Below are 56,379 nucleotides of genomic sequence, written 5' to 3'. Positions count from 1 at the left end.
TGTTACAAGAATTCCCTCAACTCCTGGTTGAATTTCTTCAGTAGGTGGCCGAACTGCTCACAATCCTTTTCGGGCCACTCTTCGAGGAGGGTTGTCAATCGTTCAAGTCTTAGGGTTCTGTATGCGGTCAACTCTTCTTGGCCTTTTTCCGTGACCTCATAATTATAGGATCGTCTATCAACAGAAGAAGGGATTTTAACAACATACTCTTTTTTCTCCAAAGCTGCAGCCTGCCTGCTAACAGTGGATACATCAAGCTGAAGTTCGGTAGCCAGCGCTTTAACCCCTGCAGTACCATCCTCAGAGATTTGATGAAGTAACAAATAGGCGGCTCGATCCAAATTTCTCTGTTGCTTGTCCCTTTGGCGATTGGATGCAATGGTTGCGATACGGCGTATCAAAATAGCCATTTCCAGTTCTATTGTTTGAAGTGAATTATCTTTCAACTATTTTCCCACCTTAACAAACTCTCTATATGTACCATAATAATCCCTCATTTTTTGATGTCAACTAGCCATAAAGTAAACGAGATACACTTGACTCGAAAGTTAGTTGTATTATACAATTAATCAGTTGTTTTATATGAAAGGTCGTGGAAGAATACTTTTTCCACGGTTTGGAACTATATTGAGCGAGGGTTTTAAATTATATTCTATTACATGGTTCTCATAGAAGAGGAGCGGTTATCATTGCAGGCACATCAAATAATGAAAAGTGATGTCATCAAAGTGAAGGAAACAGAAAACGTGCGATCTGTTATCGAGAAGTTTATCGAGCATGGGATAAGTGGGCTGCCGATCGTTAACGACCGGAATGAAATCAAAGCTTATATAAGTGATGGAGATGTCATGCGGTTCATCGGGAAACAGAAGGATTATGTGGTGGATATGTTTTCTTTTGTAAATGTCATCGAGGGAAATGACGTCCCATTTGAAGAACGTGCCAAAAATATTCTGGAGATGAACGTCTTGAAGATTGCGAAACGCCGTTTTATCAAGGTTTTCTGGAATGATTCAATTGAAAATGTGGCAGCCATTCTCGGCGAAAAACAAATTAAAAAACTGCCGGTCGAGCGTGATGGCGTATTAGTCGGCATTATCAGCCGCGGAGATGTTATCAGACACTCTTTTAAAACTCTATTGTAGAAATTTTTTCAAATAGAAAGAAGGATAAACATGGTCAACAATCAGGATAAAGGAGAAACAAGTACGACTTTTAACAAAGTGCCACTTATCATTGTCTTGATTTCGGGAGCCTTTGCTGCGATTCTTAATCAGACATTACTTGCAACGGCACTGCCTCATATTATGAAGGACTTGGATTTAGACGCAAACGTGGCTCAATGGCTGCAGTCGATTTTTATGCTTGTGAACGGGATTATGATACCTGTCACGGCTTTTTTGATTGAAAGGTTTACGACACGGAAGCTCTTTCTTACAGCGATGGGACTGTTCGGTATCGGTACATTGATTTGTTCCATAGCACCAGGCTTTTCGCTGCTGATGGTCGGAAGGGTTCTTCAAGCTTCAGGGGCCGGGATTATTATGCCGCTGATGCAGACGATCTTATTCATCATTTTCCCTGTTGAAAGGCGCGGAACAGCGATGGGGATGTTCGGGTTGGTTATCGCGTTCGCACCAGCAATCGGTCCGACTTTATCAGGCTGGCTCGTCGAAAACTTTCCATGGAGAAGTTTATTCTATGTGATATTGCCAATCATTGTCATTGATATTATTGTTGCTTACTTTATTTTAAGGAATGTCACAGAACAGAAAAATCCTAAGGTCGATATTCTTTCCATCATTTTATCGAGCTTGGGATTTGGGGGACTGTTATATGGTTTCAGTACTGCCGGAAGCAGCGGCTGGCTCAGCGCACAAGTGATTGTCTCGCTGATAGTCGGAACCATCAGTCTTACGTTGTTCATTGTTCGGCAGTCTAGGCTTGAACAGCCTATCCTGCAATTTGGAGTATTTAGAAATAAAGTATTTACGATAACTACTGCTCTAGGAATGGTTGTTTTCATCGCCATGATCGGTGGAGCGGTTATCCTGCCTATTTTCATGCAAGACATGCTTGGATTCACTGCTCTTGAATCCGGCTTGATGCTGATGCCCGGTGCTCTTTTAATGGGAATTATGAATCCGATCACTGGAAGGTTATTTGATAAATTTGGAGCAAGATGGCTTGCCATTATTGGATTGTCCTTACTTGTTATTTCCACGTTTATGTTTACTGACCTGACAGCCGAAACAACATTCTTATATTTAGCATCTGTTAATGCTGTCCGGATGCTTGGTGTTGCGATGGTAATGATGCCTGTGACAACAGCTGGGTTGAACCAGCTTCCTGCTCATTTAATACCGCACGGAACTGCGATGAACAATACCATGCGGCAGGTGGCAGGAGCTGTCGGAACAGCACTGCTTGTCACTGTGATGACCAACAATGCAATACCGGAACAAGGTCTGGAAGGATTTATCCATGGGGTCAACGTATCGTTTATCGTTGCGGGAGTGATGGCAATACTCGGCCTTGTACTGGCTTTCTTTGTTAAAAGCAAACCAAAAGAGAAAGCGGAAAACCAGGTAACCACTGTCCCAGAAAAATCTTGATAGTTTGAAATTATAAGAGGCGGATCTCCATAGAAAAGGAGGATCCGCCTCTTTTGTTTACTGTACAGAATAAATGAGCACTTATTTATGTATTGAAGATTTAGCGCAAAATTTATAAACTCCGACATAACTTCAGTGTGACTTCCTGTCATCCTTTTCGGATTGAGTGGTAGTCCAGCGCTACGGAAAAATACTCCCTTTCCGTGGGGAACGCTTCAGCCAGGGTACTACTTGAGTAGGCTCCTTTGCTCCCTTGGGACTGCGATTACTCATCCCACCGAAAACCTTTTGGGACTGCGATTACTCGTCCCACCGAAAACCATGCGCCGAGGAAGCTTACTACGAAGCGATACTAGAAGACGCAGGCGCATCACTGCGGGGTCTTCAGACTGTTCCTTTCCCACTGGAGTCTCGCATTTTTCCTTCGCTTATGATGGAATATCTTATTAATTGAGATTAAATACCAGAATATTTCTAGCATAGGTATTTTTCTTATCAAAATCAGAAAGCCTCGAACAGCGAAGTGTTCTGCCGCAGCGAGTGCATGCGCTTAACAATCATCAGAATCACAGGAAATAAAAATGTCACCATGTCGCAGTTGGCCTCAAATATGAAAGAAAAGATCCATATTAAAAACCTTCACTCTCCTGGTGAAGGAAAGGAAGGTTTTTGTGTCAGGGATTTAGAAATTGGCAGCTACAGCTGCTGCTTGTTCTAATCCTTCTTCGACAATTTGTTCTGCTTTGTCGGGATATTGATTATGCCCTTCTACAATGACTTTCTCAATATCCTTAACGCCCCAGAATTGCAACATTGTGCTTACGTAGTTTACCGCCATTTCAGAAGTCTGGGCAGGACCTTCAGAGTAGACACCGCCTCTTGCATTTAGGAGGACTACCTTTTTATCGGTCAACAATCCGATAGGTCCTTCTTCAGTATAACGGAATGTTTTACCTGCTTGAGCAAGATAATCCATGTACGTATGAAGAACAGCAGGAACCGAAAAGTTCCATAACGGGAAAGCAAATACCACTTTGTCAGCTTCAAGGAACTGATTCAAGTATTTTGTGACAAGATCTGTTGCTTCCTTTTCCGCCGGTGTCAACTCCATATTTTTGGCAAGCTTGAACATCCCATTGATTTTGTCAGTATTATAATATGGTAAATTTTCCTCGAACAAATCAAGTTCAGTGATTTCGTCCTCCGGATTTGCTTCTTTATAATTATCAACGAAAGTCTGATAAAGCTTGACGCTTATCGCCTGTTCGATTGGTCTAGAGTTTGCTTTTATAAATAAAACTTTTGCCATAAAAAAATGCCTCCCAGAAAGTTGTTATAGCAACTATGAACATGAAAACAAATGGCGGCTTGGGCCGTCATATAAGTTCGTTGCTATGCAATTGAACATAGAGGTTAGTATAAATAATCCCCACGTATCTTGTCAACCGTAACGGTTTATGTACCCATGACAGAATTTCCATATGTCTTGCAGCCTGTTATAATGCAAAGACAATGGCAGGTAATTATAGAAAAAGGATGAGAGATTAGATGAAATTGTCGTTTCAAGATTACATTAGTATAAAAATCCATAAAACCGACTTGAATTTAACTAGTTACATCAAGTCAGAACTGGAACAGTTTAATCTTGCGCCAGAACAAAACTTGATTTTGATGCTCTTATGGGAGAAGGATGGATTGACCCAAAACCAATTGGTCGAAAAGTTGAACAAGGACAAAACAAATATCGCCAGAATGGCTTCCAATCTAGAGAATAAAGGTTTTATCAAAAGGGTTAATTGTAAAGATGACCGACGTTCCTTAAAGCTGTATTTAACCAATTCCGGCAAGGAGCTGAAAGAGAAGGTTATTCCAGTAACCGAGAGATTCAACGATCTTGTCTGTAAGAACTTCACAGAAGACGAAGTTGCGGAATTGGAAAGACTGCTTGAAAAAGTGAACAAGAATGTTGAGCATTATTTGGAATAGATGGCAATTATCTTATATAGAAAGTTTCTCCCTGACAACAGCTGCTGTAATTTATAAAAGGGAAGACCTCCACCAGTTCTTAAAAGGCGATCAAGAACTTGCAATGGTCATTCCCCTCTGTTTTACAGCTAGTCCGCTTTACGTCGTCCGTTTGAAGCACATTTTGAAACATAGACGTTTCACATCGACAGGCTACTTTGAATTCTTTGGCAACAGCCATTATCGGGCAATTATATTCCGTCAATTCATAGGTGCTTTGATCAAGCTTGGTTATATTCGGCATATAGCCTTTTTCCCTTTGAATGGATGCCAACTCAGTCATTTTTTCGTGCGGGAGCTTGTTTTCCATTCTGGCGGCATATTGTCTCGTCAGCCGCTGTTCGCGCTTTGTGAATAATTGATCGACGGAATCATTTCCGTGTAATTCACTGATATCTTTCAAGAATTCGAGACTTAATCCTTCATAATTCTTCGGAAACAACAACTCACCTTTTTCGGAGAGTGAATAAAGCTGAAGCGGTCGTCCCATCGGCTGTTTGACCTCTTGTGCAGAAATCAACCCATCTCTTTCCATCGCGGCAAGATGTTTGCGGACCGCCATATGCGTGATATTCAATTTCCGGGTCAACTCAGCGACAGTAAGCTTTACTTCCTTTTTTAATAAATCGAGTATTTTATCCTTCGTGGTAGTTTTGGACCCTTCCATAAAAAACACCTCCATCTCTGTATACTTAATAAATGGTCTGCCATTACATGTCCCAAGTTCATGATTGAGAGAATATGCGAACTAGTGAAAATTCACTAAGTCAGACTTCCTCACATTCTGATGATAGTGAAGTGGATATACTCGCTGCGGCAGAACACTTCGCTTTCCATGGGCACGGCCTCAGCCTCCTAATCAGCAAAGAACGCTTCTTGCGGGGTCTTCAGACACGTGGGACTGCGATTACTCGCCCCATCGAAGACTTTTCGCTATTCCCATAGGAGTTATTATGAACGAAACTAGCCCCTTAATCGTAACAACGTAGGTTAATTTGGTCATAGTGGGTATAGTAAAGCAAGCCCAAAACCCATAGCCAAATCAGAGCTATAATTACGAAAGGAGCTAGTACTATGGATGATACCACAAAATACGTTGGTCTAGACGTATCAAAGGACAAAATTGCAGTCGCAGTTGCTGATGAGGGACGTTCCAAGCCAAGATATGTTGGTATGATTGACTATACGGTAGAAGCGATTAGAAAATTAATGAAAAAACTAGGTGAACCAGAACTTCTGCAAGTGTGTTATGAAGCAGGCCCAACCGGTTACGGGCTCTATCGCCTTCTGAAGAGTATGGATATTGAATGTGAGGTAATCGCACCGTCGTTAATCCCACAAAAACCAGGTGAGCGCGTAAAAACAGATAAACGGGATGCAATAAAATTGGCAACCCTTTATCGTGCCGGGGAACTGACGCCAATCTACGTCCCGACAGAAAATGATGAAGCACTCCGTGATTTAGTTAGAGCACGTGAGGATGTAAAGGAAGATGAATTAAGGGCTAAACATAGACTAACCAAATTTCTTCTCAGAAATGAAATCCATCCTCCTAAGGGTACCAGGACATGGACGGCTAAATATTGGGATTGGCTGGACAGTCTAAAATTTGAACGTTCCGCTTCCCGTGTAACCTTCCAAGAATATTTACAACAATTGAAGGAGTATCAGCAGCGACTGAAGATACTGGAAAGTGAAATGGAGGAACAAGCCAAAGAAAGCGTCCATGCACCCATGATTCAGACGCTTATGACCTTAAGAGGCATTGCCCTAATTACAGCTACCAGTCTGGTAGCTGAGGTAGGATCGTTCAGTCGATTTCAAACCCCTAAGCAATTCATGGCATACACCGGGCTTGTGCCAAGCGAAAGTTCCAGTGGGTTGACACGCAATTTAGGAGAAATCACCAAAACAGGGAATCGCCATGTTCGGAGGCTTTTAATCGAAGCAGCATGGAGTTATAGATACCAGCCTGCAGTCAAAGGGGAACTGAAGAAAAGACAAAAAGGACACCCGACTAATGTCCTGGGGGTCTCGTGGAAAGCTCAGAACCGCTTGCATAAAAAGTATTTCCGGCTACTGGGCCGAGGAAAAGAGAGTGGAAAAGCCATTGCGGCAGTCGCCAGAGAATTAGCAGGGTTTATTTGGGCGATATCGCGTGAAGCCGATGGTGACGTTCAGACGACTTAGTTGGAATTAAAATATGCATCCTTTGAGGCAAGGGTTAATCCAAAGGAAATAAGTATAGGGCTCGAAGGCAAAGAAGAAAACCGTATAGGATAACGCACGACGTAGACTTGTGCTAGCCTTAAGAGGTGAACGCACGCCAGGAGTTCGTGACAGATCCTTTAACGGAAAGATAAAATGTGAAAACCCACGGATATCAGTATGCTTATCGAAGCAGAGATTTTTGCCTTCGTGCCGTGTAATTATCTCCTTCGTGTAAAAAAAGGAGGTACATAATTCCATCATTCTTAGCTTTTAGCAGGGTTTCAGTCATCTGAAAAGTAGTTGGCAAGCTAAGAAGAAGGAATAGCGCTAGCAAGAATATGGATGGAAACGTAAGAATCAAAAGATCAAAAGAGCCTAAAAAGACTCTTTATTTGAAGCTGGCCAAAAGTATATTTATCTGAACGGGGCTTGACAGTTTCGTTCATATCAGTCTACGTGTTCTGCCTCCGCTGTTCGAGGTTTTCTGATTTTTGATTTTAGAAATACCCACATCCATGTTAGATATTCTGGTATTTCATCTTAATTAATCAAAATTCTTTCCTAAGCAGTGGAAAATTGCTAACATTCCTTGAAAATAAAGTAAAGTTCGGTTTGTCTGCTTATGGTGTAAATTCCCGGATGTCTTTTCAAAGTCCTGTGGGAAAGGAACAGTCTGAAGATCCCGCAGGGGCGGTCTTTGCACCGAGGAAGCTGAAGCGTTCCCCACGGAAAGCGAGTATTTTTCCGAAGCGCTGGACTACCACTCAATCCGAAAAGAATGGGAGGAAGTCATACTGAAGTTAGTTCGCACTTTATATATTTTGTACAATAGTTAGTGCTAGACCAGTTGGGTATAGGATAAACGGCAGCACCTGTCTTTTACTCTCTTCTGCTTATTATATGGGAAAGTATAAAAAGTTGAAAGGGAAAGAGGTTTTGACTTTGAGCAACTTAATTGCGTTTGCCGTAAGGGTGGAATAGTCTATTTATATACTTATTATACTTTTTAGTATAAAAAATACAAAATCTTATAGGAGGAATTAACATGGCAAAGTTTGAACTACCAGCGTTACAATATGAATTCAATGCATTGGAGCCTTACATTGATCAGCGAACAATGGAGATACATCACGGCAAACATCACCAAACATATGTGACTAAATTGAATGCCGCTCTTGAAGGACACGCTGAATTACAAGACAAATCATTGGAAGAGCTGCTTGGAAATCTGGATGCAGTACCGGAAAGTATCCGAACTGCAGTCAGAAATAATGGAGGCGGACACATGAACCATAGCCTTTTCTGGGAAGTGATCGCCCCAGGACAAGAAGCCGCAGCTCCCGAAGGTGAATTGGCCGAAGCGATTGAGAAGGCGTTTGGCAATATCAGTAACTTCGAACAGAAATTCGCCGATGCCGCTGCGACCCGTTTTGGTTCTGGCTGGGCATGGCTGGCCATCGACAAAAATGGTGAACTGGAAATCCTCAGCACGCCTAACCAGGACAATCCAATTATGGATGGTAAAACAGCGATTCTTGGTTTGGATGTATGGGAACATGCATATTACTTAAACTATCAAAATAGAAGACCTGACTACATTGAAAGCTTTTTTAATATCATAAATTGGAATGCTGTGGCTGATAAATATCAACAAGTTGTGAAATAATGGAAGGTGAAATAAGGTGCCATAAAGGTACCTTATTTCATGAAAGAAAATATAATAAAAGAGGGACATCCATGGAAACAATGGAAATCACATCAAAACCACCAATTGATACAACCCCGCTAGTGTTAGTGATTGGGAAGTTTGACGGAATACATAAAGGACATCAAGCTGTTCTGCGAGCTGCTGGTGAAAAAGTGGGAAATGCAGATAAATTGGCGGTAATGAGTTTCTCGGAACCTCCGCTGTGGGTCCTTACTGGGAAGACGGAATACAAACACTGTATTACTACAGAAAAAGATAAAATCCATCTATTCCAACAGTTTGGTGTGGATCGGTATTATCGGATAAGTTTTACAAAAGATTATGCTGAAACCACCCCTGAAGAGTTCGTCTTTGATCATTTGGCAAGATTGAATATAAAGCATATCGTAATAGGGGAGGACTTTCGGTTTGGAAAAGGCGGTAATGCTGGTGCAGAAGAATTGGTCCGTCTATGCAAAGATATAAAGATAGATGTATCAATTGTTCCTCTTATTAAGCAAAATGGAGAGAAAATCAGCAGCAAGACAATCCGTCAGCTTATCAAACAAGGATTGATGGAACCTGCAAATTCTTTATTGGGTCGGCCTTTCACAATGACAGGAAAGGTGGTACATGGAGAAAAGGTTGGGAGAAGACTAGGTTTTCCCACCATCAACCTTGGCAGTGACGACAGTTATGTTCCCCCAAAGCCTGGAGTTTACCTGGGAACAGTATGTATTTCTGATCATCAAAAGTATGAACAATATTGGAACGTATTGATCAGTGCTGGCTATCGTCCCACTGTCAATGGAAATGGATATTTAGTTGAGGGGCATTTGCTTAATTTCTCTGGCGACTTGTACGGAAAAGAAGCAGCTGTGTCATTTTTGCGTTATATGAGGGAAGAAATTAAATTTACGGACCTTGAAGCGCTTCGGGAACAGATGGAAAAAGATAAACGGGATGCTGAAAAATTATTGGGTATGAACAGTTAAAAGGAGGGACCGGTATGAAGCTCGTCGGGATATCAGGATCGTTGTCAGGATGGAAGACGAATGTGGCGATTGATGAGGTGCTTCAAGCGGCAAAAAATATCGACTCTGGGATTGAAACAGAGCTGCTGGACCTTAGGGATTACGATGTGGAATTTGTCCGCGCATTGCCATTATCCTATTACAATGAGGATACATGGAAGGTTGTACAAAAGATATTGAAAGCTGATCTCCTCGTGATTGGTTCACCTATATACCAGGCGTCGATAACGGGTGCCTTGAAGAACCTTCTCGATCATGTACCTGTCGATGGTTTGAAGGGAAAGGTGACAGGAATTGTCACGACAGGTGGGTCGGAAAAGCATTTTCTTGTATCAGAATACCAACTGAAACCAGTAGTTGCATACTTGAAAGGGACAGTTCCATCCGGAAATGTTTTTATTCATAACGATTTTTTTGATGAAGAAAATGATAATGAAATAATCGATGAAAATGTCTTAAGGCGGATTCACAAACTAGCTGACGAAATGATTCGTCTTCAAAAAGGGATCAATAATCAAAGTTGACAAGGAAATAGGGGGGAGTAACAGTGGCTTTTGTAATTACAAGTCCGTGTGAAAAAGAAAAAGCAGGGGAATGTGTGACCGTTTGTCCTGTCGACTGTATTGAAAAAGGGCCGGATCAGTTTTATATTAATCCGGATATATGTATCGACTGTGGTGCGTGTGCTGCTGTATGTCCAGTTGATGCAATTGTGGAAGAGTATGATTTGACAGTAGAACAAGAAGCATATCTTGAAAAAGCGGAACGGTTTTTCGAGAACTTTTAATGTTAAAATGGTGGTAGAAGTTTTTTACTCTCTATTAACAAGTTGGAGGAAAGGTCATGGAGTTATTTATTTCCTTTAAAAATAGTTTGCTTCTGCCAAAAAAGCACGCTCTTTTCCGCCTGAACCGGATAAGTATGAGGAATACGATTGTTTATATATTTTTGTTGATGTTCTTGCTATTCCTTCCTGAAGTGGTTCATTCCATTTTGCATTTCGAAGAAGAAGGCAAGGTTTTGACACGAACGGTTTATATCATGGAAGTAATCATTTTTTACCCATTTTCCATCCTGTTTATGGTTGTTACGATTGTATCTCTGTTGGCAGGCCTATCTGTTGGTATTAAAAAGGCAGCCGGCAGGAAGCTCAAGTATCAGCAGCTCTGGAAAATGACTTCTTTTGCCATGACAGTTCCCTTAATCGTATTTACCATTTTGAGGCTGCTATTCGGTTTCGACGGAATCCTGATTTATTTAGTTTTTATGGCAATGTTTTGTTTTTTGATGTATCGGATGATAACCGTTTATCCAAAACGGGCGAAAAGGTCTAAATGACCTTCAGAAAATAAGGACAGTGGCACCTTTTCAGCAGCCACTGTTCTTAATGTTTTTTATTTTTTGGTATTGCTTTTTCCATGAAATTATCCGCAAGCTCTTGCAACTTTTCCCGCATGGATTCGCCTTCCAACGGCAGGCCATGTCCTGTCAGCAGAACTTCTGGTCTCAATTCTGCCATTTTCTTTACAGATTGCTCAGCTTTGTCCCAGTCTGAAGTGAAATAGGGCGGTGGACCATATACCCCTTGGATCGGTATGAATAAAGCGACAGTCTCATCGGGATTTTCCGTAACGATTGCATCTCCTGTGATCAACGTCCGGTCTTTTTCCCTGAACAAGACAATATGGCCTTCGGAATGTCCTGGTGTATGAATATACTTCCAATCATCAAGAAAAGGAATGGCCCCATTTTCTGGAAGAGGGGTGACCCATTTTTTGAAATTGACTGGCTTTTGGGGAAAAAATGGGGAAATGAAAGTCAGGAAGCTGCCGCCTACAGTTGGATCTGCTGGAGGGTAGGACTTTTTTCCTGTTACATAGTCCATTTCTTTCTCATGAATATAAATAGGTATATCCCAATGTTTAGCCAATTCTTTGGCAGAACCAACATGGTCAAAATGACCGTGGGTCAGAATAATCGCTTTCGGAGCTCTATCACCAAACCGCTGTTCACATGCTGCAACAATCCGTTTATCATAATGGGCTACACCTGTATCGATAAGTACCCAGTCACCTGTTTTCGGATGTCCGATCATACATACATTTGCTACAACTGTCCTGTAATAGGCTAAATCTTCCAGCACTTCCACTGTTTCTGCATGTTCCATATCAAGCTGTTCTTCAGGAGATTTGCCAACATCCTTATCCATGGTTGTCCAATACCTCCTTTCTGGTTTTATGATAAAAAGCTATTTGCGCTTTTCTGCGCGGTCGGGCCCTTCGAGTTTGGTCGCTCCGCCATAATGCAATGCCTGGTCGCGGTCAGAGCTTACTTGGCCGGATTTTCTTTGTTTTTTCTCTTGTCTGTCTTTGCCCATTCTACTTCCTCCTTGGTATTCATTACTGGTTTTATCATAACCATCCTTGATTTTTTCATTCTTTTTGAGTTGAGAAGAAGAGCTCCATAGTACAAGAACCCCCCCATCTGGATAGACGGAGAGGTTCATTGAAGTAACTGAATTTAGTAAGACTCTAATTCCCAAGTGTGTTCAAACTGTATTGCACCTTTAAGAGTCTGGGCTACTGGACAGCCTTTTTCGAACACTGATAATGCCCGTTCTGCGGCCGATTCTTTTCCCTGAGGTACTTTCACCTGATAATGGCAATCAATTTTGGTTATTTTCAGTACGCCTTCAGGGGCTTCGATCGTTCCTTGCACTTTTGCCTGTACTTTATCTGGCGATGTCGGTATTTTACGCGCTTCCAGCGCGCCTGATAGTGTGCCGACCAGTCAGCCGCCGGCAGCTGCTACGATATGATCCAGTGTGGATGGGTGTTCGATTTCCGGTTCTGTGCCGTAAAAATCTTTGACACCTCCGTGAACACCAAATTGTAATGGTTCTTCAAAGCCATCAATGTAAGCTTCTCGGATCTTATTGGCAGTGTCCTTTTGATAAATCGTTATTTCTGTTAACGCAACAGGTTCACTCATCAACATACCTCCCTTTTTGGAAAGCGTACTGCTTTTGAGACTTATAAGCAACCATTTCGTCTGCTAACCTTATCTTCTTCTTCTCCTTGGTTTCTTGTAGTCACTCATTCTAATGACATTTGTATAAGGCTTAGGAGCATCATTGAACAGCTTTGCTGCCAATATCCTGCATGTCAAATAACTGAAGTAAGACAGGCTTGTCAGAAAAAAGATACTAAAAATAAGGTCCAATAATTTGATGGAAGGAGCAGAAAGGGCAATAGCTACAACCAATAGATTGGTGATTGCCAGAAATGCTGCTTTATCGAAGTATTTCCACGAAGGAAATCTCTTTAAATTCCTGAATTGCTTTATGTAATACTTAAAAATGATAACCACCCTCTTTTTATTAATATCTTAACCGTCTTTCCCTTCAGCTATACAATGTGTTGACGCTTTAAAATATTTCACAACAAAGAAAGACAGGCCGCGTTCACCTGGAAAAATCAAGTGACGGGGACTGTCTTTTCATTTGTTTATCTGTTGTTTTTTCCTGAAGGCCAGCTTCTTGCATCTGCTTCCAACAAACCTAACAACTTTTTACGTCGGTTGTGGAGCTCTGCGATGGCATGTTCAAAGTTCTCATTGGTCACAGCCGGCACTCCGGACTGTCTCAAATGTTCCAAATCAGGGATAGGCGGGGCCTGGTCCGCAGGTTTTATATAAGCAGAAGTATTTGTTTCAATATAGCTTAGAACACTAGACCTGGCATTTTTAAGGTTGACGGGATTGGGCCGTTCTGCTTCAGGGATTCCGTAGCGGAGCATCATCAATGCTTCGTCGAAAACGGCTACTGCAACGGTTAATGCCTTTTGAGTGCTACTACTGTGATAGTAATGCAGAATAGGGTAGGCCTTATGCTGAGCTGTAACCTTACTTAGCTGAGAGGCATAAGTGATCAGAAATAAATCGATACTTTTAAAGTCTTTTCCGTTCCATGCCTGTTTGACAATTTCGAGACTGTCTTCTCCAAGCCCTGTGATAGTGTCGGCGAAAGAACGTTTTTCTGTCACGCCGCTTAGAATAGAAATAACGTATGAAGCGCTCATAGTAATGAACAGCATACCGCTTCCGCTCGCCAGGATGGTTGCTATCTTCCAAAACCCTTCAGCTGGAACAAAGTCACCAATTCCCAATGTGAAAACAGTGTAACCGGCAAAATAGATGGTATCTATCCAGTCAACTTCGCCGCGGTTTTGTGTATCGAGAAGGGGAGTTCCTCCACCTGCAAAAACAAAGACCCATCCTGCCCAGAGCAAAAGCACCCAGCTGAGCAGTGTCAGCGAAAGGATAACCGGACCAGAAATACTGAATATAGTCGAGTTGTCCCTGCTAATTTTGCGGAGTCCTTTCCAACAGGCAGCGGACAAGCGGCTGGTAATCGGCCCTGCGCCGCGGTCCACCCATAAAATTGTCCAAATAAGCTCGATGATCGTGATAGTAAGTATGAGTATTCCCAAAATCAAATAAACCGTGTTCACCAACTAATCCTCCTAACATCTGAAAATTAACTGATAAACTATTCCCTGCACCCCTAAGCCACAAACAAAACATCAATTATAAACCTCTCTTTCCACAAAAAGTCGTGATAGCAATAAACCGATGTATCGGCAACATAGTGACATTTTTATTTCCTGTGATTCTGATGATTGTTAAGCGCATGCACTCACTACGGCAGAACACTTCGCTTTCCGCGGGCCCGGCCTCAGCCTCCTCATCAGCAAAGAGCGCTTCTTGCGGAGTCTTCAGACTCGTGGGACTGCGGTTACTCGCCCCATCGAAGACCTTTCGCTTTTCCTGCAGGAGTCTGCGTGTTCTGCCTTCGCTGGTAGGGATTTTCTGAATTTTGATGTTAACAACACCGATGTTAGACATACTTTAGAACAACTTCTCACTTAATCAGAAAATCTAATGAAGCGGAGGAAAATGCGAAACTCCTGGGGGAAGAGCAGCTCCGAAGACCCCGCAGTGAGCGCTTTTTGCTCAAGAGGAGGCTGAGGTGCTGCCCCGGAAAGGGAGTATTTTTCCGCAGCGTTGGACTACCACTCAATTTGAAAGGATGATCGGAAGTCACACTGAAGTTATGTCGCAGTTTATCTTATGAAAAAGCAATCGACGAGAAAAATAGAGACATTTATCAGAATTTTCCTTATACTGGACAAAGGGATTTTCCGCGGAGATAAAAAGATGGACTTGGAGAAAAAGTGGAATTAAAAAAAGCTTCTATCAATGATATCGAGGAACTGTATTATTGGAAGTTCGAAGACAAAGAGCAAGCGGCAAAGAAATGGAATGGCCCGTATATAGCTGAACCCTCCATGGACAGGGAAGAGTACCGTAAAATCTGGGAAGATGACGAGCTGTTTCCAGGGGTCCCGGACACATTGGTTATCAAGTCAGAAGATGCATTAATTGGCACGGTAGGAAGCTACTGGGTTGACCAAAATAAAATCTGGCTTGAAACCGGGATCGTTATTTATGATAAAACATTTTGGAACGGGGGATATGGTTCGGAAGCATACAGACTTTGGATCAACTTCTTGTTTCAGAATACCACTATCCACCGCCTTGGAATGTCTACCTGGTCTGGCAATAACCGAATGATGAAAGTCGCTGGAAAGATAGGGATGAAAGAAGAAGCAAGAATCAGGGAGGCCCGGGTGGTCGAAGGGAGGTATTTTGATGCAATTAAAATGGGGATATTGCGCAGAGAGTGGGAAGCATTGAGCCAAACCAATCAAAAGAGGGGATAGTATGCATGAAAATATCGGCAGGCTGACATTCGTTTTCCTGACTATTGTATTCTTCATTATCTATTTTAAGATACTCATTTTTCTGTTTGAATTATTTTCATTCGGCGACATAAAAGGTATTGTTTTCTTTTCTTTTATCCTGTTTGTTATAATCATACCGATTTCTGCTATTTCAGCTGATAAATTAATTAAAGTGATAAAAACATCAGACATGTAAAACAGTTAATTGATAAATTCAAAACCATAGTTCTGAAAAAGGCAAAACTTCAACTGTTGACAAAATACCTGTAGGGGTATATTATTGGGTCGTACCGTTGTTGAAAGGTTTTTAAAGAGGAGAGCATTATGTATATTGCCATACTTGTTTTGATAGGTTTACTTTCCCTATTTTTATATAAAAGGTACATGCCGGTTCGTGGAATCGGGAAATGGGAATTGAATTCCATCACACACCACGATGATGTAGCTTTCGTGGATATAAGAGACTACCAGACTTCTTACCGGGAACAAGCGGAACACATACTATGCATTCCGCTCCCATACCTGAAAAGGCAGGCGGGAGATATTCCGGACAAAGATATTATTTTGATCATTTCTGATCGGGTCGAAAAAAACCTTAGCACACGGATACTCCGTAATAAAGGAGTTCGGGTCATTGGCTACCACTGTGCTAAAAGCTAGAAGGGAGGGCTGTTATTGGAATACGATGTAAAGGTGACAAACCGGATAAAACGTGTAGAGGGGCAAGTCAGAGGCTTATTGAAAATGATGGAAGACGAAAAGGAATGCCGTGATGTAATCACCCAAATGTCGGCTGTGAAATCAGCTCTCGACCGGACTGCTGCATTGATTGTCAGTATGAATTTGGAAAATTGCATACGGGAAGAACAGGAAAATGGCAGGAATTCTGAAGAGTTAATTCAAGAAGCCGTTAACTTGCTTGTGAAAAGCCGCTGAACGTTATTTGGAACAAAGTTATCCATCTTTGGATGATATCTAAATAAAGATAAAGTCATATTTTTTTAAACTTTTATAATACCCATACACGTATGTGTATATAAGGAGAGGGAAGAATGTCGGAAAAAAAGAAAACCACCATTGTGCTATTCAGCGGTGATTATGATAAAGCCATGGCTGCGTATATCATCGCCAACGGAGCTGCTGCTTATGACCATGAAGTTACGATTTTCCATACTTTCTGGGGATTGAATGCACTCCGTAAAGATGCCCAAGTTCCTGTGAAGAAAGGAATTTTGGAAAAAATGTTTGGAAAAATGATGCCGAAAGGGACAGATAAAATGGGACTATCTAAAATGAATTATTTAGGTATGGGACCAAAAATGATTAAAAGTGTCATGAAAAAACATAATGCTGTTCCTTTGCCGCAATTAGTGGAAATGGCCCAGGAGCAAGATGTCAGGTTGATAGCATGCACGATGACGATGGATTTGTTGGGACTTCAAAAAGAAGAGTTACTAGATGGAATTGACTATGCGGGGGTTGCGGCATATATCGGCGATGCAGAAGAAGGAAACGTAAATCTATTTATTTAATTTTTATTTAGCATTTTGTATACATGTATGGGTATGGGTTTAAAGCGCCATACCATGCATATGTAAATGAATTGTCTAGAAAAATGGGAGGGGAACAGGATGAAGGAAATAACAACAAGTGATTTGGCAAGGAAAATGAATGCCGGTGAGAAAGTCAGCATCATTGATGTACGTGAAGACGAAGAGGTTGCTCAAGGTATAATCCCGGGTGCCCGTCACATCAAGCTTGGTGAACTTCCTGACCGGTTAGATGAAATCGATAAGTCGGAGCACCATTTCATTGTATGCCGTTCCGGCGGAAGAAGCGGGAATGCATGTGCCTACTTAATTACGCAGGGTTATGATGTTACTAATATGGCAGGCGGTATGCTTGATTGGAAAGATGAATTAGAAAAATAACCATCCAACAGGAGGAGAAATGATGAGTATTAAAGCAGATGAATTCCTTGATGCACAAGGATTGGCATGTCCAATGCCGATCGTCAAAACAAAGAAAGCAATCACCAGCTTGGAGGCTGGACAAGTAATTGAAGTACAAGCTACCGATAAAGGCTCTACTGCTGACTTGAAAGCATGGGCTGAGAGTAAGGGCCACCAATATCTCGGGACTGTTGAAGACGGGAACGTATTAAAGCATTACTTGCGTAAAGCGAGTGAAGCTGAAATGAAAGAAGAAGCAAAACATGAGCATGTTTTGGATTTACAGGAACTGCGTAACAAAGTGGAGAAAAATGAAGAGGTTTTTGTCCTTGATGTCCGCGAACCGGCAGAATATGCTTTCGGTCATATCCCGGGAGCTATCAACATACCTCTGGGGGAATTAGAAGGAAGATTAGAAGAAGTTAATCGCGATGAGATTATACACGTTATTTGCCGTACTGGGAACCGCAGTGATCTTGCAGCACGCAACCTTGCCGAAAAAGGCTTTAAAAATGTGAAAAATATTGTGCCAGGGATGATGGAATGGGAAGGTCCAATCGAAAAAAACACTTGAACAGGAGGAGATAGGATTGTCTAGTACAATGACGACAAGAGAATTGGCAAAACGAATTGTCAATCAGCAAGGAACCTTGATTTTAGATGTAAGAAACACAGATGAATTTAATAATTGGAAAATCGAAGGCAAAAAAGTGGAGTTAGTCAATGAACCCTATTTTAACTTGCTGGATGGGATGGAACCGATAGTAGACAAGCTTGAGAAGAACCAAGAAATTATAGTGGTATGCGCCAAAGGCGGGTCTTCCCAAATGATTGCGGAAATGCTGGAAGAAGAAGGTTTTACGAAAGTATATAACCTTGAAGGCGGAATGAAAACATGGGGAGAACACTTGGAACCAGTCAAAATAGGCGATTTGAAAAACGGAGGAAGTCTCTATCAATTTGTACGCCTAGGCAAAGGCTGCTTGTCCTATTTTATTGAGTCTAACGGGGAGGCGGCTATCGTAGATTCCAACCGGATGATCGATGCTTATAAGCAGTTTGCCGAAGATAGAGGTGTGCAGATTAATCATATGATCGATACACACTTACATGCTGATCACATTTCCGGTGGAAGGAGATTGGCTGAAGAGGTTGGAGGAACTTACCATTTGCCTCCGAAAGATGCCGGCGAAGTGACATTTGATTATGCTCCGCTCGTAGAAGGAAGCGAGATTGCAGTCGGAAATACTACTGTAAAGGTACAGCCAGTCTATTCGCCAGGGCATACGGAAGGGAGTACTTCCTTGATTATCGATGGCAAGTATTTGTTGTCAGGAGATATTTTGTTTGTGAAATCTATCGGTCGGCCAGATTTGGCAGGAAAGGCCGAAGATTGGGTGGAAGATCTTCGGGAGACCCTTTACAGCAGGTACAAAAGCCTTTCTGACGACTTAATTGTGTTGCCTGCCCACTACTCCTTTGCAGAAGAGCTTAGTGAAGACGGCAGTGTCTCGGGCCTTTTGGGGGATCTATATGAGAAAAATTCCGGCCTTCAGGTAGAAGATGAAACAGCGTTCAGGAAACTGGTGACAGAGAATCTGCCTCCACAGCCAAACGCATATCAGGAAATCCGGGAAACAAATATGGGCAAAATCAACCCGGATAACGAAAAACAAAGGGAAATGGAATCTGGTCCGAACCGCTGTGCGGTCCAGGGATAACCATAAAAAGGAGGTGTTTTAATGGAATCAAACAAAGTTTTAGACGCAACAGGGTTGGCTTGTCCGATGCCGATTGTCAAAACCAAAAAAGCAATCCAGGAATTAACTACAGGTGAAGTATTGGAAGTACATGCTACAGATAAAGGGGCAAAAAGTGACCTTGCAGCATGGGCGAAATCCGGTGGTCATGAATTGGTGAAAGACACAGAAGAAGGCGATGTACTCAAATTTTGGATCAAAAAAGGATAAAGGAGGCCCACAGATGTGGGCCCTCTTTATTAGGAGGAATGACAATTGGAATATAGTCTTATTTTTATCATTACCATTTTTCTTATCGGGTTTGTCGGTTCCTTCATTTCGGGTATGGTTGGAATAGGTGGTTCAATCATCAAATATCCGTTGCTTTTATACATCCCGCCTTTAGTTGGAATGTCCGCACTTACTGCCCATGAGGTGTCTGGTATAAGTGCCATTCAAGTTTTGTTTGCCACAGTTGGCGGCGTCTGGGCATACCGAAAGGGAGGATATCTAAACAAAACGCTCATTCTCTATATGGGGATAAGTATCCTGTTCGGCAGTTTCCTTGGCGGGTATGGTTCACAGTTCATGTCAGATGGCGGTGTAAACCTTGTATATGGCCTGTTAGCAGCCATCGCAGCAGTCATGATGTTCGCTCCCAAAAAAGGTTTGGACGACGTACCGTTGGAACAAGTGACGTTTAACAAATGGCTTGCAGCTGTTCTGGCATTCATTGTGGGAGTGGGAGCCGGAATCGTAGGGGCAGCGGGAGCGTTTATATTGGTTCCGATTATGCTGCTGGTGTTGAAAATTCCGACAAGAATGACAATCGCTACATCATTGGCCATCACGTTTATTTCGTCAATTGGTGCAACAACCGGTAAGGTTTTTACAGGCCAGGTTCTATTCATTCCTGCCGCAGTGATGATTATAGCCAGTTTAATCGCCTCACCACTCGGAGCTAAAATGGGCCAAAAAGTGAATACAAAGCTATTGCGTGGAATGTTGGCTGTCTTGATATTAGGCACAGCAATCAAGATTTGGACAGAAATACTGGGCTGGTAGATGGGAACTGCTCCGAAAAGTTATGAGCTGTTTTTATTTTCTTTCCTTTTATACCTGTACCCGTATCTGTTTTTTGAGGAAAAATGCTGTCAGGAAACTGTCAAGTTCATGAGATCCTTGTAGAAAAATAATTATGCAGGCAAGACTAGTCGTGAGAATAACTATCTGAAAGGTGGCGAAATTTGTGTTTCACTATACTGTCGAAACTGAACAATCGTTGGACCAAGCAATCCAAGCTCTCGAGGCAAGTTTGAAAGAAGAAAAATTCGGTGTCCTTTTGGATTTTGATATCAAGGACAAGCTTCAGGAGAAAGGACTTGATTTCCACCAGCCATACCGAGTGCTGGAAGTATGCAATCCGGAAGAAGCCCAGCGTGTTCTGACCCAAAACAAAATGGCAGGATATTTTCTGCCATGCAAGATTGTCGTTTATGAAGATGACGGTAAAACAAAAATTGGGATGCCAAAGCCGACGGCCTTAATTCAAATGGTAAATGATCATTCGATAAAAGAATTAGCCGCGGATATAGAAGACAGGTTAACGGCTTGCATTGATAAAAGTATTTAACAAGGAAAGGACGATAGAGACAACTATCGTCCTTTTTAATGGAAATGCCTGGTGATTAGATTACAAATTTTAACAATGACTATGGCTTTTAACCCACCTCTTTTTTAGAAATATGACCCAGTTTAATGTAGAGGTGAATCGGAAATAGATACCTTTAAATAATCATTCATTTTTTCTTGGTGAATATGTTTATTTTTTCGGAAATTAAGGAACTGCGTGTATTGGTATTCTTTTTTGTATATTCTCTGGGTTGCCAGTATTTCTTAGTTACAGAGAAGGAGAAAAGGAATGAATAATCAGCGTTCTTCCTGTTCCAGCATGAAAAATTCAGATTTACATCTACATTACATACCTCAATATAAAAAATTCTGTAATTCACATTTTAAATAAACTGGGAAGTTCCTGGTGTTTGAAGGAGACATTCGAACTATGAGATTACGACAACTGCTGAATGAATTGAAAACTATTAATCCAATTGATTCAAATATGGTAGACATAAATATCAAAGGCATCGCGGATAACTCACAAGATGTCCGAGAAGGTTATTTATTTGTGGCTATTTCCGGCTATCGCATAGACGGCCATGATTTTATCGAAGATGCTGTGGAAAGAGGAGCTTCTGTAATTATCGGGGAGAAAGATTTGCCGGGCTTGCCTGTCCCCTATATCCAAGTCGACAACAGCCGGAAAGCTCTGGGTGCTGTTGCCAGCAGCTTTTATCATAAACCTGCCCGTACAAAAACAATTGTCGGTATTACTGGTACGAACGGAAAAACCACAACAAGCTTTCTAATGAAACATATTCTCGAGAACAGTGGTGTTACTTGTTCGGTCATTGGGACTGTTCAGAACATCATTAATGGAAAAGTGATGAATACCCCGAATACTACTCCAAGCTCACTTGTCTTACAGGAACTTTTGGCAGAGAGCGAGGATCAAGTAGTTATATTGGAAGTATCCTCCCATGCGCTGACCCAATACCGGGTGGAGGGAGTTGAATTCGATTATGCATTGTTTACGAACCTTCACCATGAACACTTGGATTATCATCAATCAATGGAAGAGTATTTTGGTGCCAAATGTATCTTGTTCCAAAAGCTAAAGCCGAATGGAAAGGCTGTCGTCAATGCAGATGACGAGTGGGGCGAAAAATTAATTGCTAGATTGATAAGCGAGAAGAAAGATTGCCTCTCTGTAGGACAGTCAGTACAGACGGATATTCAGCTGACCGAAATGAATTCTAAGAATTCTACGCTTACTCTTACTGATAATAAAGGAACTACTCAAATCTATATTCCGATGGCGGGCCTACACAATATGTATAATACTGCAATGGCTTACTCTGCGGCTTCATCCATGGGGGGCAACAAAGAGAAAATCGTTTCTGCAATTTGTGACTTTCCTGGTGTGAATGGCAGATTTGAAATGTATAAACAATCAAACCGTGCTCAGGTTGTTATCGATTATGCTCATACAGCTGATGCCATTTACCATTGTCTGAACACTGCCAGAGAAAGCGGAGCAGAGAGAGTCATCCATGTGTTCGGTTTTAGAGGTAACCGGGATAAAAGCAAAAGGCAGGATATGTTGTCTATATCAGCGGATATAAGTGACAAGTATATTCTAACCATGGACGACTTAAATTCGGTTCCACGCGGTGAAATGATTTCTGAGATGGAAATCCTGCAAAAAAAATACGGAAACAATAAAGGGAGCATCGTTCCCGACAGAACACGGGCCATCAAGACAGCACTGGAAGAGAGCAGGCCAGGCGACTGGATTATTATTACTGGAAAAGGTCATGAACAATATCAGCAGTCTTATGAGCTGCCGACAAGCACGGATAAAGAAACAATTGAATGTGTGAGGAAAGAATTCACGAGGGAAACAGTGCTGGATCAATAAGTTCCCGCACCAAAAAACTCGTCGACCCTAAATATAACCCCGTTCTAGTAAAAATTGCTTGTAAACACATAATATATTAGGGGTCTTCTGATTTTTGGTTGTAAATACCCCATGTTACGGATTGTCTGTTGGCTTTTATATTGGTAGGAAAAATGATTTATGTTAAATATACTCTTCACACCTTTTCAATCAAGACAATGCACCATTCTTTTCCCTCTGCATAACGTGAAAAATGAGGAGGAGGGTGAGGAAGAATGAATCTGCCCGCTGTTGATTTTGGTATTATGGCAGAGCATTTAAGCAGCCATGAAGGGGTTATCAATAAACTGAAAATGTATTACGGGTCCGTAACTTCAACGGCTTTAAAAAGATTATTAAGTCTCCACATAAATACTTTGAGAAATCATGTTGCCGCTATGCTGGAACTTATTGACCCGGACAGGTACGAAACAGTTCATTTACCAGATATAGACCAGGTTGATTTGGGGATGGGACCAGGTCCTCTTACGGAAATAGAGAAAGACATTATAAAGGAAGCAACAGCTTCCGCAAAACTTATGAGCAACGACAACTATACTTCTGCACTGTTGATGAAAGATCCCAATGTGAAAAATATCCACATCCAGATGGCTTACCAGGATGTCACCTTTCAAATGTTATACGACAGTTTTCTGCAAGGAGCAAGTAAACCATTTATTCCAAGAGCCACTAAAGAAGTACAGCAGATGACACTCCATAAATATTTGCATGTCTTACACGAATAAACTGGTTGGGAAGTAAGCCTGATGGTTTTAAAATTAAAAAGGATTGGTGCAGTCAAACTCCCCTGCCCCAATCCTTTTGGTATGCCTCCATTATGATACTGCTTTGCACGCTTCTGCGCATTTAAAGCATGCTTCTGCACAACGTTGGCAATGTTCATGGTCATGTTTTTTACACTCATTTCCACAGTCTTCACAAATTTTCGCGCAAACAGATGCCAACTCTGCTACGTATGGAGTTCCTCTAGTCAGTGCTTGTTCAAGAAACGCGCATATGTCCGCACACTCTCTATCCAGACGAATACACTTGGCCATCATCTGCATGTCGTCTTCCTGAAGACATGCGTCAAAACAATGATTGCAAGCTTCTACACATTCATGCAATGTTTGAATAAGTTCTTGATTTTGCTGATGTGGCATTTTAAAACCTCCGTATAATATTTTTTTACATAATTAAAAGTTCCCATTGTCAGCCAAGTTAAACGGAAATAGGAAAATTCCTCAAAAAATGCAATTAATCAAACTGTAAGCATGATACGAGAAAATATAGGGTATAAGAAATAGAGCGGAAAATAGAACTACCGTGGAACAGTCAAGAATAGAAGCGGTCCTCTTATTTATACTAATCATGGAGAAAACCTACCTTTGTCTTTCGCCCTGCGACAAAGGTAATGTTAGTGTTTCTTGAACATGGTCCGTTGGAGGATTAGTATGAAGAATGTATGACATTATTTAATCATTATTGAAAGGAAGTATAAAATGGCTCAATCAAATATAAAAGTTGCAGTGCAGAAGTTTGGTAACTTCCTGAGCTCAATGGTTTTACCGAACATTGGCGCTTTTATTGCATGGGGGCTCATCACGGCATTGTTTATTCCTTCCGGGTTCTTCCCAAATGAAAGCCTTGCCAGTATGGTAGACCCTATGGTTTTCTATTTATTGCCTCTACTAATTGGTTATACAGGAGGTAAACTCGTTTATGACCAGCGTGGTGGAGTAGTTGGTGCTATCGCTACGATGGGTGTCATTGTTGGTGCCGCAGACACGCCAATGTTTCTAGGCGCTATGATAATGGGTCCTCTGGGGGCTTATGTAATCAAGAAATTCGACCAGTTAATTGAAGGGAAAATCAGGACTGGTTTTGAAATGCTTGTCAATAATTTCTCCGCTGGTATTCTCGGCGGTGCAGTGGCTATTCTTGCCTTTCTTGGTATTGGACCAGCTGTAAACGGGTTTACCCACCTGTTAGTGGTTGGAGTCGACTGGCTGTTGGCGACAGGATTACTACCTTTGACCAGTATCCTTATTGAACCTGCCAAAATCTTGTTCCTGAATAACGCAATCAACCACGGTGTTCTATCACCAATAGGTTTGGAACAGGCGCGGCAAACAGGTCAATCCATTTTATTCTTGTTGGAAGCCAACCCTGGACCAGGTTTAGGTGTATTACTTGCTTTTATGTTTTTTGGCAGAGGAAGTGCGAAAAGTTCAGCACCTGGTGCAGCAATTATCCACTTCATTGGTGGTATTCATGAAATTTACTTCCCATATGTGTTAATGCGTCCATTGTTGTTCGTTTCCGTCATCCTTGGCGGTATGAGTGGTGTATTCACATTATCTTTATTAGGCGGAGGACTCGGGGCCCCGGCGTCTCCAGGCAGTATCCTGGCAATCACAGCAGTTACTCCTCCAAATGGAATGACTTATGTTGCCAACTATGCTGCAGTAATTGTAGCTACAGCAGTATCATTCATTGTTTCTGCTTTTGTGTTGAAATCCGGAAAACAAGAAGACGAAGATATCAACGAAGCGACAAAGAAAATGGAAGAAATGAAGGGCAAGAAAAGCTCTGTTGCAGGAGCTGTAGGCTCCACTTCCGACCAGCAACAAACTCAAGGTGCTTTGCCGCAATCTGTTGATAAGATCGTATTTGCTTGTGATGCAGGGATGGGCTCAAGTGCGATGGGGGCTTCCTTGCTCCGTAAGAAAGTAAAAGAAGCTGATCTGGACGTGACGGTAACGAATACATCTATCAGCAATTTGCCAAATGATGCAGAAATCGTCATAACCCAGGAAGAATTAACACCGAGGGCAAAGAATAAGTTGCCAAATGCTTATCACATTTCAGTAGATAACTTCCTGTCCAGCCCGGAATACGATAAGTTAATCGACAGCCTCCAAAGCGGGATTACCGAAGAACAGGCAGAATTGACCGAAGAAAGCCAGGAAGACGCAACTGAACAAGACTTCGATCAAAATGAAGATGATGATTTGCTATTGGAAGAGAACATCTTTATCGGCAAGGAGTTCTCCTCTAAAGAAGAAGCGATTCGTTTTGCGGGTGAAGCACTGGTCAAAGCCGGTTATGTCGAAGAAAGCTATATTGATGCAATGGTGGAAAGGGACGAAATGACGTCGACTTATATGGGTAACAATGTGGCAATCCCTCATGGTACTGAAGCGGCGAAAAAAGCGGTAATCAAGTCCGGATTCACTGTCGTTCAAGTTCCGGATGGAGTAGACTTTGACGGCGAACAGGCTAAATTAATATTCGGTATTGCTGGAAAAGACGGCACACATCTCGAAATTCTTTCTGGAATCGCAGTAATTTGTGCGGAACAGGAAAACATCGATCAGATGGTACAGGCTAAGACAGCAAAAGAATTAAAAGATATAATCAACAGTAAATAAGTCAACAAAAATAGAAAGGCGGGGATACCTGCCTTTCTGTTCTAATTTCAGAAACAAATTCTTTCAGAAATGAGTAGGTAATATGTTTATTACTTCCAGGGAAAAGTCCATTATCGAATTGATAGTCAAAACTGCAGGGAAGCACACTGTTCAATCAATGGCTGCATACTTGCATGTTAGCGTCCGAACAATCCAGCGCGATTTGAAGTCTGTGAACAAAATTTTGAATCAATTTGATTTGGAATTGAGCAGGACACAAAATGACGGTTTGATCGTTAATGGTAAAAATGAACATATTTATAAACTTATGCAAAGCCTGACCGACCTGCATCCTACAGATGAAACATTGGAGGAAAGAAAACTACGGCTGTTGATCATATTATTGAATGAAGGCCAGTCTTTTAAGACGCAAGTACTGGCAAAACAGCTCGGTGTCAGCACAGCAACTCTTGCTGCTTACCTGGACGATTTGGCGGACTGGTTGAGCAAGTTTCAAATTAACCTGACAAGAAAAAGGGGAGTAGGAATCGAATTGGCGGGAAGAGAAGCAGACATGCGAAAAGCGCTTGCCAGTTACTTCTTTATCCACTTTTACGAAGACTTGATCGAAAGCTTATACTTATTGCAAACAGGGAATCAAATAGAGGGACCTGTGCTAGGCTATTTTTCCCCTGTTTATCTCGCCGAAGTCGATGCTTTGGTTAACAATACCATAAACAAAGGTCAAACGCGCCTTGCTGACAGCGACTATATTGGATTGATTGTCCATATCTGTATTACCGTTCAACGGACAGAGAGCGGTTTCCTCTTGGAAGAAGACGAGCACGCGCCTGCAGAAGAGGAATGGATAAATAAAATTGCCGATGAACTGAAAGACAGGTTATCTCTTTCGCTCACCAGAGAGGATATCCATCTTCTATCAGTTATTTTAAGAGGATCCAAACTACAGGCAGCTGATGCAGTTGAGTATGACCGAATTATGTTAGCGCAATTAATCAAAAATATTATTCACGATGTGTCAGCCCAGCTTCATGTCGATCTTTCTGATGATTTTTCCCTATATCAAGGCTTACTTGCTCATATGGAGCCATCTGTTTTTCGATTGAAACAGGATATGGAATTATACAATCCATTGACTTCAGAAATTAAGAAAAAGTATCCTGTCCTGTTTATGGCTGTTAAGAATAGCCTGAACAAGGAGTTTACGGATATTGATTTCCCTGATGACGAAATCGCCTTTATCGTGCTTCACTTTGGCTCTGCACTATTGATGAATGAAGAAAAAACACGGATTAATGCTGTTGTCGTCTGTCCGACAGGTATCGGAGCTTCCAAGATGCTTGCCAGCAGGATACAAAAAGAAATAGTAGAAATCAATTCGGTGGAAATATTATCGATGAAAGATTTTCAGCAAGCGGATTTGAACAATTATGATGTGGTTATCTCTACTGTCAGACTCCCGTTCACCGATATTGACTACATTTTGGTGAGTCCGCTTCTAAGTGAGGAAGACATTGAAGTCATTCACGACTTTTTACAACGAAACGTACAAAAGTTGACAAGACATGACACTTATTACCAACCGGAAAACAGAAAACAGACTCCTTCCCCTGAAGAGAAGCCTGCCATCAAGGAACTTTTGGAGGAAATTAAAATTGTCCATTCCAGCATTGAATCGATTCTGAAAAACCTGCGTGTGTATCGTACAACTAATAAAACCAGTCATTACGAGATACTAAGGGAAATGGTCGATCAAGCAAGACTGGATGGCCTGCTGTCTGATTCGGATAGAGTGATGGAGCAATTATATGAACGGGAAAGGAAAGGCGGCCTTGGGATACCTAAGACCAATATGGGGCTCTTTCATTGCCGGGATGAACATATCCACGAATTGGTGTTTCAAGTATCCCATTTGGAGCATCCCTTTACGATAGAAGGGATGGATGGGGACGAAGTCCATATGAAAAACCTGCTGTTGATGCTCGCTCCGGAAGAACTAAGCTTGCGCGAGCAGGAAGTATTGAGCCTGATAAGTACCAGTCTAATCGAAAATGATGTTGCAATGATGATTTTTTCTTCATCAAACGAAGAGATGATCAGTAAAAAATTGGAAGATTTATTTTTAGAATACCTCCAAAATAATTTGATAAAGGAATGATTATAATGAAACAAACTGTTCATTTTGGTGCAGGAAATATCGGGAGAGGCTTTATTGGAGCACTTTTTTCCCAATCCGGTTATCATGTCACTTTCGTGGATATTGCCGACCAAATCATCAATAAGTTAAACGAAGAAAGAAGCTACCAAGTCAAATTGGCTACAGAACAAAAAGAAACAACCACCATTGAAAATGTTTCCGGTTTGAATAATATGAACCAGGAAGGCGAAGTCATTGAGTCCATAAAAAATGCGACATATCTTACAACGGCAATCGGGCCGAACATATTGCCTAGGATTGCACCGTTGATCGCCCGTGGTTTGGCTGAACGTGTGTATGAAACAGACGAAAAGTTATATGTGATTGCGTGTGAAAATCAAATTTCCGCCACCGACATTTTAAGAGAGCATATCCTGTCCAACCTGGATGAAGATACGAAAGAAAGACTGGAAGGAAGAGTTTATTTCTTCAATTCTGCAGTGGACAGGATTGTTCCCATCCAGGAAGATCAGGAATCTCTCGACGTCCTTGTAGAACCTTATTTCGAATGGGTGGTCGAAACAAAAGAAGACATTCCTCCAATCGAAGGAATGACAGTGGTGGACGAGCTTGCCCCATTTATTGAGCGGAAACTGTTCACTGTAAATACGGGCCATGCTGTTATTGCTTACTTTGGCTATCTTGCTGGAAAGCCGACGATCGACCAAACCTTGGCAGACGAACAAATTGCCGATCAGGTTAGGGAAACATTAAAAGAGACAGGTGCCTATCTTGTTAAGCAGTATGGATTGGATGAAGAAAATCACCTTGCTTATATCAATAAGAATATAGACCGTTTCAAAAATGCTTATTTGAACGATGCCGTAACCAGAGTTGGAAGAGCTCCGATGCGTAAGCTAGGACCGGAAGACAGGCTCGTTCGTCCGGCGACAGAAGCACAAAAAGCAGGATTGTCATTCACCAATCTATCAAAAGCGATTGCTGCTGCTTTGTTATTTGATAATCCGGAGGATGAAGAAGCCGTTCAAATCCAATCGATGATTCAGGAGCATGGTGTACCATATGTCTTGAAAGAAGTAAGCAAACTGGACGAGAATAGCGAAATCACCCAAACAGTCATCGAACAATACGAGTTATTGAAATAAGCTGCTACCCACACGTTTCAAAGCGTGTGGGTTTTTATTTTGACGTGTGCTAAAGGAGTTGGTAAGGATCATGTTTGAAGTCGCTAGCTTGGAGGGATTGTTGTACGGTGAAATTCCAGTTATCCAGTTTTGCGGCGGTTTGCTTTAAAGACAGAATCCATTTTGTGTTAATATGTATGGGAGTGACTGACAGAGAGAGGTGGTTCTGTTGCAATTCAAATCCAGACTTCGACTAACTGGTTGTATCGTTTTAATTTTTTTGGCGATTGGGATAAGCATCCATTACCTTTCCTATAGAGAAGCCAAGGCGGCTTGTGTGACAAATGGTCATTCTATAGTAGAAGACAAGACGAGTTTCCTGGCAATCAATTGGACGCTCTCATGCAGGCGATAGTCATTCCTTTTTTTGGTTCTTCTCAAGCAGGTCGATGATTTTGTCCAATTTCTCTTCTATTACCAATAGGTCGTTCCTTTTACTATAAGAATTAAGAAGTATTCTGCGAATGAAGAGAGCCAAAGAAATTGTGAACAATATGAGAAGAACTAAAACAATCAAGATAAATAGCGAAGAAGTCAGGTCCATAATCTTTTCCACCTTTCATTACAAGGAGCAGTATTCAAGTTAACTTGGCGTGTTTTATTGTATTGCTGTATTTAATTTTAACACAATCAATCTGAGACCAAAAAGCCGCAATCCAAATATTGGAGGCGGCTTTTTTTAGTTAGCAAAGCAGCTGCAGGTTTCGACAACCCTTACTTTTAATATGTGGCTGTACACGGTCATTCCTTTTTCCCCTCTAGGAATTGAAATGAAAAGTATCAGGGATTGTCTGCATTTATTGATTGTCGGTGGAATAACTTTCACAGGTTTAAACATACCATAAAAAGTGAATTCATAACTAAGAGCATATTTCAATATGTATTTATGATTTATTTGTGAACAAAAGGCAAATATACTTTGACAAATTTGTGAACATAGTGAATAATATAATTAAAAGGACGGTGAAATGAGATGGTGGCAGGAAATAAATTGATTAAAGCAGTAAGCATTGTTTGCCCAATCATTTTGACGATAGGGATTATCACTTTCTTGGTAGGTACTTTTGGTAACGTTTCCAACAACTGGACAGGAGTAGGAATAGGAACAATCATGGGTGCCGTTTTTATCTTTCTCATGGGTGTGTTCTTTAAGACAACGGAAGAGATGTTGGAAAAAACGGAAAACGAAGCAAGTATTACTTCAACCGATAATGTAATACCATTTGCCAAAAAATAATTTAAAAAATGAGCGCCCTATAATAGGACGCTCATTTCTGTTTCTATATCTATTTTTATACGTAACCCCAAATCATTGCGAGAAGCGTACCGAAGACAGTTAACAGGGCAATAGCGAATCCGTAAAAGATATTCGTATAAATCGACCCTTTGTCCTCGCTTTCCCCTGCATGCATAAATACGACAAGCTGAAGTCCTGCCTGGATGAATGCCGTAATCAATAGGACGGTTATCCCTGTTGTGAACGACATATCCAGGAAATACACCAACAAGGCAACAACTGTCAAAACCAATGAAAATACAAAGCCCATCACTTGTTTAGCCGGGAATAGTTCTTTCATGTTACATCATTCCTTTCAAGTAGACGAAGCTGAAGATAAAGATCCAGACAACATCTAAGAAGTGCCAGTAAAGAGAGAAAATGAATGATTTATTGGCCGTTTCAGGAGTCAATCCACGCTTTTTAATTTGTGCGAAGATAAACGCTCCCCAGAACAATCCGAACGTAACGTGAGCTCCGTGTGTTCCTAATGTCGTTAACAAGATGGACGTAAATGCACTTGTTTGCAGGCCGGCACCGACGTGCACATAATGCATGAATTCAAAAATTTCGATTCCCAGGAATCCTAGACCGAGCAGCAGGGTAATTGCGAGAAAAGCAAGCGTCGCTTTTTTTCGTTTAATACGCATTGCATGGACGGCAAGACCGATTGTGAAACTACTGGTCAAAAGGATCAGGGTCTCAAATAAAACAGGGGTTATTTCAAAAATTTCCGCACCGGAAGGACCGCTTCCTGTACGGCCTTCCAATGTGAAATAGGATGCGAAAAGCGTACCAAAGAGCATGATTTCCGCTCCTAAGAATATCCAGAAACCCAATATATTCAGGTTATTTTGTTCTGTACTGTATTCAAGAGGTTGTGCCTGGTTATGAGCGTGAGTTGCTTTCATGTTGGGCACCTCCTATTAGTTCTTCTGATTCTCGTAATTCTTCCGCCGAGATATGGTAGCCATGATCCTGCTCTAGCGAACGGTGTGCCATGCAAGCAAAAATTCCGAGCAATGCTACAATTGCAAGGATCCATATGCTGAAGACCAGCGCAAATCCTAAAACAAAGAAAATAACTCCCATGATGAACGGCATGCCGCTGTTATTCGGCATATGGATTTCTTTATAGCCGCCTTTAAACAGCTTGTGGCCGTTCTTCTTGGAATCCCAGAACGCTTCACTGGAATTCACTTCAGGTGTAATCGCGAAGTTGTATGCCGGTACAGGTGTTGCAGTCGCCCATTCAAGAGAACGTGCATCCCAAGGATCTGCACTGATGTCTCTGGAAGCATAACGGGTACTGTAATAGATGTTGTACACGATCAGCACGAAACCGATGGCAAGCATAATCGCCCCGCCAAATGAAATCATGTTCCACAGTCCGAATCCTGTAGATTCCGAATAGGTGTACATACGGCGTGCCTGGCCATCAAGCCCTGAGATAAACATCGGGAAGAAGGCGACACAAGTACCGATAGAAATGAACCAGAATGCCCATTTACCAATACGCTCATTCAGCATAAACCCGAACATTTTCGGCCACCAGTAGGTAAGACCGGCAATCATTGCAAACACGACACCAGGAATAATCACCAAGTGAAAATGTGCTACTAAGAACATGGTGTTATGGTATTGATAGTCCGCTGCCGACATACCGAGCATAACACCAGTGACGCCGCCGATAGTGAATATCGGGATGAAACCTAGTGAATAAAGCATAGGCGTCGTAATCGTAATTTTCCCTTTCCAAAGGGTGAACAGCCAGTTAAATATCTTAATACCGGTCGGAACCGCAATTGCCATTGTGGTAATCGAGAAGATACTGTTAACCATCGCTCCCTGTCCCATTGTGAAGAAATGGTGTACCCACACCACAAAGGAGAGCAGGGAAATAAGAACGATAGAAATCACCATGGACTTATACCCGTATAGATTACGGCGGGCAAAGGTGGAAATAACTTCACTGTACACACCGAATGCCGGCAGAATCAAGATATATACTTCCGGATGTCCCCAAACCCAGAATAGGTTGGCCCAAAGCATATCCATACCGCCATTTGTAGTGGTGAAGAATTGTGTTCCGAATAGACGGTCCATTGTTCCCATTGCAAGAGCCACTGTCAATACAGGGAATGCAAAGACGATAATCAGGTTTGTGATAAGAGCCGACCATGTGAACATTGGCATTTTCATTAACTTCATGCCTGGTGCTCTCATTTTCAAAATGGTTACCGTAAAGTTAATACCGGTGATCAGGGTACCAAGACCTGCAATCTGTATCGCCAGCATGTAGTAGTTTGTCCCGACTGATGTGCTGAAGTCATTTCCCGCAAGCGGAAAATAGGAAGTCCAACCAGCATCAGGCGAACCGCCGACGACGAAAGAAATATTGAACAACATCGCTCCGAAGAAATAAAGCCAGAAGCTTAATGCGTTCAAACGTGGGAACGCAACGTCACGCGCTCCGATTTGTAACGGAACCACGAAGTTCATCAAGGCTGTAATAAAAGCCATCGCCATAAACAGAATCATGACGACTCCGTGTGTGGTAAAGATTTCATTATAATGCTGTGAATCCAGCAATGTATTTTCAGGAACGGCTGTTTGCGCCCGCATCATGATTGCATCTGCCCCTCCGCGGAAAAGCATCAGCAAAGCGGATATAAGGTACATAATCCCAATTCGTTTATGGTCTACTGTTGTCAGCCATTCGCGCCACAAGTAGCCCCATTTTTTGGTATATGTTATGCCGACGACTATCGCAATACTGGTGAGTGCGATTGCCACCATCGATGCATAAATCGCCGGACTAGGATGAGGTATGGCAAATCTATTGAAAAAATCCATCCTTTGTTACTCCTTTCAGGAAATATCTCGGATTTATAAAACCATGGCCAAAATGTTTAATAGAAAACTAATGGCCGCTGTGTTCAGAGTGTTCATCTGTCTCACTGTGTTCTTCCCCGTGTGACTCCGAGTCTTCTGAGTCTTCACTGCTGCTTCCGTGGTGATGACCTTCAGGTGCCGGAGAAAACTCTAAGTGTGTACCAGTGAAAGTCAGCTGACCAAGATGACCAGGCTCAACCAATTCATCATACTTTTCTTCTGTAATCGGATCGGCTGTTTCCTGAACTTCGTCTACCCATTCATCAAATTCATCTTGTGGAACAGCATTAACATTAAACGTATTTTCCGCAAAGCCTTCTCCATTGAAGTTGGCGTTTCTTCCCATATATTCTCCAGGTGCGTCTGCGGCTAGGTGAAGAGTTGTCACCATATCAGACATAGCATATTTCTGTCCGCCAAGCTGCGGAATCCAGAAACTTGTGATAGTACCCTGGGAATAAAGTTTGAATTCCAAAGCCCTGTCAGTCGGGATATATAAGTAATTGACTGTTTCGATATTCTCTTCCGGGTAACTGAAATGCCATTTCCAGTTGGAAGAAGTAGCATAAATAGTTAAAGGTTCTTTATCTTCATAGCCTTCAGGTGTTGCTTCAACAAGGTAGTTGCTTCGTACTGATACAATCGAGAGAAACACAACAATCAAAATAGGAATTCCAACCACAATACCTTCAACAATTGGATTCCCTTCAATATGTGGCGGTTCATAATCTTCCTTCTGTTTAGATGCGCGGTATTTGATCAACATGTATGCCAGCATAGCAAACACGACAATAACGATAAACGACATGAGACCAATAGATAAAAGGATGACATCTGCCTGTGTTTGAGCTTGCGGACCTTTTGGATCCAGGACCATTAAAGGTTCACAGCCAGTTAACACAGTGATTACTGTGAAAATCAACACTAATAATGAGCCTTTCAATTTCATGGAGGTACCCCTTTCTCTGTTTAAATAGCATGTATCATGGGCTTAAAAGCGGTACATGATCAATTCATTTACTAATCTTAATCCCGTATACGGAAAAAAACAATTATATGTGATGTTTGTCACAAAGAGTTCATGAATTGAAAGACCAAAATGTCACGAATTGTTCACTTAATTGATAAACGTTGCCAATAAAGGGGAATCTTACTGGCACTAACTGTTCCAAGGCAGAATCTGGGAATTATAGAATCGGGCGGAATTGGTTTAAGGCTTACCCCGTCCCGATACAATGAGTTTAATTTGATAGATTAGATTACTATAAGATTGGGGGAGGTCTTTCATGATTGGTAATCGAAGAATGAATATAAACGTTTCGGCGTATAAGCAAAACTGGGTCGGAATGTTTGAAAAGGAAGCAAAATTAATTCGGAAAATACTAAAAGAAGAATGCGTTGATATCCATCATATTGGGAGTACAGCTGTGCCAAATTTAAAGGCGAAGCCAATCATCGATATCATGCCGACTGTCAAAAAACTTGAAAATGTGGATGCTCTTAATGACGAGATGAGGAATATAGGTTATGAGGCACTTGGAGAATTCGGGATTAACAATAGAAGATATTTTCGTAAAGGTGGGGAAAACAGGACACATCAAGTACATATTTTTCAATATGATAACAACATTGAAATCGAGCGTCATCTTGCTGTCCGTGATTATCTTCAAGACCATGAAAGCGCAAGGATAGAGTATGGGAATTTGAAGGAGCATCTTGCTAATAAGTTTCCTAAAGACATTGAGGGTTACAGCAATGGTAAAGACGCTTTCATGAAAAAACTGGAACAAAAAGCGCTTGAGTGGAAAAGAAATACCGATGGTTCCTTCTTAAACAAAGATCATAAAAAAATATAATTTTAAAAAGCCTATGTAAACTACAGCGCAAATACCATAAACTACGACATAACTTTTTTGTGACTTCCTTCCATTCTTTTCGGATTGAGTGGTAAACCGCCGCTGCGGAAAAATACTCGCTTTCCATGGGGAACGCTTCAGCCTCCTCGCTGGAAAATGCACCAGCTGCGGGGTCTTCAGACTGTTCCTTTCCCACTGGAGTCTCGCATTTTTCCGCAGCTCGGTATAGTTTTCTGATTAGATGAGAAGTGATCCTGAAATGTATCTATCATTGTCTCCTTAACAAGAATGGAGAAAAATATTACGTAACGAGAGGCAGAACAAGTTGACTCTTGCGGTTACAGCACTTCCTGGTTCTGGTACTTCAGAATGTTGAAAAGACATCCATTCATTTACACCGCAGAAAATTGACCTTTACATTTCAAGGAGTCTGCATTTTTCCTTCGCTTTGAATAGAACATCTAATCAAGTGGGAAATGGTCCTAGATTTGTTTAACATGGGATATTCCTTAGCCAGTATTCAGAAAAAATCTAAAAGCGAAGTGTTCTGCCTACGCTATTAGGAGTTCTCTGTATTTTGGGTTGGTAATATCCCCTGTTAGACATTTTATAAGACTATTTGTCATTTGATCAGAAATCTATCCAAAGCGAAGGAAAAATGCGACACTCCTGGGGGAAGAGCAGCTTCCGAAGACCCCGCAGTGAGTGCACTTTGCTCACGAGGAGGCTGAGGTGCTGCCCCCGGAAAGGGAGTATTTTTCCACAGCGCTGGACTACCACTCAATTCGAAAAGGATGGAAGGAAGCCGCACTGAGAACTATGTCGCAGTTTGCCTCAACTGTAATACTTAAGAAATAGATTAATATCTAATCTCAAATCAACAAGTAAATACTGCCCATTTGTCTGATGTTTAGAATCCGGTATGTATTTTCCTTTGAAAGTCTTCTAATGTATCTCCATTCAGGATGACAATTCGGGGCAGTTCATATGGATTGCTTTGATATGTACCAAGGCCACCTGCCACAGTAAATGCTCCTTTTATTCCTGAATTTTGAAGTGTAGAGATGGTTTCCTGGTCATAATCGCCATAAGGGAATGCAAAAAAATCCGCTCGAATGTTCAAAAGAGAATCAAGGGTATTTCCCGCTGTCGTTATTTCCATGTTTTTATCCTGTTTATCCAGCCCGCTTAAATAGGGATGGCTTGCTGTGTGATTTTGAACCTCTATTCCATGATCCATCACTTCTTTCAATTCGCTTGCTGCCATATTTGCTTCTCGATCTATCCAGTCGGTGACTGTAAACTGCGTTGCTTTCATACCGTGTTCCTTTAAAAGTGGGAAAGCATAAGGATAAAAATCTTTTGTATTATCATCAAACGTAAGCAATATCGGTTTTAACGGTACGGGAATCTTTCCATTTAACATATCGAGATATTCCGTACATAATAGCGTTGTATAGCCGTTTTCCGCTAGATAATCTATTTGTCTTTCGAATTTCGAAAGGCTCAGTTGGTATAAATTATCCGGATCAGGAGAAGGCGATATAACGTGATAACATAAAGCAGGTATTTTTATGTTTTCAGGTCCTGATTCAAAAGGTTTCTCACTTTGTCGTCTACTATTCTTCATTATAAACACCTCTTTGCTTAAAGAATAAAGGAAATAACCGATAACGACACCGGTAATATTGAGAATCAAGTCATCTACATCCAAGCTTCCACGCCTTGTGAAAAACTGGGTGCATTCAATCATTATAATAGCAGCTGTACAAATGGATAGCAGTCGCTTTAAGCCAAGTTTTCCATAAATGTATCGATAGTATAGTCCAAAAGGGACAAACAAGCCGATATTGGCAGCAAGGTTGTACATGGCTATAAACCAATTAACTTCCCCTGACAAATAAAACCCTATTGTTTCGAATGGAAGCAGGTTGACACTTCCATAACTTTGATCACTAGGTCTGAAAAATAACAAGACAAGTAAGGCTAAACCATATATTGAGATACTGGCATGCATCGCCCCGGCTTTCACTTCCATCTTTTTTTGGGCCAATCTGTACACAATATATATCGCTGCTAAGGTGTAACAAATCCATACCACCCCGATCACAATCGGATGAAGATACCTGGTAAAATTCAGCCATGATGGCAAGAAAACAATGAATAATCCTTGAGAAATCAATAGATTCAGTTTGATAGAGTTCCGCATGAAGACCACCGTCCATTTATCCTTTCTACATATGAGTAAGACGAGGATGAATCCTTGTAAAGTATATATCTGAAATAATCAGATAAGTTTAAATATTCCTGTCTTCCATATGTTAACATTAATTAAGTCGGATGATGAAGAAGGTAGTCAGTATCTGTAACCTTTTATATGATTATTTCGTAGAAAAAGCAGGTGAAGGGTACCGGGTTATTTTCCTGCCGGCCGGTGGTTTCTCAGGAAATAAAGGACTCAACATTGCTGAACACTTGGAAGCAGGGTATGTAACACATATGCTTGATCTTTCGGGTATAGATAGGAAAAGGTATCTGGATAGAGGGACGTGTCACCTCGAAAAAGCTGGTAGAATGGGTAAAGGAATATTTTTTACCAGCAGGATATTAAAAGAGCTACAGAAACGAGGTAATCGAATTGCTTAAAATAATTAATTTGGTTTTATCCATTGTGGTCATAGCTTTATCAGGTTATAGCTTGTTCACTCAAAGTTTCGAAATCATGCCATATATGATGTCAGCGCTTGGGGCGTTGGTGTTCACAGCCGGGTTAAGAGAAATGCGGAAAAACAATAAAGGATTTTGGGGTTATGCGTGCGTGGCAGTATCCCTGTTTGTTTTTTATACAGCGGTGCAGGGATTTTTGATTTAATACTCCCGGGTTATCAACGGGGAAAAGAAAGGTTTTGGTGCAGTGATCAGAAAGGCAGTAGAAAAAGACGTGGACCAACTGGCTGATTTGATGGGGGAGCTTGGTTATCCGACAACGGTAGATGAGATGCGTGAAAGGTTTAAGAAGATTCATTCTAACCCCTTATATTGTACTTTTATTGCAGAGCATGACGGAAAAGTTGCTGGCATGGTAGGAATGATGAAGGGTTTGCCATATGAGAAAAATGAAAGCTATGTACGCATTGTTGCGTTAGTTGTCCATTCTGTATATAGAAACCAAGGGATTGGCGAAAGCCTAATGAAGGCTGCAGAAGAATGGGCAAAGTCACAAGGAGCCTCCAAATTAGTACTGAACAGCGGCAATCGCGAAGAAAGAAAAAAAGCACACCAATTTTATATCAGCAGAGGGTTTGAAGGGAAAGCGACTGGATTTTATAAAAGTTTAGCCAAATGAAGACGATTTTAAATCCTAATAGAGATACTCAGAAGGTTGGCAACGGTATATGGTTATATTCTTCAAGGAGGGATAAGATTGAATTCCATTTTTAGAGGAATTTTTATATTTTTGACGGTCGCTGTCATCACATTCCCTTTCTATTACTGGTTTCCCACATCGACCGAGTTTAGAGTGATAATCTCTTTTACCAGTGCTGTTCTCGGTATATTCCTGGCAAATTATGTCATAACTGAAAGGAAGAATAGAAGAGGCTGATCGGGTCTGTAGCCGCACTTGAAAATTTGAATGCAGATCCTTCGAGCCGTAATGGACTTTTTAGGTTAGCATCCTCATGGAGGATGTATTGAACTCTCCTAAAAACCTGTATGGAGGCAGTAGAATGTTAATCAGGGAATTAGAAAGAAAAGACCTTTCTGCTATAAAAGAGTTAGCAGCGATTACCTGGAAAGATACATACCAAGCGTTGATTCCGTTACATATCCAGAAAAAAACATTAAAACAAGCCTATTCAGCTGCTGCGATGAACAAACGGTTTGAGAACAGCCTGATGTTAGTGGCGGTCGTACAAAATGAAATCAAGGGTTACGCATTTCTTTCTCAAGAAAAATACGGTCGAGTCCATCTGGAGGCATTATATGTCCACCCTTACAGTCAAAGAAAGGGAATCGGCAAGGAATTAATAGAGACAGGAATTGGTTATTTTCCATCCATTAAGCGGATTACCTTGAATATTTTAAAAGGTAATGAAAATTTGTCGTTTTATGAAAAAATGGGATTTGTTGCGATGAAAGAAGAATCCTCTGTTGAGTTTAGCGGTTATCCTGTAAAGTTCATCCATATGTCTAAGAAAATAAGGGCGGATGTCCAGGTGGAACGGGATCACTGTTAAATCAATAGACACCAAACGAGAATGAAAGAATTTGAATCGGGGAGATTTATATGAAGAAATGGTTCTTCATCCTGCTGTTTTTTGCTTTAACGGCTTGTGATGAGCCAACAAATAAACTTGATGAGAATACGATAATCAATGCTGAATTGACTGAAAGGGAAAAGGTAATCCTTTCGACGACTTCCGAGCAATCCTTTGTGTTTGATTTTAACATGGATGAACACTATCATCAGGCATCTGTTTGGGTGGAAAAGTATCAGTCAGGCAAATTGACGGATGATAAAGTAAGTTATATATCTACCGAAGTGAAGGACAAAGGTTCCATCATCTTTGCCAGTTCGAAGAGCAGTGAGAATAGTGCTGAGTCTATGTTTCATATCAGTATCAGCAGTGATGGTTCTACAGGAACTGTTAGTAACACTGAAATGATGCTGGAAAAGGATACCGCTGTGACATGGGGGACCAATCCAGATATCGATATTTCGGAAGAGGTAGTTTTGGCCAGTATTTGTTTGAAGGGTGACACAGGGGCAATGAGTTCTCTCTCGGAGGATTTTTATAAGGATGTCGAAGGTAATATTGGCGAATTAAAAGAGTATGACGTGGTTTACCTGGTTAAAGGAAAATTCAGCGAATGATGTAGAGGCTATTGTTATTAGCTATTCTTTCTAACTCATGGAATGGAGGAACAGACATGCCTGAAAAAAGACCCAAACTGCCGTTAACTAATCAGGAGAAACTGTTGCTTAGAAAAAGCAAAATAAGGATGAGTGATTTACATCAATTAAAAGTTGAAGAGATTGCGGAGTACATAGATGTTTCTTTTGTAAGAGCCAAAACATTAAAAGGTTTAGCAACGTTTCAGCAGTTACCATCGATTGGCTATGAATTGGCAGACAAGTTGGTCAATGAGCTTGGATATTACGATCTCAGTCAACTCAAAGAAGAAAATTGGGTTGATGTGTTTCATAAGTTGGAAACCAAACTTGGTTGTTGGACCGATTCCTGTGTGGAAGATCAAATCATGTGTATCATTCACCATGCAAACCACCCGGATAGTCGAAAGAAGTGGTTCGAATTTACACAAGAACGGAAATTATATAGAGGAAAATATGGCTATCCATCTTCACGGCCCGAGAAAGCCTGGTATGAGGCATAGTAAACGTGCATTTTATGGTTATGTAAATTTCTCTAATATATACAGTCACTCCATACAAAGCAAAAATCTTAGAAGAGAAACTCAGGGGGGCGTTTATGAATCGTGAAAGTGTGTTACTTCAAATAAACAAAGCGGTTGAAACTATTCTCGAAATTACCAGCAAATTGGATGAAGTGGATTTACATAAAAGACCAACAGCAAATAAATATTCAGTCGGAGAACTGTTAGAGCACATTGCATCGATTTGTGCGGCTGACTGGCTTATTTCAAACGAGGCAACTCAAGAGGAGATGGAGGATTTCTATGCCGGCGTTTCCTATAAGACGATAGATGATTTACAGAATGGGTTGGTAGAAAATTTTGAATCCCTTAAAAATAACTATGAAAAACTGACGGTAGAGGAGCTTCTGACAGAAAGAACTTCCTATTGGGGAGTAACTTATACAAGATACGAATGGTTGTTGGAAATACTCTCACATCTCTATCATCACAGAGGCCAATTGCACGCGATACTAGTTCACTGTTACCAAAAGGATCCAGGTGTTCCCATGTTTGAATAACTCTATAATCAAAAACAAGCCTGTCTCGTTTACTCTGAGACAGGCTTGTTTTGATTATTTTGCAAAACGGTGTTTTCCGATTGTGATAGTTGTTTCTGTTCCGAATATCCAATCACTTGTAGAGGTGACAGGATTATAGAAAAACAGTGATCCTTGGCCTTTTCCTCTGAAGGAAATAGCTTCATTAACGGCTTTTACTGATTCCGCATCCGCCTGCTGGTTGATCGTGCCGTTTTCCACCGGGGAAAATGCATAGTACTTACCTGCATACTTTTGATAAACAACCCCGGCTACAGTATCAGGAAAGTCTTTGTGATCGACACGGTTTAAGATTACTGTAGCGACCGCCACTTTCCCTGCGTAAGATTCCCCTTTTGCTTCTGCGTGAACTAGCTTTGCCATCAGCTGCTTTTCTTTTGCAGTAATAGCTTTAGGGATATCCAATGTTTGTCCGGGAAGAATTTTTTCCCCTTTTAAGTTGTTGGCTCTTTGAACACTGGAAAGAGAAACACCGAATTTATTGGAAATTTTCCAAAGGGATTCTCCTGTTTTTACCGTGTATGACTGGGCGTCAACATTCAATGGTACAGACAAAACTCCAAGTGATAGTACTACAGTAATAAGTGCTTTTTTCCAATTGATCATCTTTCATTGCCTCCTAGTAAACTTGTTGTCTACTAAAAAGGCTAGCAGTTGTAACATGGTTATTCATTAACCAAAATATGACTATCAATCTATTATCAGGGTAGATGCTAGCTAAATAAAGGTCGATTGTTAAACATGGTAATATTTTCCTTGACCTTGAACTCTTCCAATAAAATCATGCTATGGAGAATAAAGGATGGTTTTTAACAATATTACAGAAGTGTTACGCTCAGCCAAAACAACTGTTAAAAGGTAAATAAAGTAAACAAAGCAGGACATACTAACGCATATTATGGATAGTAGGAGGATGTAATTTTGAGCGATGTATCCATTTTTGCTTTAGGCGGCTTGAATGAAGTTGGAAAAAACATGTATGCAATCGAACATGAAGATGAGATTGTGGTTATTGACTGTGGCAACAAATTCCCGGACGAAAGCTTGCTGGGAATTGATTTGATCATTCCGGATATGACTTACTTGTTGGAGAACAAGGAAAAAGTCCGGGGTCTGATCGTCACACACGGTCACGAAGACCATATCGGCGGGACGCCGTATTTTCTGAAGAAAATAAATGTTCCGGTTTATGCGACTCGCTTTACGTTGGGCTTGATTGAATTGAAATTGAAAGAGCACAGAATTCTCCGGGAAACAGAATTAGTGGAAATCAATGCAGATACTACTGTGGAATTTGATCAGTTAAGCCTGGAATTTTTCCGGGTTAACCACAGTATCCCCGACTGTCTTGGAATAGTTTTCAGAACTCCGGAAGGCAACATTGTACATACCGGTGACTTTAAATTCGATTTAACACCGGCCAATAACGAACATTCGGACATTCATAAGATGGCACAAATAGGGAAGGAGGGGGTCCTTCTATTATTATCAGAAAGTACGAATGCCGAGCGTCCCGGGGCGACGCCTTCTGAACAAATGGTAGGAGAACATGTCGAAGAAGCATTTATGAAGGCGGAAGGCAAAGTAATTCTGTCCACATTTGCTTCCAACATTAATCGTGTTCAACAAGTGGTCAGTGCTGCAAAGAAAACGAACCGGAAGCTGTCGTTGCTGGGCAGAAGCATGGTAAATGTGGTCGATGTAGCCATGGAGCGTGGTTATTTGGATGTCCCGGATGGCATGCTGATCGACAAAGACGAGATTGACAAGCTTTCTCCGGAGCAGGTCGCCATCCTTTGTACAGGAAGCCAAGGTGAACCACTTGCAGCCCTATCCCGCCTGTCTACGGGAAATTTTAGGGGGGTCGACGTCCTTCCTGGTGATACCGTCATCTTCGCGGCCGGTCCAATTCCTGGCAATGAACGGAATGTCACCAAGATAGTCGATAATTTGTTTTCATTAGGGGCAAAGGTCATCTATGGTTCTGGCAGTTCTTCCGGGATGCATGTATCCGGTCATGGTTATCAAGAGGATTTGAAACTCATGCTTACATTAATGAGACCGAAATTCTTTATTCCGATTCACGGCGAGTTCCGCATGCTGCACCATCATTGCATGCTGGCTGAATCTGTCGGTGTCGAAACGGAAAATATGTTTATCCTGAACAATGGAGATGTCGTCGATGTTAAGGAGACAGGTGCCCGCCAAACAAGAAGTATTCCATCAGGTAACACATATGTGGATAGTATTGGGATAGATGATGTGGAGGATATCGTATTAAGGGACCGGAAACAGCTATCGGAGGATGGTATGCTGGTCATCGTGTTAACCATGAACAAGACGGACAAAAGCCTTGTCACTCCCCCGGACACTATTTCTCGAGGTTTTGTTTATATCAGGGATTCTGAAGAACTTTTGCATGATATAAACAACATAATTACTAATGCAGTCAATGAGTTATCCGTAAGAGATAAACACCAGTGGAGTGAAATAAAACAAGAAGTGAAAAAATCGGTCGGTAAATTTGTGTTCAAGCGGACGAAGAAAAAGCCGATGATTCTTCCTATTATTATTGAAGTCTGAACATATGGGACTGGCAATAGTTAAGGAAATGTAAGGGAGGTGTCTCAAGTATGGGAAAGAAACCTAACAAATACACAGATGGCATGAGTGATGAACAAGCGGTAAGAGGAGAATTATCTAAGCAATTTGATCATGAATTTGCCAACGAACCTTTATCCCAGAATGAAAAGAAAAATAATAAAAAGACGAAAAAAAGACAATAAGGCATGTGTTACACGTGAGCCCCGGGCAGTTTACGCCTGGGGTTTATATTGTCTTGGCATGGCTCCCGCCGTATGATTTTTCTGATAAAATAGTAACTTGAATAGCTTTATATCAGGGGGGAAATCATGAAGTTTTTTGGGTCCGTGCTCACTGTTATTGCGATCGGCTTTTTCGGTTTTTGCGTGACTGTTATTGCTGCTCTTTCAGTGGAAGGGCAATTCTATGCTCCTTACTTTGCCGCTGTTACGGCAGGTTTGATTATTATCATCATTCTGGCTATTTATGGTCAGTTAAAGAAAAAAGCATACAGACTTTCAGCAATATTTATCGTTTGTATTTGTGTACTTGCTGTCGCGTTGTATGAAGGTTATCAGGCGTATCTGGAAAGTTTGGAAATTGTCAGTACCCAGGATTTTGACTTATCCGACTACCGGCCGTTTTCAGAAGGCAGCAAAGCAGTAACACTTGATGAAGCTTCTACGTTAAAAATCAAAGAAGATTTGCCGGTTCTCGATGGAGCGACTGCTCTATATCCGGTCTATGCAAGCTTCGTTCAAGCTGTTTATCCGGAAAAAATGTATCCGTTGGAAGAAAGCGAGGTCGTCTCCACGCAAACGAACAATTCGTTTGACCGTTTATTGGCCGGGGAAGTTGATATCATTTTCATGGCTGAGCCGTCAGAGTCACAGCAAAAACGGGCGGAACAGCAGGGTGTGGATCTGGAAATGACTCCGATCGGAAGGGAGGCATTTGTGTTTTTTGTCCATAAAGACAATCCTGTTGAAGAACTTACCTTGACACAAATCCAGAATATTTATGCCGGTGAAATAAGCAATTGGAATGAAGTAGGCGGTGCCGATCAAGAAATCAAAGCATTTCAGCGTCCTGAAGGCAGTGGCAGTCAATCTGCTTTGATTAATGTGATGGATGGTGTTCCATTGATGGACGCACCTGCAGAGGAAATTGTTTCTGGAATGGGCGGAGTTATCCGGGAAACGGCAGAATTTCAAAACAGAAGAAATGCGATGGGTTTCTCGTTCAGAAACTTTTCACAAGACATGGTTCAAAACGGAAAAATCGACTATATAGCTGTCAATGGTGTCTCACCGACAAAGGAGAATATCCAAAATGGAACCTATCCCATTATTGACAAGTTCTACGCTATAACAAGGGAAAACGATAATCCACATGTTGAAGATTTTATTAATTGGATGACCTCCTCCCAAGGTCAGGAAATTGTGGATAAAACAGGATATATACCGATCAAGTGAAAGATAAAGTCGGGTGCATGATAATTTGTTATAATGGAACATCGGGAGGAATTTTTCATGATCAGACAAATGCAGGAAAAAGATTTAGAAGCAATACTAAGAATATACAATGAAGCAATCATACATACTACCGCTGTCTATGACTACCATCCACACAGCCTTCACAGCAGAAAAGCGTGGTACGAGCAGAAAATGAAAGATGGTTATCCTGTCTTGGTATATGAAGTAGAAAACAGGGTGGCTGGATTTGCAACGTTTGGTCCTTTTCGGGCCTGGCCGGCTTATAAATACGCTGTTGAACATTCCATTTATGTTGATAGTGCCTATCGTAAAAAAGGCATCGGTTCTTCCTTGCTGGAGAAGTTAATAGCAATTGCCAATGAAAGAGGATATATGACCCTTGTTGCGGGAATCGATGCAGAAAACGAAAAAAGCATTGATATCCATAAGAAATTCGGATTTGTCCATGCGGGGACAATCAAAAATGCAGGATATAAATTCAGCAGGTGGCTTGATCTGGCTTTTTATCAGTTACACCTGAATGGACCGGAAAATCCTGTTGACGGATAATAAAGGAAGCTGGCTGACAGGCCAGCTTCCTTTATTTTGGATGTAGGGGCAATGATAGTGAGGATGCTGGGGGAGATTACTAAATTGACGTAATTGAGCAGCATGGCTATCTTTTGCTCATTTGTTGTTTTATTGGTGCGAATTCAAATAGTTTTCCTTCATAAATCAGCTGAAGACGGTCATTTTTCCGAAAGTCTTCAGGTGTAACCAGGGCAGGCAGCTTATCCCACAGCTTAATACCCGAACGACTTAAGACCTCTGCAACAAATTGAGAACAAAAGTAGGAATTGCTGAACTCGACTGGTTCATTCAGGGTGACGCCAAGAATCCCCAACAGATTATACAGGAATTTATCTCCATTCTTAATAAACACATCAAGGACACGTTTTAGTTTCTTTATATCGCGTTCTGTTACCTCTAGTTTGTAAATAACACAAGTAGTATCCTGATATTTACTGTATGTTCCTGCAAAAATATCCTCTCTGACAAATCCGCCGTTGAAAGGATTGTTGGGATTTTTCCGACCGAAACTGTACATCTCTTTAAGTTCCGGATCAAAAGAAAGAGAAGCGTGATTATAAGGAGCTTTCGTATATTTTTTTATAAGATTTGTAAAGAGTGTGCCTGTGTCAGAAAGCATAATATAGACATAATGTCCCGTCATATTAATTCCCTCATTTTTGCCGGAGCTGCTAACCGCAATGTTCCCTTCTTCAGACTAGGGGGATGAAGTACGCTGGCATGCCGGCTGGTTTATGGTCAACTAACAGAAAAGAGAGCCAAAAACTCCCTGATTCATAATGAAGTGCGTCGCCTTTTCATTATATAATAAGTCTAGTAAAATATATGCAGTTATTAAAGGGTTGGGTGACTCATATGATGGAAACTTTATGGACGTTGACTGCTATTTTCATAGGTTTATTGTCGGCAACGATCTCCCTGTTCATCTTAAAAAAACAGCAATCTGGAAAAGACTATTCCGGTATATTGTTTCGGGTGAAAACTTGGTGGGGGATGTTTGTTGTTTTCTGCTTTGCGACCTTGTTCAATCCGGTTGTTTCTTTGCTGTCTTTGATGGTTCTTTGTTTCTTTTCCTTAAAAGAATATTTCTCCATGATCAAAACCCGGAAATCCGACAGGCGCATTTTCCTTTGGGCTTATTTATCGATTCCTGTTCAGTTTTATTGGATTTACATCGGCTGGTACGGTATGTTCATCGTTTTCATCCCTGTATACGTCTTTCTATTCCTGCCACTGCCCCGAATCATCCGAAAAGGAACGCTCGGTTTCCTGCGTTCGGTCAGTTTTACACAATGGGGTCTGATGCTGATGGTATTCGGTTTGAGTCACTTGGCTTATTATCAATTCGCTTCTCCTGCTTTCGGCTCCAATCTGGTACTATTTCTAATCGTACTCACCCAGATAAATGACGTCTTCCATTACCTTATTTCTCTTTATATTGGCAGAAAAAAAGTTGTCCCTTCAGCCAATCCTTACATCACATGGGAAGGTTTTCTCGGTGCTTTGCTCATGACCACAGGAGTTTCCTACCTGCTGTATCCATACCTGACACCTTTCGGCTTACCATTCGGAATCCTTTCCGGTGTAATCATCGGGGTGGCAGGCTTTATCGGAAGCCTGACTATTTCTGTATTAAAGAGAGATTTGTTAATCAATGATAAACAAAAATTTGAAACATTGAAGGGGAGCTACTTAAACAGAGTAGACAGTTTGACCTATACCTCTCCGATTTTTTTCCACATCATCCGTTATTTTTTTGATTTTATGTAATCAAAAGGAAATGGGGGGCTTTAAGTTTGAATACCTGGAATCATGGATACGCCCGAAGCTCCCAGCTGATAATAAGCGGCGTAGTTGTTCTTTTAATGACTTCATACAAGAAAACCCTCCAGGCAGATTGGTCGGAATCGAACACTTTTTCCAGGCTGAGCCTGTTTTCTTCAGCATTTTCAATTGGGACCGCTGAGAAGAAATGTGTGCCTCCCATCTGTTTGAACACCTCTGTATTCAATTCTAAATTTTTCAGCGTTTTTGTAGAATCCTTCTCGTACAGATAATTCTTCCCGAGTTCATCTGTGAAAATATAACACCGTCCTCCCCATTCATCAAAATAGGTTCTGATTGCTGCGTTTTTTTCCAATTCTTTTGCAATGATTTTCCGGAACTGGTATTTATACTCCAGTGGATAAAAATTGTTGTAAGTATCAAGGGTGTAAAAGCCATTATACTGGGCAATTGCTGGATGAAGGCCGATACTTGCCACTCTGTATTCCTCCTGTGGTCTACCTATATATTCTTTAATTTCCGTAAATTGCTCCTCAGCAAAGAATTCTTTAACAGTTGGCCGGAATTGAAACAAAACTTCCTCATTAAAGAAAAGCATAAAGACAACTTGAACGATTGCAAGGCGTGGTGCAGCCCTCTTCCATCCCCCGCCGGCATTCCACAAAAGCTTCAGGCTCAAGGCAAACAGTACATATATCACAAGGGGTCTTAAAAAGTGGTAACGGGCAAAATTGAACGTATCCAGGAAGTGAAATCGTTCCGTTAATGGAAGCCAGCCCTTGTAAAACCAAAAAGCATACCAGGCAGACAATACGAAATTAAGGCAGAAAAGAAATAAGAATACCCTTTCCTGTTTCCACAGCTTATTTTTGATTACCAAATAAAATGCCAAAAGAGTGACAGGGAGAATGACTATGGTATGCATCGTTGCCACGTGATGGTGGCCAATGATGTAATTCTTAAACGTCAGCCTGACACAATGCCAGAAGCTAAGCCGGGCATGGAAATACTCATCCCTGCTATTCGGTTCCTCATCAAATAGAAAAGAGTAGACGAGTCTGTACTCCACCAGCAGAAAAACAAAAGTCATATAACAAATCGCCAATAAAAACCGTATATTCCAGCTTTTGTTCCGAGCTGCTTCCACCAACCAGAATAAACCCATAGCACTCAGGAAAAAGAAGAAACCCAGGACAATACTGGCATATAAAGGAAGCAACGTTAGAACGAGCCAGTTTATCCATGATTTTTCCCCATTGCGTATATTCAAAAATGCCCATAATGCAAGAGGCATGCCAAGTGTGCTGAGCATTCCGGAGGGCCAGAAAGGTGTCATGGCAAAGGCAAGGCTGACGGTAACACAGAATATTGCCGATTCGGGTCTTGGAATTATATGTTTTCTTAAAAGAAGATACATCCCAAGAAATGCCGCGAACCTTGCAATTGTCTGACTTAGTGCATAGGCGGTCATTGTTGGGAAAAAGGCATATAACCATACAATCAAGCTGAATTCAGTTCCATAAGCATTTCGCTGTAAGTAACCATTGATAATCTGAGGCACCCGGGCATCAACTGAACCGGTCATAACACCGCTCTCTGTCAAAACCTTATACCAGGCCAGATTGGAGTCTAAATTGTCATGAACCCTGAGATGTGCGTTCTCGCCAAGAATGAAAAGAGGAGAAACGAATAAAGATAAAACAATTAGAGCGAAGAGGATCATTTTTTGCTCTTTTTTATTTTCGAACAATGAAAACAACTCCCGGAGATAAGAATGTTTATATGGCGTGAAGGTACGTTATTCATTAAGTTTTTCAATAGAAAGAAAATCTATTCTTTTTCATCATTTACATATACAGTCAAACTTTATATAATTAAACTATATAGTTGAACTGTATAGTTTGGCATTAAAAATTATTTACCGGAGGAACTAATGAATAGAGATAAAAATTTACCGCTAACAGAAACGACCTACTATATTCTTCTGTCTCTGTTGGAGCCTGCTCATGGTTACCGCATCATGCAAAAGGTAGAGGAATTGAGTGATCAACAAGTGAAAATAGCAGCAGGTACACTTTATGGAGCAATAGATAATCTGTTAAAGCACGGATTGATTCAGTCCGTGAAAAGTGAAGATAAACGACGGAAAACATATGTGATTACTGATGAAGGAAAAGAGATTTTGCGATTGGACTATGCAAGGATGCAGCATATGATCAAAGTTACAACAAGTCTTTTAAACTAAAAGATTGGAGGATGTGGAATGAGAAGATTCAAGCATTTTATCGACTTTGACAAAGAGGAGAAATGGCTGGAAAGAATGGCTGAGCAGGGGTACCATCTGGAAGACACAGCATTTGGTTATAAATTCCGGCAAGGCAAACCGGAACAGGCTGTCATTAAAATCGATTACAGAAAGTTTAGAAAGCAGGAGGATTTTGTGGACTACTGTACGTTATTTGAAGATAGTGGATGGCAACATATTGCCGGGAAGAAAAATTCAGGTGCCCAATATTTTAAAAGAACAGAAGGCAAAGGAGAAGAGGATATCTTTTCAGACAAGAAGTCCAAAGCTGGAAAGTATAAAAGGCTGTCTGAAAAGTTCATGGAATTGGCAATATGTTACTTGCCGATTTTGGCTGCGTTGACAACTACAGGCGTCATTGACATAAGCGTGTTATTCCATCCATGGGAACTGTATTACACACCAGGACTATGGGAAAAGACAGGATTATCTTTTTGGGCTGCTTTTTTGTTTGAAACTCCTTTTGCATTTTTTAGGGGTGTGGCCTGGTTATTCTTTCCGGTTATGATTATCTGTTATTGTTGGTTCTGGTTTAAAGCACACAGGCTGTATGAAAAAAATATAAATGCTTGATCTACCTGCATATGAAGAATACCTGGTTCTGCAATAGAATCAGTCTTTTTTTTTACTTAATGAAACAATTTGGAATGCAATTGCCGGGAAGTTTTTTATGTTTCCATTGAAGGAGCAAGTAAGAGGTATATCGAAACCATACAGATAGTTGAATTTTATATAAAGGAGTTGACCCAATAATGCAGTCGCCAATCAAAAACAAAGTGAACCTTGTTTTTATCCCGGTTAGTGACATTGTTAAAGCAAAGGAATGGTACACAAGAATTCTGGGGATTAAAGAAGGCGAATTCTTTTTTGATCATTTGTTCGCAGCGGAGATGGAAGGGACAGGTATGATTCTGGATACTATGCCGGCGTGGCGTGATGACAATGGGGTTCTTCCCAGATTAAACGTACCATCAATTCAATTTGCCACAGATGATATTCAGGCATCCTACCAATTTATGAAAGAAAATGATGTAGAGCTTGTGACGGAAATCCTCCATGACCAATTCTTTGTTTTTAGAGATCCAGATGGGAATATGCTGATGGTTTGTGAGGAGAATTAGTAAACAATCGTCGTTTTAGCTTTAGTGAAGTGTAAATATAATCAAGAGCGTTTTATCATTGGTCGGTATGGGTATATACGTCCAATAAATCCTAATAATAAGCAACGGATGGAAACCACTTGGAAAGGTTAGGACATGATGAAACGTTATCTGTTTATTTTTTCTATCATTGCCGCCATTATTTTTATTACTTTGGTCGGATTCGGTAATGGAGAGAGGGAGTCAAATATCAAAAACGATAAAGGGGGAGATTGGGTCGGCGCCTGGACCGCAAGTATGCAAGCGCCGTTCGAGAAAGGAAATTCACAAAAGGGATTTGGAAATCAAACAGTGCGGATGATTGTCTATCCACATGTGGAGGGCGGAAATGCACGAATAAGGTTATCCAACGTGTTTGGCGCCACATCATTGACAATTGACGAGGTCCATGTGGCAATCCCGAAAAAGGACGGAGGAATCAAAAGTGGTTCAGACCAGAAGGTCACTTTTGATGGAAATCAAGCCGTCACAATCCCCTCTGGTGAAAGGATCTACAGTGATCCGATACCGATTGAGATAAATCGCAGCGACGGATTGGCAGTTAGTGTTTATGTACAAAAAGAAACAGGACCGACAACCTGGCATGCCCATTCTATGCAGGACACCTACGTTTCAAAAGGTAACAGTGTAGACGAGGGTAGCCGGGCTTTTGAAAAGTCGGAAGCAGCCTGGTATTGGCTAGATGGAGTAGATGTCATCCCGGATGATTCTGTTAAAGGTGCCATTGCTGTGTTAGGCAGTTCTATAGCGAACGGAAATAAATCGACGAAGAATGCCAACCATAGATGGCCGGATCTTCTAGCTGAAAGAATCCATAAGGAAAGTCCCGAATCAAAGTTATCTGTGTTGAATGCCGGAATTTCAGGTAACCAATTACTGAATAGTCCACCTGGTAGAGGGTTGAATGCTCTGAAAAGATTGGAAAGAGATGTGCTGAGCCAATCTGGTGTTAAAGCAGTGATCCTACATCAGGGGTTGAACGATGTAAGGCATCACCCTGACTATGGTTCTGAAAAAATAATTGCAAGGATAAAGGAGATTATTGATACTGCCCATGATAAAGGTTTAAAAATATATGGTGGAACTTTGGCACCTTATAAAGGATCTGGCCTATATACTCCAGAAGGGGAAAGAACGAGGCAGGAGGTAAATGAATGGATCAGAAACAGCGGCTCTTTCGATGGTGTGATAGACTTCGATAAAGCATTGAGAGATCCGGACAATCCTGACAAATTCCTTGCTGAGTATGATGCCGGAGATCATTTTCATCCTAATGATGCCGGGTATGAAAAAATGGCTGAAACAGTAGATATTTCGATGTTTAAAGAAGATGGTATCTTGAAATGAACAAGGAACTTCCACACAGGGAAGTTCCTTGTTTTATTTTATTGATTATCCGGTGAAGTATCCTCCTGGTATTCAAGAATGTCGCCGGGCTGGCAATCCAATGCCTTACAAATGGCATCCAAAGTGGAAATTCTAATCGCTTTTGCTTTTGCATTTTTCAATATCGATAGGTTGGCCATCGTGATTCCAACGTGTTCGGATAACTCCGTTACACTCATTTTTCTCTTTGCAAGCATTACATCAATGTTTATGATAATCGCCATGTTGTCACCTCATACAGTCAATTCATTTTCTTCTTTGATTTGCGATGCCGTCTGTAATAATTCCCTCAGTACCAAACAGAAAACAGCGATGGTCAGCGATGCGAAAATGATTGCAAAGCCCACTAGCACAATACCTGGATGTAAGGCGCTTTGAGTCGCCAAGTAAATAATACCAATTATATATAATAGGATTATGGTGAAAGCGCAAAGGGTTATTCTTTTCAATGAAGATAATGCTGTTTCTGAGAAAACGCTGCGTTTTTCAATTAAGTTCAAAAGTTTGTACGCTTGATAAAACGCAAAATAAAACGGGATGGCGGTGATATATATTCCTGAAAGGACCGGGTATTTCAGGTGACTAAATTCAGGAAACATTTCGGCAGTATACTGGGCAAGCCGCGGCAGCCAGAAAACACAGAGAATAAGTAATGCAGCAGCAAGAAAAAAGAGGGCAGCCTTTAAGAAAATGGTCATTGCTTGTTTCATCTACAACACCCTTCTGTTGGTTATGATACTATTAGTTTAAGTTATAATTTATTGATTTACAATAAAAAAACTCTAAAATATAATAAATATATATTGAATGGGAGGAGGGGTGTGATGAAAGCACTGACCGTTTTTTTGCTTGTTACCTACGGGGCGATTTCCGTGTTATGGGTGAGGAACTCGGCGTTTTTATTCTCGAAAGCAGGGGGGGTTATTTGGTTTATTTCTATTTGTGCTGGTTTCTTTTTACATAGAATGTCTGGGACGTCGTCGGTTAAATCAAGAAGGGTTTTGCTTGTTTCGAATTATTTTATGGTGTTTTTGGCTGTTCTGACTATGGTCATTTATTTTACTGTCAGCTCTATGCCATAACCATGTCTGGAGGTAGATCGTTGAAATGAAGAAGATTCTGGCTATCATTACATTCCTAACGTTTCTGTTAGTGGGTTGTAACTCTTCAAAAGAAAAAATGATATTGTTGGAGGAAGCGGAATCCATTTCCGTTTCTAAGTCAAATGGATTCGGAGGATTGAACGAACGTTATTTTTTGCATGTAAATCAACAAAAAGACATATCCTTGTGGGAAAAAATTATTTCTGACGCTGAATACGATCAACTTCCAAACAAAAATACTCAGCCGGATTTTGATATATTGATTGATTACGGAGATGGCAATACGCATGGTCTTCATCTCTTTTTAGGTAATAAAGGAGAAAAAAGTGCCTTTATGTACGTTGGGCACGAAGATCGTTTCTATGTTATTAGTGCAGAAGCTTCCAAAGTATTGGCAAAGGAACTGGGACACCCGGCAAACACAACAGTTTATGAATAGGTAGAATGCAAACTAGAATCATAGCTCCTATTTATGTTAGGATAATCCTGGCAAAGAGAGAACCCAATTAGGGAAATGAGGGGAATAACATTTATCCATACATATTATTGATATTCGTCGTGTTATTTTTTTCTGGCAATATTCTTGTTGGAAAAGCAATCAATGATTTGCCTCCATTTACGATTGCTTTTTTCCGTTTGGTCGTGGCATTCTTTGTTTTGTTACCTGTCGGCTTCCGAGGTGCTCGGAAGTACAAGGATATGTACTGGGAATACAAGAAGCCGTTTATGATTATTACTTTAACAGGTGTCACTTTTTTTAATACATTTATATATGGAGCATTACAATTTACCACTTCAACAAATGTCTCGGTATTAGAGACGGTTATTCCCGTAATGACAGTGATTCTTAGTGCACTATTCCTAAAAGAACGACTTGCCCGCCTGCAGTGGATTGGTATCATTCTCTCTCTTATAGGAGCGGTTTGGGTGGTCATGAATGGGCAGGTCCAAAAGCTTACCTCAATGGACTGGAATATAGGGGACGCGATTATGATCGGTGCTATTGTGATGTGGGCCGTGTACTCGATATACGTTAAGCAGTATTTGCATCTGTTCCCGACATATGGAACGTTGCTTGTCATGACCGGAATTTCAGTAGTGGTGCTGCTGCCGATCGTGACGGTAGAATGGATGGTGACAGGGTTGCCTGTATTTGACACCCCTAACATGGTTGGATTAGCATACTTGGGCATCTTCCCGTCCTTTATAGCGCTTGGATTCTATAATCGTGCGGTTGACTTGACAAGTGCTTCCCAGGCCTCTGTTTTTTTGAACTTTCTTCCAGTCGTAACAATGATCGGGGCATATTTTTGGCTGGGAGAGTCGATCACAGTCATGCAGATTACAGGAGCATTTGCTGTCATTTGCGGGGTAATCTTAACGACTCAAGCAGGGAGAAACAAACAGAGATTAAAGAAAATGGATGAGCAAACATAGCTATTAAAGGGAAAGGACTGCTTGTTGGAAGGAAGCGTCTTTTTTCTTTTGCGAAAAAAATTAACTGAATAGTGAAACTTTATTGCTTTGTAATCGTTATGTAATATAGCAACCATTTTTCTACCAGTAAAATGGAATGCAATATTTAGAGGGGGAATATTTTTATGCTAGAAGGCGCATTACTTTTAATTATTTTAGGCATTATTGGAGCAGGCGTCTTTATTGGAGGTATCGCGACTTTCATCATCTTCCGTCTGCGCTATAAAACTGCGAGCTCCAATGAAGCGTTAATCGTTACTGGACCGAAACTTGGAGATCCAGAACAGGAAAAGAATGTTTTTGAAGATGACAATGGAAGATCCGTGAAAATAATCCGGGGCGGCGGCTACCGTCTGCGCATGTTTCAGACAGCCACACCGATCGACTTGACTTCTTTCCAACTGCAGGTGAATTCTGACAAAGCTTATACAAAAGAAGGTATTCCTGTACGAGTTGCCAGTACTGCTGTCATCAGTATCGGCAGCGAGTTGGAAATCATGGCGAATTTTGCCGAAAAATTCTTGGGGAAAAAGCAAAATGAACGGGAATCCGAATTGAAGGATGTCTTGAATGGTCATTTAAGGTCGATAATTGCTTCCCTTCCGATTGAAAAGATTTATAACGATTTTAAAGAAGTCAACACCCAAGTAAAGAAAATTGCGGAGTCAGACCTAAAAGGAATGGGTTTCGAAATTACCTCCTTTGCGCTTAACGATGTGGAAGACGTCGATAAAGAAAATGGGTATATCGATGCGCTTGGACGTCCTCATATCGCCGAAGTCCAGAAAAAAGCCAATATGGCAGAGTCAGATGCCACCAAGGAAACAAGGATCTACCATGCGAAAAATGATCAGGAAGCAAAGGACGAAGAAAACCGTCGCTTGACTGCTGTGGCAGAGTCCACTAAAGAAAAAGAAATCAAGGAAGCAGAATTCCAAAAAGAAACAAACCGGGCCAAAGCGAATGCAGATCAGGCCGGCGAATTGGAAAGGCAAAAACTTGCCCAGCAAATTAAAGAAGAAGAACTCAAAGTTCAATACATCGAAAAGCAGCGTGCTGTTGAACTGGAAGAAGAGGAAAACAAACGCCGTCG

The 56,379-nt window shown here is 41.2% G+C and carries 68 protein-coding genes (1 of these 68 cut by a window edge); 47 read left to right on the top strand and 21 right to left on the bottom strand.

What is annotated here, in order from left to right:
* Positions 1–2 precede the first annotated feature (2 nt).
* Positions 3–446: a MarR family winged helix-turn-helix transcriptional regulator gene (locus CZ434_RS09925; RefSeq protein WP_077622993.1), complete on the bottom strand. Its 444-nt coding sequence runs from the start codon at positions 444–446 to the stop codon at positions 3–5.
* Between the two features lie 243 nt (positions 447–689).
* Here CZ434_RS09925 and CZ434_RS09920 point away from each other — a divergent pair, with 243 nt between their 5' ends.
* Together CZ434_RS09920 and CZ434_RS09915 are read left to right on the top strand one after the other, a co-directional pair.
* Positions 690–1,145, top strand: coding sequence for a CBS domain-containing protein (locus CZ434_RS09920; RefSeq protein WP_077622992.1), 456 nt, complete (start codon positions 690–692; stop codon positions 1,143–1,145).
* A gap of 30 nt (positions 1,146–1,175) precedes the next feature.
* Positions 1,176–2,615: a DHA2 family efflux MFS transporter permease subunit gene (locus CZ434_RS09915; protein WP_077622991.1), complete on the top strand. Its 1,440-nt coding sequence runs from the start codon at positions 1,176–1,178 to the stop codon at positions 2,613–2,615.
* 682 nt (positions 2,616–3,297) lie between these two features.
* Here the strand turns inward: CZ434_RS09915 and CZ434_RS09910 are convergent.
* On the bottom strand, positions 3,298–3,924 hold the full coding sequence (locus CZ434_RS09910; protein WP_077622990.1) for an FMN-dependent NADH-azoreductase: 627 nt from the start codon (positions 3,922–3,924) through the stop codon (positions 3,298–3,300).
* Positions 3,925–4,163: 239 nt separating this feature from the next.
* Between CZ434_RS09910 and CZ434_RS09905 the strand changes: the two genes are divergently transcribed.
* On the top strand, positions 4,164–4,601 hold the full coding sequence (locus CZ434_RS09905; RefSeq protein ID WP_077622989.1) for a MarR family winged helix-turn-helix transcriptional regulator: 438 nt from the start codon (positions 4,164–4,166) through the stop codon (positions 4,599–4,601).
* A gap of 79 nt (positions 4,602–4,680) precedes the next feature.
* Here the strand turns inward: CZ434_RS09905 and CZ434_RS09900 are convergent, their stop codons facing one another.
* Positions 4,681–5,307, bottom strand: a complete 627-nt coding sequence (locus CZ434_RS09900; protein WP_077622988.1) for a helix-turn-helix transcriptional regulator — start codon at positions 5,305–5,307, stop codon at positions 4,681–4,683.
* Between the two features lie 407 nt (positions 5,308–5,714).
* Between CZ434_RS09900 and CZ434_RS09895 the strand changes: the two genes are divergently transcribed.
* The 6 genes from CZ434_RS09895 to CZ434_RS09865 all read left to right on the top strand — a co-directional run bounded on the left by CZ434_RS09895 (position 5,715) and on the right by CZ434_RS09865 (position 10,910).
* Entirely contained in the window at positions 5,715–6,830 is a 1,116-nt protein-coding gene (locus CZ434_RS09895) for an IS110 family RNA-guided transposase (protein ID WP_077621189.1), read from the top strand.
* A gap of 1,066 nt (positions 6,831–7,896) precedes the next feature.
* Positions 7,897–8,517, top strand: a complete 621-nt coding sequence (locus CZ434_RS09885; RefSeq protein WP_077622986.1) for a superoxide dismutase — start codon at positions 7,897–7,899, stop codon at positions 8,515–8,517.
* Positions 8,518–8,588: 71 nt separating this feature from the next.
* Positions 8,589–9,533, top strand: coding sequence for a bifunctional riboflavin kinase/FAD synthetase (locus CZ434_RS09880; protein ID WP_077625145.1), 945 nt, complete (start codon positions 8,589–8,591; stop codon positions 9,531–9,533).
* 14 nt (positions 9,534–9,547) lie between these two features.
* Complete coding sequence (locus CZ434_RS09875) at positions 9,548–10,096, top strand: NADPH-dependent FMN reductase (RefSeq protein ID WP_077622985.1); 549 nt, start codon at positions 9,548–9,550, stop codon at positions 10,094–10,096.
* A 23-nt stretch (positions 10,097–10,119) separates the two neighbouring features.
* Positions 10,120–10,359 carry a ferredoxin family protein gene (locus CZ434_RS09870; RefSeq protein WP_077622984.1) on the top strand — a complete coding sequence of 80 codons (240 nt, stop codon included), beginning with the start codon at positions 10,120–10,122 and terminating at the stop codon, positions 10,357–10,359.
* A gap of 56 nt (positions 10,360–10,415) precedes the next feature.
* Complete coding sequence (locus tag CZ434_RS09865) at positions 10,416–10,910, top strand: DUF1189 family protein (RefSeq protein ID WP_077622983.1); 495 nt, start codon at positions 10,416–10,418, stop codon at positions 10,908–10,910.
* Positions 10,911–10,956: 46 nt separating this feature from the next.
* Here the strand turns inward: CZ434_RS09865 and CZ434_RS09860 are convergent, their stop codons facing one another.
* The 6 genes from CZ434_RS09860 to CZ434_RS09835 form a co-directional block, all read right to left on the bottom strand.
* Positions 10,957–11,781, bottom strand: a complete 825-nt coding sequence (locus tag CZ434_RS09860; RefSeq protein ID WP_077622982.1) for an MBL fold metallo-hydrolase — start codon at positions 11,779–11,781, stop codon at positions 10,957–10,959.
* 39 nt (positions 11,782–11,820) lie between these two features.
* Entirely contained in the window at positions 11,821–11,949 is a 129-nt protein-coding gene (locus CZ434_RS09855; protein ID WP_077622981.1) for a YpzI family protein, read from the bottom strand.
* A gap of 143 nt (positions 11,950–12,092) precedes the next feature.
* Positions 12,093–12,362: an OsmC family protein gene (locus CZ434_RS22780; protein ID WP_077622980.1), complete on the bottom strand. Its 270-nt coding sequence runs from the start codon at positions 12,360–12,362 to the stop codon at positions 12,093–12,095.
* Complete coding sequence (locus CZ434_RS09845) at positions 12,363–12,563, bottom strand: hypothetical protein (protein ID WP_077622979.1); 201 nt, start codon at positions 12,561–12,563, stop codon at positions 12,363–12,365. It lies immediately after the preceding gene.
* Positions 12,564–12,632: 69 nt separating this feature from the next.
* Entirely contained in the window at positions 12,633–12,941 is a 309-nt protein-coding gene (locus CZ434_RS09840) for a hypothetical protein (RefSeq protein WP_077622978.1), read from the bottom strand.
* Between the two features lie 137 nt (positions 12,942–13,078).
* A complete protein-coding gene (locus CZ434_RS09835) occupies positions 13,079–14,083 on the bottom strand; it encodes a potassium channel family protein (RefSeq protein WP_077622977.1) in 1,005 nt (334 codons plus the stop codon).
* Between the two features lie 723 nt (positions 14,084–14,806).
* On the opposite strand from CZ434_RS09835, the gene CZ434_RS09825 reads away from it, so the two are divergent.
* The 13 genes from CZ434_RS09825 to CZ434_RS09765 all read left to right on the top strand — a co-directional run bounded on the left by CZ434_RS09825 (position 14,807) and on the right by CZ434_RS09765 (position 23,369).
* Complete coding sequence (locus CZ434_RS09825) at positions 14,807–15,355, top strand: GNAT family N-acetyltransferase (protein ID WP_077622975.1); 549 nt, start codon at positions 14,807–14,809, stop codon at positions 15,353–15,355.
* Position 15,356: 1 nt separating this feature from the next.
* Entirely contained in the window at positions 15,357–15,572 is a 216-nt protein-coding gene (locus CZ434_RS09820) for a hypothetical protein (RefSeq protein WP_077622974.1), read from the top strand.
* A gap of 128 nt (positions 15,573–15,700) precedes the next feature.
* Entirely contained in the window at positions 15,701–16,036 is a 336-nt protein-coding gene (locus CZ434_RS09815; protein WP_077622973.1) for a hypothetical protein, read from the top strand.
* A 15-nt stretch (positions 16,037–16,051) separates the two neighbouring features.
* On the top strand, positions 16,052–16,312 hold the full coding sequence (locus tag CZ434_RS09810) for a metal-sensitive transcriptional regulator (RefSeq protein WP_077622972.1): 261 nt from the start codon (positions 16,052–16,054) through the stop codon (positions 16,310–16,312).
* Positions 16,313–16,428: 116 nt separating this feature from the next.
* Positions 16,429–16,908, top strand: a complete 480-nt coding sequence (locus CZ434_RS09805) for a DsrE/DsrF/DrsH-like family protein (RefSeq protein WP_077622971.1) — start codon at positions 16,429–16,431, stop codon at positions 16,906–16,908.
* A 99-nt stretch (positions 16,909–17,007) separates the two neighbouring features.
* Complete coding sequence (locus CZ434_RS09800; RefSeq protein WP_077622970.1) at positions 17,008–17,307, top strand: rhodanese-like domain-containing protein; 300 nt, start codon at positions 17,008–17,010, stop codon at positions 17,305–17,307.
* A 22-nt stretch (positions 17,308–17,329) separates the two neighbouring features.
* Complete coding sequence (locus CZ434_RS09795; RefSeq protein WP_077622969.1) at positions 17,330–17,902, top strand: sulfurtransferase TusA family protein; 573 nt, start codon at positions 17,330–17,332, stop codon at positions 17,900–17,902.
* A gap of 28 nt (positions 17,903–17,930) precedes the next feature.
* A complete protein-coding gene (locus tag CZ434_RS09790; protein WP_425442095.1) occupies positions 17,931–19,049 on the top strand; it encodes an MBL fold metallo-hydrolase in 1,119 nt (372 codons plus the stop codon).
* Positions 19,050–19,070: 21 nt separating this feature from the next.
* A complete protein-coding gene (locus CZ434_RS09785; RefSeq protein ID WP_077622967.1) occupies positions 19,071–19,298 on the top strand; it encodes a sulfurtransferase TusA family protein in 228 nt (75 codons plus the stop codon).
* Positions 19,299–19,343: 45 nt separating this feature from the next.
* Complete coding sequence (locus CZ434_RS09780) at positions 19,344–20,132, top strand: sulfite exporter TauE/SafE family protein (protein WP_077622966.1); 789 nt, start codon at positions 19,344–19,346, stop codon at positions 20,130–20,132.
* A 184-nt stretch (positions 20,133–20,316) separates the two neighbouring features.
* Entirely contained in the window at positions 20,317–20,700 is a 384-nt protein-coding gene (locus CZ434_RS09775) for a DUF302 domain-containing protein (RefSeq protein ID WP_077622965.1), read from the top strand.
* Positions 20,701–21,129: 429 nt separating this feature from the next.
* On the top strand, positions 21,130–22,605 hold the full coding sequence (locus tag CZ434_RS09770) for a UDP-N-acetylmuramoyl-L-alanyl-D-glutamate--2,6-diaminopimelate ligase (protein WP_077622964.1): 1,476 nt from the start codon (positions 21,130–21,132) through the stop codon (positions 22,603–22,605).
* A gap of 254 nt (positions 22,606–22,859) precedes the next feature.
* Positions 22,860–23,369 carry a hypothetical protein gene (locus tag CZ434_RS09765; protein ID WP_077622963.1) on the top strand — a complete coding sequence of 170 codons (510 nt, stop codon included), beginning with the start codon at positions 22,860–22,862 and terminating at the stop codon, positions 23,367–23,369.
* A 90-nt stretch (positions 23,370–23,459) separates the two neighbouring features.
* Here CZ434_RS09765 and CZ434_RS09760 read toward each other — a convergent pair whose 3' ends face one another.
* A complete protein-coding gene (locus tag CZ434_RS09760; RefSeq protein ID WP_077622962.1) occupies positions 23,460–23,786 on the bottom strand; it encodes a four-helix bundle copper-binding protein in 327 nt (108 codons plus the stop codon).
* A gap of 339 nt (positions 23,787–24,125) precedes the next feature.
* On the opposite strand from CZ434_RS09760, the gene CZ434_RS09755 reads away from it, so the two are divergent.
* The 3 genes from CZ434_RS09755 (at position 24,126) to CZ434_RS09745 (ending at position 29,360) form a co-directional block, all read left to right on the top strand.
* On the top strand, positions 24,126–26,057 hold the full coding sequence (locus tag CZ434_RS09755; protein ID WP_077622961.1) for a PTS mannitol transporter subunit IICBA: 1,932 nt from the start codon (positions 24,126–24,128) through the stop codon (positions 26,055–26,057).
* Positions 26,058–26,139: 82 nt separating this feature from the next.
* The gene (locus CZ434_RS09750; RefSeq protein WP_077622960.1) at positions 26,140–28,215 is read left to right on the top strand and encodes a BglG family transcription antiterminator; all 2,076 of its coding nucleotides are present in this window, start codon (positions 26,140–26,142) and stop codon (positions 28,213–28,215) included.
* 5 nt (positions 28,216–28,220) lie between these two features.
* Positions 28,221–29,360 (top strand): mannitol-1-phosphate 5-dehydrogenase, encoded by a 1,140-nt coding sequence (locus CZ434_RS09745; protein WP_077622959.1) that lies wholly within the window; start codon positions 28,221–28,223, stop codon positions 29,358–29,360.
* 394 nt (positions 29,361–29,754) lie between these two features.
* Here the strand turns inward: CZ434_RS09745 and CZ434_RS09740 are convergent, their stop codons facing one another.
* Positions 29,755–29,943 (bottom strand): DUF4083 family protein, encoded by a 189-nt coding sequence (locus CZ434_RS09740; protein WP_077622958.1) that lies wholly within the window; start codon positions 29,941–29,943, stop codon positions 29,755–29,757.
* A 447-nt stretch (positions 29,944–30,390) separates the two neighbouring features.
* On the opposite strand from CZ434_RS09740, the gene CZ434_RS09735 reads away from it, so the two are divergent.
* A complete protein-coding gene (locus CZ434_RS09735) occupies positions 30,391–30,636 on the top strand; it encodes a hypothetical protein (protein ID WP_245830960.1) in 246 nt (81 codons plus the stop codon).
* Positions 30,637–30,691: 55 nt separating this feature from the next.
* Here the strand turns inward: CZ434_RS09735 and qoxD are convergent, their stop codons facing one another.
* The 4 genes from qoxD to qoxA form a co-directional block, all read right to left on the bottom strand.
* Positions 30,692–30,976, bottom strand: coding sequence for a cytochrome aa3 quinol oxidase subunit IV (gene qoxD, locus CZ434_RS09730; RefSeq protein WP_077622956.1), 285 nt, complete (start codon positions 30,974–30,976; stop codon positions 30,692–30,694).
* Position 30,977: 1 nt separating this feature from the next.
* Positions 30,978–31,586, bottom strand: coding sequence for a cytochrome aa3 quinol oxidase subunit III (gene qoxC, locus CZ434_RS09725; protein ID WP_077622955.1), 609 nt, complete (start codon positions 31,584–31,586; stop codon positions 30,978–30,980).
* Positions 31,564–33,531: a cytochrome aa3 quinol oxidase subunit I gene (gene qoxB / locus CZ434_RS09720; protein ID WP_077622954.1), complete on the bottom strand. Its 1,968-nt coding sequence runs from the start codon at positions 33,529–33,531 to the stop codon at positions 31,564–31,566. The genes qoxC and qoxB overlap by 23 nt, the downstream gene beginning before the upstream one ends.
* A 67-nt stretch (positions 33,532–33,598) precedes the next feature.
* Complete coding sequence (gene qoxA, locus CZ434_RS09715; RefSeq protein ID WP_077622953.1) at positions 33,599–34,519, bottom strand: cytochrome aa3 quinol oxidase subunit II; 921 nt, start codon at positions 34,517–34,519, stop codon at positions 33,599–33,601.
* Positions 34,520–34,856: 337 nt separating this feature from the next.
* On the opposite strand from qoxA, the gene CZ434_RS09710 reads away from it, so the two are divergent.
* On the top strand, positions 34,857–35,426 hold the full coding sequence (locus CZ434_RS09710) for a GrpB family protein (RefSeq protein ID WP_245830959.1): 570 nt from the start codon (positions 34,857–34,859) through the stop codon (positions 35,424–35,426).
* 910 nt (positions 35,427–36,336) lie between these two features.
* Here CZ434_RS09710 and CZ434_RS22140 read toward each other — a convergent pair.
* Positions 36,337–37,635 (bottom strand): polysaccharide deacetylase family protein, encoded by a 1,299-nt coding sequence (locus CZ434_RS22140; RefSeq protein WP_179107235.1) that lies wholly within the window; start codon positions 37,633–37,635, stop codon positions 36,337–36,339.
* A 134-nt stretch (positions 37,636–37,769) separates the two neighbouring features.
* Here CZ434_RS22140 and CZ434_RS09700 point away from each other — a divergent pair, with 134 nt between their 5' ends.
* The 7 genes from CZ434_RS09700 (at position 37,770) to CZ434_RS09665 (ending at position 41,383) form a co-directional block, all read left to right on the top strand.
* The gene (locus tag CZ434_RS09700) at positions 37,770–38,072 is read left to right on the top strand and encodes a hypothetical protein (protein WP_077622952.1); all 303 of its coding nucleotides are present in this window, start codon (positions 37,770–37,772) and stop codon (positions 38,070–38,072) included.
* On the top strand, positions 38,065–38,298 hold the full coding sequence (locus CZ434_RS09695; RefSeq protein ID WP_077622951.1) for a DUF3953 domain-containing protein: 234 nt from the start codon (positions 38,065–38,067) through the stop codon (positions 38,296–38,298). The genes CZ434_RS09700 and CZ434_RS09695 overlap by 8 nt, the downstream gene beginning before the upstream one ends.
* 42 nt (positions 38,299–38,340) lie before the next feature.
* Entirely contained in the window at positions 38,341–38,772 is a 432-nt protein-coding gene (locus CZ434_RS09690) for a GNAT family N-acetyltransferase (RefSeq protein ID WP_245830958.1), read from the top strand.
* A 382-nt stretch (positions 38,773–39,154) separates the two neighbouring features.
* Positions 39,155–39,664, top strand: a complete 510-nt coding sequence (locus tag CZ434_RS09680; RefSeq protein ID WP_179107234.1) for a GNAT family N-acetyltransferase — start codon at positions 39,155–39,157, stop codon at positions 39,662–39,664.
* A gap of 50 nt (positions 39,665–39,714) precedes the next feature.
* Positions 39,715–40,302, top strand: a complete 588-nt coding sequence (locus tag CZ434_RS09675) for a hypothetical protein (protein WP_077622948.1) — start codon at positions 39,715–39,717, stop codon at positions 40,300–40,302.
* Positions 40,303–40,358: 56 nt separating this feature from the next.
* Positions 40,359–40,823 carry a helix-hairpin-helix domain-containing protein gene (locus tag CZ434_RS09670; protein ID WP_077622947.1) on the top strand — a complete coding sequence of 155 codons (465 nt, stop codon included), beginning with the start codon at positions 40,359–40,361 and terminating at the stop codon, positions 40,821–40,823.
* Between the two features lie 95 nt (positions 40,824–40,918).
* On the top strand, positions 40,919–41,383 hold the full coding sequence (locus tag CZ434_RS09665; RefSeq protein WP_077622946.1) for a DinB family protein: 465 nt from the start codon (positions 40,919–40,921) through the stop codon (positions 41,381–41,383).
* A 54-nt stretch (positions 41,384–41,437) separates the two neighbouring features.
* On the opposite strand, the gene CZ434_RS09660 is transcribed toward CZ434_RS09665, so the two are convergent.
* Positions 41,438–42,028, bottom strand: a complete 591-nt coding sequence (locus CZ434_RS09660; protein WP_077622945.1) for a cell wall hydrolase — start codon at positions 42,026–42,028, stop codon at positions 41,438–41,440.
* 315 nt (positions 42,029–42,343) lie between these two features.
* On the opposite strand from CZ434_RS09660, the gene CZ434_RS09655 reads away from it, so the two are divergent.
* The 4 genes from CZ434_RS09655 (at position 42,344) to CZ434_RS09640 (ending at position 46,050) form a co-directional block, all read left to right on the top strand.
* Entirely contained in the window at positions 42,344–44,005 is a 1,662-nt protein-coding gene (locus CZ434_RS09655) for a ribonuclease J (RefSeq protein WP_281252257.1), read from the top strand.
* Positions 44,006–44,055: 50 nt separating this feature from the next.
* Complete coding sequence (gene sspO / locus CZ434_RS09650; protein ID WP_077622944.1) at positions 44,056–44,208, top strand: small acid-soluble spore protein SspO; 153 nt, start codon at positions 44,056–44,058, stop codon at positions 44,206–44,208.
* 126 nt (positions 44,209–44,334) lie between these two features.
* Positions 44,335–45,480, top strand: a complete 1,146-nt coding sequence (locus CZ434_RS09645; RefSeq protein WP_077622943.1) for a PstS family phosphate ABC transporter substrate-binding protein — start codon at positions 44,335–44,337, stop codon at positions 45,478–45,480.
* A 57-nt stretch (positions 45,481–45,537) separates the two neighbouring features.
* Entirely contained in the window at positions 45,538–46,050 is a 513-nt protein-coding gene (locus tag CZ434_RS09640; protein WP_077622942.1) for a GNAT family N-acetyltransferase, read from the top strand.
* A gap of 106 nt (positions 46,051–46,156) precedes the next feature.
* Here the strand turns inward: CZ434_RS09640 and CZ434_RS09635 are convergent, their stop codons facing one another.
* Positions 46,157–46,714 (bottom strand): hypothetical protein, encoded by a 558-nt coding sequence (locus CZ434_RS09635; RefSeq protein ID WP_077622941.1) that lies wholly within the window; start codon positions 46,712–46,714, stop codon positions 46,157–46,159.
* Positions 46,715–46,926: 212 nt separating this feature from the next.
* Here CZ434_RS09635 and CZ434_RS09630 point away from each other — a divergent pair, with 212 nt between their 5' ends.
* Positions 46,927–47,841: a phosphatidate cytidylyltransferase gene (locus CZ434_RS09630; protein ID WP_077622940.1), complete on the top strand. Its 915-nt coding sequence runs from the start codon at positions 46,927–46,929 to the stop codon at positions 47,839–47,841.
* A 40-nt stretch (positions 47,842–47,881) separates the two neighbouring features.
* On the opposite strand, the gene CZ434_RS09625 is transcribed toward CZ434_RS09630, so the two are convergent.
* Entirely contained in the window at positions 47,882–49,579 is a 1,698-nt protein-coding gene (locus CZ434_RS09625; protein ID WP_095742968.1) for a DUF6044 family protein, read from the bottom strand.
* Between the two features lie 210 nt (positions 49,580–49,789).
* On the opposite strand from CZ434_RS09625, the gene CZ434_RS09620 reads away from it, so the two are divergent.
* The 4 genes from CZ434_RS09620 (at position 49,790) to CZ434_RS09605 (ending at position 52,668) form a co-directional block, all read left to right on the top strand.
* On the top strand, positions 49,790–50,101 hold the full coding sequence (locus tag CZ434_RS09620) for a PadR family transcriptional regulator (protein ID WP_077622938.1): 312 nt from the start codon (positions 49,790–49,792) through the stop codon (positions 50,099–50,101).
* Between the two features lie 18 nt (positions 50,102–50,119).
* Complete coding sequence (locus tag CZ434_RS09615) at positions 50,120–50,734, top strand: DUF2812 domain-containing protein (protein ID WP_077622937.1); 615 nt, start codon at positions 50,120–50,122, stop codon at positions 50,732–50,734.
* Positions 50,735–50,913: 179 nt separating this feature from the next.
* Positions 50,914–51,282: a VOC family protein gene (locus CZ434_RS09610; RefSeq protein ID WP_077622936.1), complete on the top strand. Its 369-nt coding sequence runs from the start codon at positions 50,914–50,916 to the stop codon at positions 51,280–51,282.
* Between the two features lie 138 nt (positions 51,283–51,420).
* The gene (locus CZ434_RS09605; RefSeq protein WP_077625141.1) at positions 51,421–52,668 is read left to right on the top strand and encodes an SGNH/GDSL hydrolase family protein; all 1,248 of its coding nucleotides are present in this window, start codon (positions 51,421–51,423) and stop codon (positions 52,666–52,668) included.
* Positions 52,669–52,706: 38 nt separating this feature from the next.
* Here CZ434_RS09605 and CZ434_RS09600 read toward each other — a convergent pair whose 3' ends face one another.
* Together CZ434_RS09600 and CZ434_RS09595 are read right to left on the bottom strand one after the other, a co-directional pair.
* On the bottom strand, positions 52,707–52,931 hold the full coding sequence (locus tag CZ434_RS09600) for a helix-turn-helix domain-containing protein (protein ID WP_077622935.1): 225 nt from the start codon (positions 52,929–52,931) through the stop codon (positions 52,707–52,709).
* A gap of 9 nt (positions 52,932–52,940) precedes the next feature.
* On the bottom strand, positions 52,941–53,417 hold the full coding sequence (locus CZ434_RS09595) for a DUF2975 domain-containing protein (RefSeq protein ID WP_077622934.1): 477 nt from the start codon (positions 53,415–53,417) through the stop codon (positions 52,941–52,943).
* A 111-nt stretch (positions 53,418–53,528) separates the two neighbouring features.
* Here CZ434_RS09595 and CZ434_RS09590 point away from each other — a divergent pair, with 111 nt between their 5' ends.
* The 4 genes from CZ434_RS09590 to CZ434_RS09575 all read left to right on the top strand — a co-directional run.
* Positions 53,529–53,789, top strand: a complete 261-nt coding sequence (locus CZ434_RS09590; RefSeq protein WP_143262125.1) for a hypothetical protein — start codon at positions 53,529–53,531, stop codon at positions 53,787–53,789.
* A 25-nt stretch (positions 53,790–53,814) separates the two neighbouring features.
* Positions 53,815–54,249, top strand: a complete 435-nt coding sequence (locus CZ434_RS09585; protein ID WP_077622932.1) for a YhfM domain-containing protein — start codon at positions 53,815–53,817, stop codon at positions 54,247–54,249.
* A 107-nt stretch (positions 54,250–54,356) separates the two neighbouring features.
* Complete coding sequence (locus tag CZ434_RS09580) at positions 54,357–55,247, top strand: DMT family transporter (RefSeq protein ID WP_342745679.1); 891 nt, start codon at positions 54,357–54,359, stop codon at positions 55,245–55,247.
* A gap of 164 nt (positions 55,248–55,411) precedes the next feature.
* A protein-coding gene (locus CZ434_RS09575; RefSeq protein ID WP_077622930.1) for a flotillin family protein crosses the window boundary here: on the top strand, positions 55,412–56,379 show its 5' portion. 544 nt of this gene lie beyond the right edge of the window; 968 of the gene's 1,512 nt are visible here — the first part of the coding sequence; the start codon lies at positions 55,412–55,414; its stop codon lies beyond the right edge, outside the window.

The sequence above is a fragment of the Sediminibacillus massiliensis genome (genome assembly GCF_900156915.1).
Classification (GTDB): domain Bacteria; phylum Bacillota; class Bacilli; order Bacillales; family Amphibacillaceae; genus Sediminibacillus_A; species Sediminibacillus_A massiliensis.
Note: the sequence above shows the minus strand (reverse complement) of the source record. Positions and strands in the feature narration are given on the sequence as shown.

Coding starts and splice junctions, on each gene's coding strand:
- CZ434_RS09660 (WP_077622945.1), bottom strand. CDS start 42,028: ATGATCAATTGGAAAAAAGCACTTATTACTGTAGTACTATCACTTGGA.
- CZ434_RS09900 (WP_077622988.1), bottom strand. CDS start 5,307: ATGGAAGGGTCCAAAACTACCACGAAGGATAAAATACTCGATTTATTA.
- CZ434_RS09620 (WP_077622938.1), top strand. CDS start 49,790: ATGAATAGAGATAAAAATTTACCGCTAACAGAAACGACCTACTATATT.
- CZ434_RS09795 (WP_077622969.1), top strand. CDS start 17,330: ATGAGTATTAAAGCAGATGAATTCCTTGATGCACAAGGATTGGCATGT.
- CZ434_RS09670 (WP_077622947.1), top strand. CDS start 40,359: ATGCCTGAAAAAAGACCCAAACTGCCGTTAACTAATCAGGAGAAACTG.
- CZ434_RS09760 (WP_077622962.1), bottom strand. CDS start 23,786: ATGCCACATCAGCAAAATCAAGAACTTATTCAAACATTGCATGAATGT.
- CZ434_RS09595 (WP_077622934.1), bottom strand. CDS start 53,417: ATGAAACAAGCAATGACCATTTTCTTAAAGGCTGCCCTCTTTTTTCTT.
- CZ434_RS09710 (WP_245830959.1), top strand. CDS start 34,857: ATGATTGGTAATCGAAGAATGAATATAAACGTTTCGGCGTATAAGCAA.
- CZ434_RS09880 (WP_077625145.1), top strand. CDS start 8,589: ATGGAAACAATGGAAATCACATCAAAACCACCAATTGATACAACCCCG.
- CZ434_RS09855 (WP_077622981.1), bottom strand. CDS start 11,949: ATGGGCAAAGACAGACAAGAGAAAAAACAAAGAAAATCCGGCCAAGTA.
- qoxD (WP_077622956.1), bottom strand. CDS start 30,976: ATGAAAGAACTATTCCCGGCTAAACAAGTGATGGGCTTTGTATTTTCA.
- CZ434_RS09585 (WP_077622932.1), top strand. CDS start 53,815: ATGAAGAAGATTCTGGCTATCATTACATTCCTAACGTTTCTGTTAGTG.
- CZ434_RS09700 (WP_077622952.1), top strand. CDS start 37,770: ATGAAGAAGGTAGTCAGTATCTGTAACCTTTTATATGATTATTTCGTA.
- CZ434_RS09820 (WP_077622974.1), top strand. CDS start 15,357: ATGCATGAAAATATCGGCAGGCTGACATTCGTTTTCCTGACTATTGTA.
- CZ434_RS09665 (WP_077622946.1), top strand. CDS start 40,919: ATGAATCGTGAAAGTGTGTTACTTCAAATAAACAAAGCGGTTGAAACT.
- CZ434_RS09675 (WP_077622948.1), top strand. CDS start 39,715: ATGAAGAAATGGTTCTTCATCCTGCTGTTTTTTGCTTTAACGGCTTGT.
- CZ434_RS09755 (WP_077622961.1), top strand. CDS start 24,126: ATGGCTCAATCAAATATAAAAGTTGCAGTGCAGAAGTTTGGTAACTTC.
- qoxA (WP_077622953.1), bottom strand. CDS start 34,519: ATGAAATTGAAAGGCTCATTATTAGTGTTGATTTTCACAGTAATCACT.
- CZ434_RS09910 (WP_077622990.1), bottom strand. CDS start 3,924: ATGGCAAAAGTTTTATTTATAAAAGCAAACTCTAGACCAATCGAACAG.
- CZ434_RS09805 (WP_077622971.1), top strand. CDS start 16,429: ATGTCGGAAAAAAAGAAAACCACCATTGTGCTATTCAGCGGTGATTAT.
- CZ434_RS22140 (WP_179107235.1), bottom strand. CDS start 37,635: ATGCGGAACTCTATCAAACTGAATCTATTGATTTCTCAAGGATTATTC.
- CZ434_RS09745 (WP_077622959.1), top strand. CDS start 28,221: ATGAAACAAACTGTTCATTTTGGTGCAGGAAATATCGGGAGAGGCTTT.
- CZ434_RS09895 (WP_077621189.1), top strand. CDS start 5,715: ATGGATGATACCACAAAATACGTTGGTCTAGACGTATCAAAGGACAAA.
- CZ434_RS09740 (WP_077622958.1), bottom strand. CDS start 29,943: ATGGACCTGACTTCTTCGCTATTTATCTTGATTGTTTTAGTTCTTCTC.
- CZ434_RS09605 (WP_077625141.1), top strand. CDS start 51,421: ATGAAACGTTATCTGTTTATTTTTTCTATCATTGCCGCCATTATTTTT.
- CZ434_RS09765 (WP_077622963.1), top strand. CDS start 22,860: ATGAATCTGCCCGCTGTTGATTTTGGTATTATGGCAGAGCATTTAAGC.
- qoxB (WP_077622954.1), bottom strand. CDS start 33,531: ATGGATTTTTTCAATAGATTTGCCATACCTCATCCTAGTCCGGCGATT.
- CZ434_RS09905 (WP_077622989.1), top strand. CDS start 4,164: ATGAAATTGTCGTTTCAAGATTACATTAGTATAAAAATCCATAAAACC.
- CZ434_RS09640 (WP_077622942.1), top strand. CDS start 45,538: ATGATCAGACAAATGCAGGAAAAAGATTTAGAAGCAATACTAAGAATA.
- CZ434_RS09600 (WP_077622935.1), bottom strand. CDS start 52,931: ATGGCGATTATCATAAACATTGATGTAATGCTTGCAAAGAGAAAAATG.
- CZ434_RS09800 (WP_077622970.1), top strand. CDS start 17,008: ATGAAGGAAATAACAACAAGTGATTTGGCAAGGAAAATGAATGCCGGT.
- CZ434_RS09630 (WP_077622940.1), top strand. CDS start 46,927: ATGATGGAAACTTTATGGACGTTGACTGCTATTTTCATAGGTTTATTG.
- CZ434_RS09645 (WP_077622943.1), top strand. CDS start 44,335: ATGAAGTTTTTTGGGTCCGTGCTCACTGTTATTGCGATCGGCTTTTTC.
- CZ434_RS09625 (WP_095742968.1), bottom strand. CDS start 49,579: ATGATCCTCTTCGCTCTAATTGTTTTATCTTTATTCGTTTCTCCTCTT.
- CZ434_RS09635 (WP_077622941.1), bottom strand. CDS start 46,714: ATGACGGGACATTATGTCTATATTATGCTTTCTGACACAGGCACACTC.
- CZ434_RS09790 (WP_425442095.1), top strand. CDS start 17,931: ATGACGACAAGAGAATTGGCAAAACGAATTGTCAATCAGCAAGGAACC.
- CZ434_RS09915 (WP_077622991.1), top strand. CDS start 1,176: ATGGTCAACAATCAGGATAAAGGAGAAACAAGTACGACTTTTAACAAA.
- CZ434_RS09680 (WP_179107234.1), top strand. CDS start 39,155: ATGTTAATCAGGGAATTAGAAAGAAAAGACCTTTCTGCTATAAAAGAG.
- CZ434_RS09610 (WP_077622936.1), top strand. CDS start 50,914: ATGCAGTCGCCAATCAAAAACAAAGTGAACCTTGTTTTTATCCCGGTT.
- CZ434_RS09845 (WP_077622979.1), bottom strand. CDS start 12,563: ATGAGTGAACCTGTTGCGTTAACAGAAATAACGATTTATCAAAAGGAC.
- CZ434_RS09815 (WP_077622973.1), top strand. CDS start 15,701: ATGTATATTGCCATACTTGTTTTGATAGGTTTACTTTCCCTATTTTTA.
- CZ434_RS09875 (WP_077622985.1), top strand. CDS start 9,548: ATGAAGCTCGTCGGGATATCAGGATCGTTGTCAGGATGGAAGACGAAT.
- CZ434_RS09615 (WP_077622937.1), top strand. CDS start 50,120: ATGAGAAGATTCAAGCATTTTATCGACTTTGACAAAGAGGAGAAATGG.
- CZ434_RS09865 (WP_077622983.1), top strand. CDS start 10,416: ATGGAGTTATTTATTTCCTTTAAAAATAGTTTGCTTCTGCCAAAAAAG.
- CZ434_RS09885 (WP_077622986.1), top strand. CDS start 7,897: ATGGCAAAGTTTGAACTACCAGCGTTACAATATGAATTCAATGCATTG.
- CZ434_RS09770 (WP_077622964.1), top strand. CDS start 21,130: ATGAGATTACGACAACTGCTGAATGAATTGAAAACTATTAATCCAATT.
- sspO (WP_077622944.1), top strand. CDS start 44,056: ATGGGAAAGAAACCTAACAAATACACAGATGGCATGAGTGATGAACAA.
- CZ434_RS09785 (WP_077622967.1), top strand. CDS start 19,071: ATGGAATCAAACAAAGTTTTAGACGCAACAGGGTTGGCTTGTCCGATG.
- CZ434_RS09860 (WP_077622982.1), bottom strand. CDS start 11,781: ATGGATAAGGATGTTGGCAAATCTCCTGAAGAACAGCTTGATATGGAA.
- CZ434_RS09750 (WP_077622960.1), top strand. CDS start 26,140: ATGTTTATTACTTCCAGGGAAAAGTCCATTATCGAATTGATAGTCAAA.
- qoxC (WP_077622955.1), bottom strand. CDS start 31,586: ATGAAAGCAACTCACGCTCATAACCAGGCACAACCTCTTGAATACAGT.